Below are 45,123 nucleotides of genomic sequence, written 5' to 3' on the forward strand. Positions count from 1 at the left end.
GTCGCTTTGCCTCGTTTGGCGGCGACTTGACTACTATACCACATTCGGCGTTAGTAATGCAAGAACTTTTTTTGAGCGCTCCGTTCGATGTTAGCGGCTTGTCCTTAGTTAGCGACTTGCCTTTCGAAGGGGCGAAAATTAATTTACCATGAAACCTATTATGAAGTCAACCCTTTTGGACATTGGAAAAACATGACTAATGCTATCCCCTTGTTTATCAAGGGTTTGAAGCGAAAAGAAAGAAAAAAGGCAGCCTCCGCAGGCCGCCTGACTTTCCTTATCCCGTCAGGATGAGGTTAGTTTTTGAACAATGTATAACGCAGCAAGAGCCGAGAACATTCGGCGTCGGCAGGAATCGCCACTTCTTTGACCAATGTTTTTTTGACAAGCTTATTAAGGAGCTGCTGAAGATTGTTGCCCAGAATTTGAATTTCGGGCTGTTCCAGAAGCTCATCCGTACTCCACGGCTCAGGCCTTGAATCCAGAAGCTGAATAAGCGGCTTGCAGCAGCGTTCCATTTTGGACATCACGGAAAATTCGCATGCCAGAAGGACAAGCTGTATTCTTTGCTTCAGCGTTTCTTTGCTCGTGGTCAGTTCTTCATATAATTTGTACACGCCGGTGTTTATCGGGCGAACCTGATTCCAGACCGCGTCCTGGACAGTTTCCCCTTCTTCTATGATGACAATGCGCGCCCAGTGTTTCAAAGCTTCCAGCACGTTCTGGTAAGCATCGAGCAGATGTTCCTCAAGTATGTAGGACTTGCTCTTCAAATACTTGTTCAGAAAAAGCGAAAATTCCGACAGCAGCTGGCGGTCGCGCAGCTCTTCCGGCATGGAAAGCGCCCGCTCCCGAGAGTCTTCCAAATACAATTGACGATCCAATCGGATCTCCCCTTTCAAAAGACCGTTAACGATATTCAATCTAATCGCTGCAGCAGCCCCTGTTCAAGTACGGACGAATTCAACCATCTTCCTTGTATACAATGATTGTCTTCTATATAATGATGTATGGAGTTGTAAGTGTCCGGATGATTGGTAGTAAACCAGCAGAAGGATTACATATCCTTCTGTGATGAAAGCAATCTGCTGCGGATCGCGAGACGATATGGCCGCGCTTTAACGGGTTCCGGTAAATGCCGGCGGAATTATCTTTCCCGCTGCGTGTATATCCGGCTCCCGCAGCCGTCATACGTTCGTTAGAAAAGTAATTCTACTTTCCTCAGCCGTTTCCTGCTTACATGAGAACATATTGTGTTTAAATTCCGAAAATGCCTGTAGAAAGAGGGGAACACCGTTGCTTTTGAAATCAAGTAAAATCAATGAATTCCGCTTATGGGGTCTGCTGCTGACCATGGGCGGCATGCTTATTATGATCATCGGCCTGGCCGGTGTCGTGTTCGACTGGGGCGCCGCCGGGCGAATCATTGCCGTTATCTTTTTGATTCTAGGAATGATCAGTATGTTAGGAAGTATGGCCATTTATTTCTGGGCGGGCATGATGTCAACCTCCGCCGTGGCGCTCGATTGTCCCGAGTGCGGCAAAAGGACAAAGATGATCGGCAAAACGGACCGCTGCATGTTCTGCAAGACGATTTTGACGGTTGACCCTTCCATGGCACCCGCGGAAGCCGAGAGCGTAGATGAAGACAATATCCGCAAAGCGGAAACCGGTTCCGCGTCGTCCGCAATCGACTCATCTAAAAGTTAATGCGAAAAGCTGCCATCCATTACGGATGACAGCTTTTTTTGTAGGAATTTAATGATTCCGAACGACGCGGTCCAAGAAGCAGCCATCTTCCGCTTGCCCGGATCTGTTTGACCGCAAAAGCCTTCAAGGCTTATTTCGATTGCAGGGCATCGGCAATGACCTGCCATATGGCCGGTTCTTCAAAACCGCGCCGCCATGAGGCGACCCCCGCCAATTTGTATTTGCTTACGATCTCCAGACGGGCTTTGACGGAAGTTTCGTCTTCCAGCCAAATCCGGTTCAGTTTTCCGTCTTCTTTGTACTCGACGTAGTTTTGACCGGTGTCTTCACGGAACTGGGGAGTAAGCCCTTTTTCCTGTATGATCTTGCGGGGCTTCTCCATAAATACGGCCTTCGAGCTTACCTTGATACCTTCATCCTTCTGTTCTTCCGTCCATATCCGCGTATAAAAAGGAATCCCCAGCACAAGCTTGGAAGGCGGCACTTTATCTTCATCCAGTATCTGTTTGAGAGAACGCTCCACCCACGGGAGAGATGCGACTGACCCCGATTTCGGACTCGATGCCCAGTGTTCGTCATACGCCATAAGCATCATATAGTCCACTGCCGCCGCCAGAGCGGGCCGGTTATATACGCGGCTCCAGGCGTCACTGCCCGATTTTGCCGTAACGTCGATAGACAGAACCAGTCCCTGCTCATGGAGCAGCGGAGCCATTTCTCTTACGAACTGGACCAGATGGGGGCCGTCGGATTTGTTCATGTTCTCAAAATCAATATTGATGCCCTGCAAATTATACTGCTTTGTAAAAGAAAGAAGCTGGCTAATCATGTTCAGCCTGGTTTCGTAGCTTCCCAACGCCTTACCCGTCATGTTCGGTTCAAACGAGTTGTCAAAAAGCGCCCATATCTGATAATTGCGGCTGTGCGCCCATTTAATGTAGGCGGGGTCCGCCTGATTTTTGATGCTTCCCTTCTCGTCTGCGAGATGGAACCAGGTGGGACTCACGACGTTGAGACCGGGCATTTCGGGAATAGAGGCCGTTTTGGGCGTCGCCGTAACGACATGTTCCCATGTCATATTGAGCTTACCTTCCGGTTTCCAGCGCGGCTTCGCGGCGGGAGGCTGGAAGGAGGGAATCTCCTCCCCTTTTTCTTCCGTCACCAGCGACGTCTTCACATAACCGGCCCGTCCGCCGGGCAGCTGAACTTTGTACCAGCCGTTCTGTTCGCCCCAAATCATGAGATGCTCGCCATCCGCCAAGCTGCCCGTAATCGGGCTGCGAACCGAACTGCCGCTGCGCAGTTCGCCTCCTTCTTTACCGCGAAACGTCCCCCAGCGTACTTTCTCTCCGGGTTTAAAAAGCGATACAGCGCCTGTTTCCGCATCTTCCCTGACTTCTATCCCGTACAGGTCCTTTAGGATTGAAACGGGTACGTAAAACTCTTTTCCCTGCCTGATCATAGGCGATGCCAGCGGGATTTCTTTGAGATTCCGGGAAGCCGAAGCCTTGTCGGTCTGGAGCCGCACTACGGCCTGTTCCGTCGTTAAAATAACGGAATTGGTGGAGGCCTCGCCGATAACGGCCGGATCGATCCATTCGGATACGAGTCCGAGGGGAAGCTTCATGGCGCCTTTGGCCCCCAAGGCGGAGCCGCCTTCGTAAGCTTCGCCCTGATAGAAAACCGGCTTGTCCAGGTTAGCGTAGAATGGCGTTATATGGTTATTATTAGGCAGCCGGGTCATGACCAGATAAGCGATGGCCGCCAATACGATAAGCAAGAGAATAAACGAACGCAACCGGCTCTTTTTGCGCTTCGAGCCGCTCATGTAAGGCTGCTTCAAAAGCTTCTGCACATCCTTTCGAAAAAAAGAAAAACGTATCGGCACGCCCGATAACGAAGAGCGGCTAATACGTTCGCGTAATAACGTGTATGGAAGTTTTGAAAACGACGAATCAATGCGTCGCCTTTCCTGCACAATCCGGACAAAGTCCGACGACTTCAAGCCGGTGTCCGCCTACCCTAAAGCCGGTTTGCTGAGCAGCAACGTGCTCAACGTCAACGATCGGCGAGTAATCAAAATCGGAAATTTTGCCGCAGCTTTGGCAGCGGGCATGATAATGATCGGACAAATCGGCATCGAAACGGCTGGAATCGTCCCCATAGGTTAATTCTCGTACTAACCCCGCGTCTATGAACACTTTCAGGTTGTTGTAAACCGTGGCCACGCTCATATTCGGAAATTTGGATTCCAACGCCTTGTAAATCTCATCAGCCGTAGGGTGGTTGAAGGAGTCGAACAAGTACGTCAAAATCGCGTACCGCTGCGGAGTCATGCGAACACCTGTCGTTTTAAGTTTGGCAAGCGCTTCTTCCAAATGTTCGGACATGATTCTCACCACCTGTTAGTAAGGGGCAGTACTGTGTACTCTGTGGACACAGATACAACCTTTCTTCTATTGTACGTGTGAGAAATTGCACTTGTCAACGCCTGATGAAGGCGTAATGCGTTTAATTTACGGTTTCCAGGGAAATCTCGCCATCCGTTCGGATCGTAAGAACATGTTCACCGTTTCCCACAGTACCGCTTAACTTTTCCTCCACCAGTTCGATAGGGAGTCCCGTCCGGAGTGCTGTCGCGGAACCTTGGACCTTGAAGCCCGCATCCGCGGGCAGACGGACCGTAATCCGGCCATTGCCTGTGCTGGCCTGCCAGTCTCCAGACATTTCGGCGGATTCAAGGCGTACCGATCCATTTTCGGTCTCCGCTTGAACGCGTCCGGAAACATCTTTGATTTTGATGCTGCCGTTGTCCGTACGCGCTACTGCGTCTCCCTTCACCGAAGAAAGGGTGACTTTACCATTGGAGGCGGCCGCATGTACGCCCGCTCCGGTTTCCCGGACAACGACCTCGCCGTTGACGGTTTGCGCTTTGACGGCTCCCGAGATGGAGCCGGCGTTGATTTTGCCGTTTGCCGTAACCGCTTCTACATGGCCCTGGATATCGGTTAATTCCACCGATCCGTTGCTACTATGCGCAGATAACAGGTTCAAGGCCCGGAGACCCGAGGCGCGGACGGCACCATTTTCCGTTTCGGCCAGATAATCCAGAGACGCCGCACGCGGAAGCGTAACGGTAAAGTCTATCCTCGCTTTATTTTTGACAAACCAGGCCTTCGTATATTCTTCTCCAACCGCTTTAAGCGTTAATTCATTTCCTTGTACGCTTTGCTCGACATGTGAAGCATCCGCGATTTTGCGGGCTTCCTGTTCATCGGCGGCAGTCACCCAGACCGTGGCCTGTATCCGGACGGCATCCACGTCTCCGGCCGCCAGTTCAATGCGCCCGTTCGTGTTGACCGCGTGAACTTTGGTTATCGCCGGAGTCAGCGCGAACTCCTCCGTTTTTTTGTCGAAACTCTGCCCCTGTACCGATCCGATCTGAAGGTTGATTCCTGAGAGCAGTCCCTGGCTCAATCCCTGGGAACCGACGACGACGGCACAGATAACGACCGAGAAAAAAATGGCGACCGGGTCCAGTTTGACGGCAGCTCCCTTGGAATTTGACAGGAATTGCAGCAAAATGAGTTCCAGTCCTGCGGCCACAAACAAAAGGGGCCACCATTTTATCAGCTGCCCCATCATATGGGTGCCTGCGGCCCGGTCCAGAAGCATCGACACGCCAACCGTGACGAAGAGCACAGCCGCGGTGAATCTGCCCGCTTTTATCAACCCCATCACCCAATCTATTGTTTTCTTTTCGTTTCCCAGACAAAAAGAGCAATTCCGCCGATTATGAGAAAGATGGCTCCGAAATAGGAACCGAACAGCTTAAAGAACGATTCCAGCCAGATCGGTTTGCTGCTGGCGAGAAAAAGGAATCCGCCGGCCGCAATCAGCAGAATACCGAGGTTTCCCCCTTTGGCCAGTTTTTGCAGAGGGTCGGTCAATTCTTCGGATTCTCCGTAAAAACGGCGCCTGTTAACGATATCCGTAAGCTGCAAAGCTTCAAATACGTTATAGAAGTAAATAACCGGCAGAATGAGCGAGAACAAAGTGATCATGGCCACGTTCGAACCCTCATCCCGCGTTGCGAAAAGCACAATCGCGAAAATATCCATAATGACGAGCATCATGATAAACAATCCGCGCTGCATCATCCCCACATAAAACTGGCCGGTTCCCGGCATCATCAGAGAAAGAAGCATGGCCAGCCATTTCTTCTTGGGCGGCTGCTGAAAATACGGGGGATATGGCGGTACGCCGTAAGGGGGGCCGGGCGGATAATTCCGCTGCTGCTCCTCATAAAAGTGCGGGTCTTTCAAGTCATCCATCTCGGGTGAACCTCCTGGGGTGTAAGAAAATTGTTGAGACATTCCGTACCTCCTTGCTGCATGATCGTCATGCACGTTATCCTATTCTGTTGGACAAGTGTTGTACGAATTCGGACCAATCGGCCACATGCGAATTCAAAAGCTTCAACAGACCGGAGTTGATAAATATATAAGTAGCCGCTGTGGCGATGAAAAGATTGACGAGTTCCGAATGCCTGCGTTTCTTCGGCGCTACGGGCCGAAATCCAGGCACGATATTTCCCGCGGCAATCCCCTTCATCACACGGTCGGTGAAATTCGCGGAAGGGTGGAGCACCTTCATGCCGTTTAGTTCGGCTTGGAGTGCGGGCGGAAGTTCCGGGCTACTGTGAAGCTCGTGAAGCCGGGGCTGACTGGGACGTCTGGGAGTTCGTTCGGGCATCTGGATACACCTCCAACCATTTTTCTTTAAGCATGGCTTTGCCGCGGTATAAGCGCGTCTCGATCGTCTTCAGGGGAAGATCGGTCACATCCGATATTTCCTGGTACGACAACTGTTTGAAGTGATAGAGATACATCACCAGTTTGTATTTCTCCGGCATTTCGGCGATCAACCGGTGAACGGAGTCGCTCTCTTCATGACGGATCGCCTGCTGTTCGGGCTCTGTCCTGCGGTCGGCCAACCAGGTCTTGAGCTTGTCGAGCAAGGGAACTACAGGACGCCTGCGCTGGGCACGGCGGTAATCGGTAACGAGGTTAACGGTCATCCGGTATAACCAAGTCGTGAATTTGCTCTCCCCTCTGAAATGGGATAAAGAGCGGTATAGCTTCAGAAACACTTCCTGGGACAAGTCTTCGGCGGTTTCGCGATGGTTCACCGACCGGTAAATCAGCGTATACACGTAGCTTTTGTGGCGATCAACCAAAACGCGGTAAGCTTCCGCCTGCCCCCGGTTAATCTGATCCACCAGCTGTTCGTCTGTCAGGTGCTCCATTGCTTCACCGCCCTTTCTCTTGTGCCCTCTTTACTATAACTATAACGCGCTTAACATCCGGTTTACATATCTTTTGACGATGCCGATAAATACACCCCTTCAAACCCCGTAAAAAAAGAAAAGCAGGGCTTCGGCCCCGCTCCACATTTCTAACTTAATTATTCCATCGTTACTCCTACCACGCCGTCCAAATGCCGGATGTCATCCAACAGCAGAGGAATCATGTGATAATCCGGAATGACAACGTTCAGATAGATCATAATCGTCTGCCGGTCGTCCCTCTCTCCTCTTTCTTCTTCATCCACACCGAATTTGCGGATCTCCACTTTATTATTCTCGAGAATGCCGGAGATTTTGCCGAGATTGCCGGGCCGGTCCAGCGCATGAACCCGGATCAGGTGGCGCTTCTTGGCGCCGAAATATTTGTGCTCGATTTTATTTAAAATCCACAAAGAAAGAATGACCATAATCGTGGACAGGATAGCCGCGTAATAAAAACCGGCGCCCGCTGCGAGACCGATCGCGGCAACAACCCACAGGGAGGCGGCCGTCGTAAGCCCGGATACGGAAAAGCCGTTGCGTATAATCGTTCCGGCGCCAAGGAAACCGATTCCGCTGACAACCTGAGCCGCCAGCCGGGATGGGTCCATCCGGACATTCAGCTCCTTGGAAAACCCGCTGAATCCGTAGATGGAAAGCAGCATGATCAAAGCGGAACCGACACAGACCAGAATATGCGTCCGGAATCCGGCCGCCTGGTTGCTCAGTTCCCGCTCGAAGCCGATCAAGCCTCCAAGCACTAACGCCAAAATGAGTCTAATCGTCAAATCCAACTGGCCGATTACCCAAGGATCATTCAACTTCGTTCCCACACTCCTTCTCTCGTCGTGACCTGTCCTGTCTCTGTTTCATTGTATGCTCCGCCTCTTCTCAAATGTCACCAAAGCGACGGAAGGGGCAATCGTGCGTTTACCGGTACGGTGAAAGCCGAATTTCTCATAGAGAGAGACGGCGGGCAGGTTAGCTTCTCCCGTAGACACGACAAATCTGCCGGCCTGGGGGTTAGCCGCCAGCGCATGCCGAATCAGTGCGGAGGCAACTCCTTGACGGAAATGACGAGGATGAACCATCATCCGCGTTATCGTCAACTCTGTTCCGTTCTCTTCCCATGCGATAGCGCCCGCAAGTTCTTCCCGTTCCTCCGGGTCATTGAGATAATACCCCGTAAACGTCTCTTTGGAACACCTCAGAGTTAAAGGGCTGTCCTTCAGGGGCGGAATGTCTTTGTACCCGATCAGCTCCGCTTCCACGAGATAAGCCGATGATTGCAGAGCAAGCAGCTCCAGCACGGCTTGAACATCGTCCAAGGGGATTGGTCTCATCATCGTTTTCATCTCCTTATACCGGTTTACGCCCTTCTTGCTGTAAAAAAACGGCACATCCTGATGGACATGCCGTTCGTTGTGCTTAAAACTCTTTAGCTGTTCGGCTTATTGCGCCTGCAAAGTCTCCACGATCAGCTTGTTGACCAGGCCGGGATTGGCTTTGCCTTTCGTTTCCTTCATAACCTGGCCGACGAGGAAGCCGACCGCCTTCTCTTTGCCCGCTTTATAATCGGCTACGGACTGCGGATTGCCTGCCACAACCTGCTCGACAACGGATTTGATGGCGCCTTCGTCACTGATTTGTACGAGGCCCTTCTCTTCGACAATCTGCTGCGGTGCTTTACCGCTTTCGATCATTTCTTTAAAAACGGTTTTGGCGATTTTGTTCGAAATGGTGCCTTTCTCGATCAGACCGATCATTTCACCGAGTCCTTGACCGGTTATCCGGATATCGCCGAAGTCCAGTCCACCGGCATTGAGATAACCGAGAAGGTCACCCATGATCCAGTTGGAAACGGCTTTGGAATCGGACGTATACTGAAGGCTTTCCTCAAAGAAATCGGCCATCTTCATGGAAGCGGTAATAACCTCGGCATCGTAGCTCGGAAGTCCGTACTCGCTTACGTAGCGTGCTTTACGGGCATCCGGAAGCTCCGGAATCGACGATTTGACCCGCTCTTTCCAGGCGGCATCGATATGCAGGTTCACAAGATCCGGGTCCGGGAAATAGCGGTAGTCATGCGATTCTTCCTTGCCCCGCATGGAAATGGTTTTGCCTTGGCCTTCATCCCAGCGGCGCGTTTCCTGGACGACTTCGCCTCCGCCGTTCAGGACTGCGGCCTGCCGGATTTCTTCATATTCGAGACCGCGCTGTACGCCGCGGAACGAGTTCATGTTCTTAAGCTCCGCGCGCGTGCCGAATTTCTCCTGGCCTACCGGACGGATAGAGATGTTGGCGTCGCAGCGCAGGGAGCCTTCTTCCATCTTGACGTCCGAGACGTCACAGTAAAGCATGATGGCGCGAAGCTTCTCCAAGTACGCGCGCGCCTCTTCCGGAGAGCGGAGATCCGGCTCCGAAACGATCTCGACGAGCGGCGTTCCGACCCGGTTGAAGTCAACCAGAGAAGCGTATCCGCCGTCGACGTGAGTCAGCTTGCCCGCGTCCTCTTCAAGGTGCAGCCGGGTGATGCCGATGCGCTTCGTCTTCCCATCCACTTCAATGTCGATCCAGCCGTTCTCGCCGATCGGCTTGTCGAATTGGGAAATCTGATACGCCTTAGGCGAATCCGGATAGAAATAGTTCTTGCGGTCGAATTTCGTCACGTCCGCGATTTCGCAGTTCAAAGCCATGGCGGCTTTCATCGCATATTCGACCGCCTGCCGGTTAAGCACCGGCAGAACGCCCGGATGTCCGAGACAGACCGGACACGTATGCGTGTTAGGAGGCGCGCCGAATGAGGTTGAGCAGCCGCAGAAGATTTTGGAATTTGTATGCAGTTCAACGTGAACTTCAAGCCCGATCACGGTTTCGTATTTCGTTTCAGTCGCTGACAAAAAAGATCCCTCCTGTTACGCGTTATAGCTGCGGACGCTGCTTGTGATGATCGGTGTTCTGCTCGAAAGCGTGAGCTACGCGCAGCACGGTGGACTCGTCCAGCGCCTTCCCGATAATCTGCAGTCCTACAGGCAGGCCAGAGGCCAGACCACACGGTACGCTGATGGCCGGAATACCTGCCAGGTTGACCGGAATGGTCAAAATATCGTTCAAATACATCGTAAGCGGGTCGCCTACCTGCTCTCCCAGACGGAACGCCGTCGTCGGAGCCGTAGGGCCGATCACGACATCATAATTTTCGAAAACCTGATCGAAATCCTGCTTGATCAGCGTGCGGACTTTCTGCGCCTTCAAGTAATAGGCATCATAGTAACCGGAGCTGAGCGCATAAGTACCGAGCATGATCCGGCGCTTCACTTCCGGACCGAAGCCTTCGCTTCTGGACATATGATACATTTCCAGCAGGTTGTTCGCGTTGTCCGTGCGGACGCCGTAACGGACGCCGTCGTAACGCGCAAGGTTGGAGGATGCCTCCGAGGAAGCGAGCAGGTAGTACGCCGCGACGGCATACTCGGAATGCGGCAGGGAAACTTCCTCGACCACCGCTCCCAGACCTTCCAGCACACGGAGCGCTTCCTGGATCTTCTCCTTCACCTGAGGGTCGACGCCGGCACCCAGGTATTCCTTCGGCACCGCGATGCGGAGCCCTTTCACGTCGCCGGTCAAAGCGGAGACGTAGTCGGGAATCTCCACGTTCGCCGACGTGGAGTCCTGCGGATCGTGGCCCGCAATCGACTGGAGGACGTAAGCGGAATCTTCGACGTTCTTCGTCAGCGGACCGATCTGGTCCAGCGAAGAAGCGAACGCGACAAGTCCGAACCGGGACACGAGCCCGTAGGTCGGCTTCAGGCCGACCACGCCGCAGTAGGCGGCCGGCTGGCGGATCGAGCCGCCGGTATCCGAGCCCAGCGAGAAATACACTTCGCCGGCGGCGACGGAAGCCGCGGAACCGCCGCTGGAACCGCCGGGTACGCGATCGAGATCCCACGGGTTGCGTGTCGCATGGAACGCGGAGTTCTCGTTGGAGCCGCCCATGGCGAACTCGTCCATGTTCAGCTTGCCGACCGGAAGCGCCTGCGCTTCCTTCAGCTTGCGCATCACCGTCGCGTCGTACACGGGCGTGTAGTTCGACAGGAACTTGCTTGCGCAAGTGGTTGTGACGCCTTCGGTCACGATGTTATCCTTGATTCCCGCCGGAAGACCGAACAGGATTCCCCGTGATTCTCCTGCGGCAATCCGCTCCTCCAGCGCTTTGGCGGAGCGGCGGGCATTTTCCTCGTCGAGCTTCAGAAATGCTTTTACTTTGCCGTCCACTTCGGCGATCCGCCGGTAAGACTGATCGACCAGTTCCGTGACGGATACCTTTTTATCGAGCAGCTGGGTATGTAATTCTTGTAATCTCAACTCAAATAGCGACAACGTAAGGTGCCTCCCTTCAAATAACAGACAACCGTGCAAAATTCAAAACCTGGTGAATCGTTCGTATTTATTCCATAACGGCAGGCACTTTGAACTGCCCGTCTTCTTCTTCCGGAGCGTTCAGCATCACTTGGTCCAAAGGCAGGGAAGGACGCACTTCATCCTCTCGCGTCACGTTCTTGACGGACATCGCATGACTCGTCGGCTCCACATGTTCCGTATCCAGCTTGCCAAGCTGCTCGGCGTATTTCAAAATAGCGTTAAGCTGCTCCGTAAATTGATCCTTCTCTTCGGCAGAAAGATCAAGGCGGGCCAGCTTGGCCACGTGTTCGACATCCTTAATAGTAATGCTCACAGACGATTCGCACCTCTCTTTGTATGTACACGCCAAATTCATTCTACCTATTATAGCCTAGTTATTTTTTGATCTCAATTGATTCCCGGCCGAAAACGCAGAAATAAGCGGAATTTTGCGGTTTTTCGGTAATCGCGGGAATGCAAAAGTCAGATCGCAAAAAGAGCCTCTCCCGGGTCACCTAAGACGGAAAGGCTCTATTTGCAATCTTTTGTACGGGAACATGCCCCCGAAAAGCTCAAACGGTCATCTATATCCAAGCGCGGAGGTTCACCTGTTTGATGAAATCCTCGGCGCTTTGAACTTCTTTGCTCTTCTCTGCAACGATTTCAACCGGTTCGCCGTTCATCACTCGGTTAAACAGTTCTTCATTGCGCGTCGCCAGCGCGAAGTCGATCAAGGCTTCTTTCTCCAAACGGTCGACTTCCTGACGAAGCAGGACTTCTTCCAGTTCGATATCTGAGGCGGGCACGAAAAAATGTTTATTCAGCTTCGGCACTCGGATGACGTAGTCGAACAAGTTGTCGTTGTTGCGGTCATAAGCGATGATGTAGGCGTAATCGCCGATCGGCAGATTCTGCTCCAGCCGGTCTTCCACGATAATGACGCGCGCTCCCAAAGACAGCATCCGGATTCCCCCTTTCCCATGCAGAGCGGGCTGAGTTGCCCTGTTCCGATTCTTCTGAAAAGCGATGCGATCAAGCCGCGGCTCTACTATCGAATCTAGCATGGATTAGTAACATCGTACTAAAAAAAGAAGAAGCTGTCCATAAACGTCTCCCTGTTTTCCGGACGGTTTGTGAGAGTTTTTATTGACCTCCGGTTGAACCGCCACTGCTGGATCGGGCTGCTCTCAGAGGCCGAGAACGCCCTCACGGGATACGGTCAACTTCTCAAAACCGGTTTCCGTAATGACATATGTATTCTCGATCCCGACGACGCCCTGTCCGGGGAATGTGAATTTCGGTTCTACGGCGATCACCATTCCGGGCTCGAGCTTGTATTTAAACCCTTTGGCCAACACCGGAAACTCGTCGATTTCAAGGCCTATCCCATGCCCGAGAAACTTAACCTGATCCATGCCGTATCCCATAAAATGGCCGCCCAGCCCTTCGGCCGAAGCCGTGTCCAGCGATTGCAGGTAAAGATGCTCCGCAACGGTACCGGGCTTCATCATCGCCTCGGCTTCCTTCAAAATTTTCTCCGATATTTCGTAAGCGCGCTGAAGCTCATCCGGCAAAATGCCGATCACCGCGGTCCGCGTCTGATCGATCACGTAGCCTTCGATGTTGCAGCCGATATCGATAAGTATAGGCTCGTTCCGGCCGATGGGCCGGCTTCCCGCGCTTTGCGGACTTGCCGGGCTGAGCCCTCTTCCTCCTGCGGGGCCGTCAAAATATGTCGGCTCGGCCGCAGCCGCGCCTGCCGCTACGCAGCCCGTAATGAGCTCGGAGTTATACGCGCGCATGCGCATAAGCCCGAGGTGGCCTTGCAGACGGTTCTCCCGCTCGATGAGACTCATCAGCTCGAACTCGGGCATCCCTTCGCGGATACCGGCCAGCGCCTTCTCCAGCGTCCGGTCGATCACGGACGCGGCCTTGCGGATGAGCGCGATCTCATCGGCGGACTTGATCATCCGCAGCTCTTTGACGAGCAGCGAGCCGTCCTTCCACTTCACGCCCGGGAAGGCTCCTTCCAGACGCTGAAACTGCTGGACGGGGAGCACGTCGAACTCCGTGGCGATGACGGGCTCTTTCCCGGGGCCGAATACGCCGGGACAGCGTCCGGCAAGCCGGTCTTTGAGCGTACGGAGGGAGCCGAGTTCCTCCACTTCCGCGAGCGACTCCTGCCGGGCTCTCGTGATGCTTCGGCGCACAACAAACAGCGCATCGCCTTCGGCAGGCACGAACAAGTACCCGTTCTGCATGGAGCCGTTAAAATAGTACATGTCGATATGGTGATTGACCAGGAAACCGTCGATTCCGCCCGCCTGCATCGCTTTCTGCAGCCGCCGCTGTCTTTCCGCGTACGGATGATCCTTTGTATTCATTAATTATCCATCCCTTCCTACGGTTCTTATACCGCCATCATACCCCGCTCCGGCGTGAGCGCGCAAACAGATTCCGTGCGGCAAAACACGGACATGAAGCCGTCGGGCGGAGGCGGTGAAGGCAGGAAATGAACCGGAATGATCCGGCGGATGCGAGATTGATTCAAGCTCACTTAGGGTGCCGCGGGGACACTCCCAGGTTATTAGATCAATATGTTGCGGGGCTGATCCGGGGCCGCAGGGCACACTGCATGCAGCCTTTAAACCGGACCGATAAAGCGCATTTTGGTGCGAGGGATGGAGCGGATAACTGAAGTTTAAAACGGGGATCCGCCGAAGCACCGCTTCAAGCGGACTTTTTAAAACGGGGGCTTATGAACACACAAAACGAAAATAAAAAAACGCAAACCCGCGGCATCTGCCGAAAGCTTGCGTTCTTCGCAAACAAACGTATTCGTTTCGTATCTTCTTTTTCCAAAATATCACATTAGGATCATGCAGGCAAGCTTTTTATTTCAGCTTAATTGAATCATCCGCAAGCCGGCGCCCGTGGGATCACAGCCCGGTCAAAAAAGAACCCGGACGCTTTGGCATCCGGATTTTTCATGTTGTTCTTACTCGAATATTCCTTGCGGACTACCGCTCAACTAACATTTCTTGGCGTAACCGAAACCGCTGGAAATGATGACGAGAAGGATGAAAAGAACAAGAATATTGGCGGAATTGTCGGTCCAGCACTTTTTCGCGACCGGCTTGACGGGGTGACAGACAGGATAATGCGGTTTACAGCTTGCCACATACACCGGTTTTACGATAGGCATAGGCGGCGTATGAATGACCGGAGACGGCAGCGGTCCGGGATAAGGCAGCGGAGTCGGCTGCATGGGCATCGTTTGAATAGGCATAGGTGCCGGCATGGGCGCCGGCATCGGCGGGGGTGTTACGGCTTGGGGCATAGGTGCCGTCTGTTTGGGTGTGTAGACGGGACCGGTGTACGTTTTTTTAACATATTCCATTGGTTATTCCCTCCTGTATGTTACCGTTCCGTATTTGGATGACATTACGCGGAAAGTAGGCTTACAGCCTTACACCAACAGTCTATGGGTTTGTTCCCGCCCGGAACACGGTATATACCCAGCCCCGTAAAATTAGGCCCCGCATATGAAAAAAAACCTCCGGGTGCCGTGACCCGGCGAATGCCCGTCCGCTGACGCCCGTTGTCCCGGAGGATCCGCTGTCAGCAAAAGGATGTTCGCCCGGCTTGCATTCCGGAGGTTTTTTGAAGCCGTAAAAATTTACTGCCCTTAAATATAAGGATTGTTCTGTTTTTCGTAACCGATCGTCGTCTTCGGGCCGTGACCCGGGTAGACCGTAACGTCGTCGCCAAGCTCAAACAGCTTGCCGTGGATGGAGTCGAGCAGCGTATTCCAATCGCCGCCGGGAAGATCCGTGCGGCCGACGGACAAACGGAACAGCACGTCTCCGCCGATCAAGTGGTTGTCGAACAGGAAGCTGACGCTGCCCGGCGAGTGGCCCGGGGTGTGCAGCACTTTGATTTTGGTGCCGAAAAATTCGAGCACCTGTCCCTCGTCAAGCGCATATTCAGCCGGATCGGCCACGATAGGGTCCGTAACATCCGGCCAGCGCGCGGAGCCGTTCAGCTTAGGGCTGCCCAGCCAGTCGCTCTCCGCGTCGTGGAGATAGACCGGGCACTTCTTCAGTTCCCGGAGCTCCTGCACGCCTCCGATATGATCGAGATGCGCATGCGTAAGCAAAATGGCTTCGATCTCCATGTCCTTAACGCGCTTGAGCAGCGGTCCGGGCTTCATGCCGGGATCGATAACAACGCCCTTCCGCCCGCTTTCGTCGGTCAGCAGGTAAGCGTTCGTTCCCATGGGGCCGAGCGTAAAAGTTTCGATACGGATCATGTCTACCCCTCCTGTCAGAACGTGGAAAGCAGCTTGCGGAGCTCGCTTACGATGACGGACTGGTAGCCGATACCTTCGCCGTACTGGCGGAGCATCTCTGCGCGTACCGCCTGGATTTTATCGTTGTAGTCGGGCGCTTCGCGGTCCGGATTTCCTTCTTTAAAAGCTCTCATGACAGCCTGTACCCGTTCAGGACGAGGTCCCCATTTGCCAAGCACGTGCCCGCCCGTATCCGTGAAAATCACAACCGGAATGGAGCGTCCGCCGAAGGTAAGAAACTGGTCCATGACATCGGTATGCTCCTCCATAATCAGGACTTCCACCGGTATTCCGCTGTTTTCCAGCGCCTTGAATACGACCGGAATGTTGCGTACGACGTCGCCGCACCACTCTGCCGCAATGATCACGCAGCGCAGGTCGTCGCGATTGTTCATGGATTCGAAAAATTCACGGTCTTCCTCCGTCTCCCACTGGAACTTGCCGTACCAGTCAAGAAACGCTTCCTGATTGCGCTGCATGCTGTCGATAAACTGCTGCGGCGTCAAGCCTTTGCCGATAACGGCGGATAAGTTGGTACTCATAAAATCCATCCCTTCTTTGACGGCAAACGGCGTTATTTACGCTTTGCCCGCATTTTTTTGGCTACCAGATAAATGATCATAAGACCGATAGCTGCGATTAGAATCGGAACTGTGTATTTGCCTGCAATGTCGTCGATGTTCTCCCAATTGTCTTTCAGGGTCATCCCCAGGTAGACGAACAGCATGGACCACGGAATAACCGCCAGCGTCGTATAGAACGTGAACAGTCCTAGCGGCATCTTGGCAAGCCCCGCCGGTACCGAGATCGCATGCCGGACAACCGGTATGAAACGGGCCGTGAAAATAACGCCTGTTCCGTATTTGTTGAACCAGGTCTCCGCAACGTCGATGTGATGCTTATTGATGAATATGTATTTGCCGTACCTTTCCAAAATAGGACGTCCGCCGTAACGGCCGACCCAGTAGACGAAAATCTGGGCGACGACTCCGCCCACGGTGCCGAAAAAGACGGCTCCCGCAAAACCGATCTCGCCTTTGGCTACCAGATAGCCCGCATACGAGAGTACGATTTCACTCGGAATGACCTCGATCATCAGCCCGAGCATGACCCCCCAGTACCCGAGGCCTTCAAAAAATACCAAAAGCGAATGAATAAACTCTCCCATCTCCAACCCACTTTCCCCAGCATGATTGTCGATTCGCGGTTGTTCCGCGCTTTCTTCTCGTATAATCTCCCCTATTCTACCATAGAGAAAGGCCGTCAACCACTTACTATACTCCCGGGTTTTGTAAAGAGACGTAAAACCTCCCCCCTGCGGGCCGGTAAAGCCGCCGGCTCCCCCAGCTTCCCGTCGCGCGTCTTGTTTGCAGCGTGACAGGGTGCGCTGCAAACAAGACGCGCCGGGCGTAAAAGGCCGGGCGGACAAATTTTACTTGTCCGGTTATTTTCATCATGAGCTGACAAGCCCGTGCATATAGTGTACAAACTGGTCTGGGGGGAAAGCTCATGTTCAAATCTTTTGTGCTTAAAAAATATCACTTCGTTATGTTTCTCGGATTTCTTTGCGTAGCGTTCGCGGCGGTTCTGTTTTTCCGTAATCCGCAAATCTTGTCTACGGCGGCGCAGCCTGCCGCGACTGCGGAGCGGACAATCCAGCTCGTTACGGGGGAATTTTCCACCAAGCTCGATAACGGCAAAGAAATCGAGGCTTACCGGTGGGACCCCGGCACGATTGTCGTCCGCAAAGGCGAAAATATCCGGCTCAGCATTTACGGAGTCAACGGGGCCAGCCATCCTTTTATTATCGAAGGCTTGAATATCAAGGGTGAAGTTAAGAAAGGCAAGGAAACGGTCGTCAGCTTTAAAGCGGAAAAACCGGGAACTTACCGGCTCATCTGTACGACTCACACGGATATCGCCCACAGCGGGCCGATGATCGCTTATATTAACGTCATTGACTGACAGGGAGCCTCCGGCTTCCTTTTTTTATGGTCTGCCGGCTCGTTTACCAGCCTCGTCACTTCCGATTTCCTCTTCATCCCCCCCTTCCCTTACTCTTCGGGCCGTTCCGCCGCCTCTCTTCCCTTCTCACTTCCGGCGGGCCGGCCGCATACAATGAAACAGAGTCAGGAGGCGATCCGGTTGAAAAATAAAACCAACGAGAAGCACAAGCCGCAAATTCCGAGCGCCCGGGGAATACGCCGTTCGTGCAGCCGTGAGCTTTACCGAACCGTTAAAAAGCTGAAGATGTATGTCTCTCCGGAAAAAATCGAGGAAGCGGAGAAAATATACACCCGGAAAGTAGCCCAGCATATCGCGTTTATTGTTGAGCATTCGGATAACCGCAAAGTCCAGGCGGACTGGTGGGAAGAGCATGTCGCTCCAGAGATAGCCGTATTGTGGGACGTGCACGCCGATACGCTGTCCAAAGCGTTCCGCAGCGCTTACGGGGGTTAAGAATGCGCCGGTCCGCGTTTGCGGAGCCGGTTTTTTTATGATAGAGAGGATTCGGCAGCCGGATGAAACGGGATTGTAAGGGCAGGATAACCCTATCGGATATGCAAACGACAGGAGGATTCACTCAGCATGAGCATCAGTTCCGGGCCCGTCAAGGCCCTTCCTTTACGGCGCACGGCTGCGGCCTGCGCGATATTCGCTTTCTTCTCCCTGGCCCCCGTACCCGCGCCCGCATCCGGCAGGCTTCCTGCCCCAAACGGGTTATCGCCAGCGGCGGCCGGTCCGGAAGACGTGAACGAACAGCGGCTCCGTCCAACCGCTTCACCGGATTCGATACCTGCGGAGGAAAGTTCGCAGGCTGCCGCCTCCAAGCCCAGAGACCGGGATTATTACGAGCAGCGCGGAGAAATCGTATGGGAGGTTCCGTCCGCGGGCAAAGTGATCGCGCTGACGTTCGACGACGGGCCGGATCCGGGCCAGACGGCGCAAATTTTGGACGAGCTGAAAAAGTACGGGGCGAAAGCCACCTTTTTCGTCGTCGGCAAGAGAGCCGAGAGGTTTCCGGAACTGCTCAAACGAGAAGCGGCCGAGGGGCATGAGATCGGCAATCATACGTACAGCCATCCTTTCCTGACCAGCAGCCGGTCCACGGAAAGCATACGCAGCGAGATCGCGGCGGCGCAGAAGGTGATTAAATCCATAAGCGGAAGCGCACCCGTCTTGTTCCGCCCGCCCGGAGGCTATTACCACGAAAGGCTCGTTCATGTCTCCCTGGCGGAAGGGTGCCTGCCGATTCTATGGTCCTGGCACCAGGATACGGAAGACTGGAAAGCTCCCGGCGTGAGCCGGATCGTGAACAAGGTGCTGAACAACGCCCGTGAGGGTGACATAGTCCTGTTCCATGATCATGTCCAGGGTTCTTCGAACACGGTCGATGCGCTCCGTAAAATCCTGCCGGAGCTGTCAAAGCGCGGCTATCATTTTGTAACGGTTTCGGAACTGCTGAAACTGCGGGGTTCAACCAGCGGAGTAAGCAAGCCTTCCGATTCCAAAACGGACTAGTCGGCCGGCAATTTCATCTGTCCTCCCCTCTTCTTCCGATGTACAATGGAAAAAAAGGGATCCTGGTTGGAGGACGGTGGCTTTACATATGGACGTTTTAAGCTGGGAGATGCTGCTTTTTCTCGTCGTAACCGGGTTTCTGGCCGCTTTCGTGGATTCGGTTGTCGGCGGAGGCGGTCTGATTACGGTTCCGGCGCTGCTGTTTACGGGCCTGCCGCCCGCGCTCGTTCTCGGAACCAACAAGCTGTCGGGAACGATGTGTTCGCTGACCAGCATGACCTCGTTCCTGCTATCCGGAAAAATTCATTTCCGGCTGGCGGCGGCTCTTTTTCCCCTGGCCCTGGTCGGTTCGATGCTCGGCGCGCTGCTGGTGCACCGGATCCCGTCGGAGTTCCTTAAACCACTGGTCGTGGTACTGCTCATTGCCGTGACGGTCTATACCCTGCTCAAAAAGAACTGGGGAGCGGCTTCCACCTTCAGCGGACTTACTCCGCGCAGCAGGTTATGGCTGGCGGCCGGCGCCTTCGTAATCGGCTTTTACGACGGTTTCTTCGGACCCGGAACGGGTTCGTTCCTTATTTTTCTGTTTCTGCTGCTCGGCTTTGATTTCGTGGGAGCATCCGCCAATTCGAAGGTGCTTAATTTCGCCAGTAACATCGGCGCCCTGGTCACCTTCCTCATGCTGGACTCCGTAAACCTGACTTACGGAATCCCCATGGGAATCGCCATGATCGGAGGCGCGCTGGTCGGAACCCGTTTTGCGATCCGTAAGGGAGCCTCCTTCGTTAAGCCGCTTTTTCTGATCATGACCACGGTGCTGATCGGCAAACAGCTATGGACACTGATCATGTCCTGAACCGCGGCCTTCCGGACAGCCGCACAGCAAAAAGAGCCTTGCCGTTCAAGTGAACGGCAAGGCTCTTCCCTCTTATATCTGATGCGATTCGTAGATGCGGATACTTTCCCCTTTTTGTTTGGCGGCTTCCGCCATTCCCGCAGCGACCCGCTGAGCCGTAATCGGCCTATATTTACGAAGACCCCCCGCCATCAGGAAAGAGAAGGCTTTCGCGGCAACGGCTCCCGCTTTCTCGCCGAAACGGAATTCCTCCCTGTCTCCCAGCAGAAGGGACGGTCTGAATATTCGCAGTTTACGAAGTCCCAATCCGGATAAACCGTGCTCCAGATCTCCTTTGACCCGGCTGTAAAAAAATTTGGAATCCCGCTTCGCTCCCATGGCGGAAACGACTAGAAATTGACGGGCCCCGTACTTCTTCGCCAGCTTGCCCAGAAGCATCGGGTATTCATAATCGACTTGGCGGAACTGTTCCCGCGTCCCGGCTTTCTTAATCGTGGTGCCCAGCGCGCAAAAGACATCCGCCTGCTTCAATTCGCCGCGTAAAGCTTCCTCCAGCTCCTCCGGGTTCCAATCCGTCACGATCTGATGAAACTTGCTTTCACTGTCCCGCCCTTCGATAGGCGTACGGACTAAAACGATAATTTTCTCGTAACCGGGATCGGCGATAAGCACAGAGATCAGCTCTCTGCCTACAAGTCCCGAGGCTCCGGCTATTATGGCAGTTTTTTTCATTAAGCAGCACTCCTGGTTTAAAAACGTAAAAACGGGTTAAGTACATGAAGATTTTGCCATCCGGCGTTTTCTCATCCCGCGGGAAGTGCGGAATTCGAGCTAGACGGCTCCTCTACAAATATAAACAGCCCCGAAGCGGGGCCGTTATTCTATAAACGAATAGATGCGGGTTTAAGTTTCGGATGCTTTGCCTTAAATGAGCGTCTCGCCTTCAAAATACGAAAGACGCGCTTTCGGTTTCATCTCCTGGCCGCCGTGGCCACCGTGAGAACGTTTGAAAACCTCGCTTTGGGTGTACGCCTCGAACGCTTCTTTATTTTCCCACTTCGTGATCACTTTAATCGCCTGTTCGTCGGTCCAGACTTCCAGTCCGAGAAAGCCTTGGAGTTCTTTCATGTTGGGCGCCTGCTTGCGGAACATTTCGACCATTTGCGCAGGATTGGGAACTTCGATGGTATTTACGGCAATGTACATCTTGGACATCCTCATTTCTTAATTAGAGTACGAACCTTATGTATAGTGTAGACCATTGAGAGCGGAGAAACAAATAAACGGGGATATTAACCATTATTTACCTTGTAAAATAATTAATAAGATATATAATGAACAATATTTAATAAATAAAGTATTTATAAACAAAGGAGAGAAAATTTTGAAGCTTCCCAAGTTAATATCCCTGGTAACCGGCGCAGCCCTCTGCGTCTCTTTATGGACGGCTCCCGTCTCGGCCGAAGAAACCTTGAACTGGGTGGAAGGACCGAAAAAAGTGGAACTCGGTCAAATCGCCGAGCTGGACCTGGCCAAAGATTTTGTGTTTTTGAACGATACCGACACCAAAAAGTTTGAGCAGCAAAACGGTTCCCACGTAAACAACCGTGAAATCGGATCGATTTTTCCCAAGGACGAAAATCAGAACTGGGCGGTTATTTTCGAATACGACGACACCGGCCACGTCAAAGATGACGAGAAAGACAAAATCGATGCGGACGAGCTCCTTGAAAGCTACAAGACCGGAACGGAAGAAGCGAATAAAAGAGGCGACGTATCCAACCGCCTGTTCGTCGACGGCTGGGATGTGAAGCCTTTTTACGATAACGACATACATAGCCTTTCCTGGTCCCTGCTGGGACACGATTCCAACGACGAAAAATTCGTCAACTATAACGTTAACGTACTTACCCGGGAGGGCGTGATCTCCGTCGTTCTCGTGTCCGACCCGAAAAATCTCGCTGCGGACCGCAAGGTTCTGACCTCCTCCATCCTGCCGAAGCTGCAGGTTAAGGCCGGAGAACGGTACGAAGAATACAACTCCAAAACGGACAAGCTGGCCGAATACGGCCTGTCGGGCTTGATTCTCGGAGGCGCGGGCCTGGCGGTCGCCAAAAAGGTAGGTCTGATCGGCCTCCTGCTCGTCTTCCTGAAAAAGTTCGGCGTCATCCTTGTCGCCGGCCTCGCTGCCTTGTGGCGGTTCCTCCGCGGCAAGAAAAAGAAAGCGGCTGCCGAGCAGGCAGCCGAAGCGCGTGCCGCCGAAGCGCGAGCGGCCGAGCTGACGGCAGCCGGAAGCACCGCAGCCGCGGCCGATACGGCGCTTCCTGGGCAGAACGAGGCCCCCGCTCCCGGGCCTTCGGCGGAAACGCCGGCGCAGCAGGGCGACGGCGCAAACGGGCGCCCGGTGGTGCGGATGCTGTCCGGCGGCGAAGCTCCGGCGGACCCTGGTGCTCCCGCAGACGCCCGGGCTGACGGCGGCTCCGGGACTGACCCGGCGCCGGAACGGTCCCGCTCCGAGGCGGCTCCCGCAGACGGGGCCGGAACCGGCCGCACGTCTCTTACGGAGGAGGATTCCCTCCGTAAGCCCGACCGGCCCGAAGATCCGGACAAGAGCAAGTAGCCGGCGGCTGTAACCGCCGCACGGCGCAGAAGTATAAAAAGGCAGTTCCCGTCAACGTACGGGAACTGCCTTTTTTCAATGCGGAGATCGCCATACGCTGTCTTCGGCATGCTCTCACGCTATGCACTTCGGCACGCCTCTCACGATGCTCCCTCATCTCATTACACTCTATCGGTGCGCACTCTCGGCATACTCTTGCGGTACGCTCCCCCGGTACGCTTCTCGCGATGCTCTCTCAGTACGCTCTCGCGGATGCTCACTCGGTACGCCCACTCGATACGCTCTCTCGGAACGCTGTCCCCGGTATGCCTCCGGTTTGTCCCCGTAATGCCGGTCCGTCATCCCCGTTCTGGCTATATCCGCGATATTCCGCCTGGTATATCTTTTAGAGTGTAAAGGATTTTTCCAGCTTCAGACATCAGACTCAAACGGAGGTGACGGTACAAAACGTATAAAAGCCTGAAAGCACTTTATTTTATTCGGACGGAATTTGCCGCCATTACATCCACTTAATTTAGGAGGGAATTTATTTATGAAGCTAAAAAAAACGATCACTTCTCTGCTGTTGATTTCCGCTTTTACGACGTCTTCCGCTTTCGCCCAGACCTCCCCTTTAAACGCCAAAGACGACCTTTACCGGAAGGCCGTTCAAAAGGAAGTCGAAAATTTCGTCAAAAAAGCTTACACGCCGTATTACACGATCAATTCCATTGAATTATCCACGTCGGATTATGCGGTTAAAGATAACCGGTTGACGGCCCGTGTGAACATTTCCTTGAATAAAACGCTCAAAGCGAAATCGGTCGACGAGCTGCCTTACGTGAAAGGCTTGAAAAGCAAGCTTAATGTCATGAAATTGCGCAAAGACTCAAGCTCCGCGGATGCGGAACAGGTCGTCAACGACCGGCTGAAAGACCTTCAGGAGTATATCGGGACTTCCACGGAACAGAACGATTCGTTCCGCCTTACGGCTCCTATCGTGAACGGCAGTCCGGACCTCAATAACGCCAACCTGGAATTTTTGAACGGTCTGGTCGATTGGATTCCCGCGGATTATTTTATTCCTTCCAGTGAGTCCAGCATGATAGAAAACGGCGAAGAGTTTGTCACGGAAGCCGTTACGACCAACAAAAGCTTCCTCGTCAAGAACCCGGCCGAAGCTTCCCTGGCCCAGCCGCTTGCCGCCGTTACCTACGACCGGATTGCCGCCAGGGATTATGCGAACAAATGGACTTCGAACACTACGAACGCGTCCGGCTACGACACAAGCAAATGGAATCCGAACTATGCCAAACATACCGAAAACGGCGGGGTCGACTGCGCCAACTACGTATCTCAAGCGATTTATGCCGGCGGCATTCCGAAGGACAGCACCTGGAAACCGGAAAGCCTCGCGTGGGTGAACACCGGCCGTAATATCTCCAACGGTTTGAAGCAGTACATGGTGGATACGAAAGGCTATTTCTACAAAACTACCAAAACGACAACTCCCGCGGGCGGCTTCATCAGCGCCTTGAAATACTCGCACGTTATGTTCGTGGTTGCCAACGACACGGTCACGATGCAGTTCAGCGCTCACACCAACGACAGACTTAAAGCTTCCTTCGCCAACTTCTCCGCTTCGGACTATGAATTCTACTATATTAAATCGGCTTATTTAAAATAAAAGACGTACCCGGGGCGAATGGCCGCGGCTGACGGCTTACTCCGACCCCTATCCCGCGTCCAAGCGGGGCAGGGGTTTTATTTTAGACGCCGGGTAACGGCGTACTCCGCCGCCTCCCGCTCTTTAACATACATAAATCCGCCCAACTGCCTGGAGGAAATCAATATGCGGGCGGGCCCCAGCTTGTTCTTCATTCTGGCGATCACTTTGGAAATTCCGTCCGGCTGGATGTACCCGTCCCACAGCTTTTCCGCGATAGTATGCTTGGTCACGACAATCCCTTCGTTCTCCACAAAAAACGAAAGCAGCGCCGCTTCTTTCTCCGAAAGCTCAATCCTTGTATGGCCGTGCTTGATGCAGAACTGTTTCGGATGAAAATAGGTCCCTTCCCCAAGATAGACAAGCTCGGAGCCTGCCGCGGATTCATATATGCCGGGACAGGCCAGCACGGAGATCAGCTTATCCGGCGTTTCGGCAGCCTTGCTTTTGAGACGGGCGACGGGGTCCATCAATATTTCGTTTATGCCGATTTCTTTGGCATAGACCGCTTCCAGGGGAGTCATGGGCTCACGGATCATCAAATAAGTCGCCGTTCCCTGCTTGACGGACCGTTTAAGCCGGAACCAGTCGGACTCGTCCGGGCTGTCCACAGCCAGGATCGCCTGCCCGCTGCCCGGTTGCGGGAGGCTGCCGAGCTGGGATCTCGCGTAAACGGAACAAGCCGTTTCATTAAAAAAATAGGAAAGTACGTGGGCCATATCCGGGTCATCTGTGTAGATCGAGATTGTCATCAGCGGAGCCTCCCTTGCGTAATGTATAAAACAGCAAGCCGGTTTTTAACGGCGTTACAGATTAACGCAGTAAACCTAGCAGGATAGTCTTATCCTATAGATACCAGAATTAGGCATTGTTTTCAATTATTTTTAAAAAATAATTCCTTTTCAATGATTAAAAAAGAAAGATTATACCTGAATAAAAAAGGCAGCCCCCGCTTTAGGACGGGAACTGCCTTGTTTCATTTCCGTTGCGGAGACCGCCAAGCTTGTCTTTACTCCGCTTGGGCCGCAGCCGCTTCCGGCTCGGAGTCTACGACGATTTTCACCGCTCCGCCGATAGGAGGCAGGCTTTTCGTCATGACGCCGTTGTAGAAGCCGATGACTTTCGCGCCTTTAACGAGCGCCTTCTTGTCCGCTTTGGCGCCTTCTTTATCGATCACTTCCGTGGTATCGGAAAGACGCAGGACGATTTCGTTCTGGGACTGCTCGGTGAGCCCTTGACCTTTGATGGTCACGCTTTGGCTGCCGTCGTCGCCCGTGCGCACTTCTTCCACGGTGCCGGACGTTCCGAGCAGTTTCTCGGCATCCGCCGAATAGCCGGATACGGTAATCTTGTATGTAGGCGTTTGAGGCGGCAGACTCATTGTCATGACCATGGCGTGCTCCGCTTCGACGATTTGACCGAGCGCAAGCTGATCGAACGTAAGCTTGTCTCCCTTGTCGGTGACAAATACCGTGTCGTCGCCCACGTTGAGTACGATTCCGGCCGTGCCGAAGCCTTGGATTTGAACGGCTTTATAGCCTTCCGCATTGCGGACGGACGTTACAACGCCTTTAGTCATGACGTTCTCCTTCTTTTCGTCAAAAGAAATGGAAACGGAGTTGCCTTTTGCCGTTACCGTTCCATGAAGAATCTCGCTCGCAAACGAAGCCGGTACGTAAAGCTTGCTGTCTACAAGTTCTGGAGCTGTTCCGAGCGGCTTGTACATTTTATTCAGCACATAACGGTCTTCACCGGTTTTTACAACCGTCCAGATACGGTCCTTGGACAGTTCGACGGAGTAATCCTCCTGGTTCCATTTCAGTTCCATACCGATCGCTTCGGCCAGGGCGCGAAGCGGAATCATCGCCTCCTGGGCACCCGCTTTCACGTATCCTTTGGTTTCCAGAACCTGATTGTTAACGGTCACTTGTACGGACTCCGAGACTTCCGCGCTGATCGGGACGATGTTGTCCGCTTTCGTTACGACAGCCGGCGATGCGTATGCCGCCCCCGTTGTCATGGCCATGGATACGGCCAGAACGGCCAGTCCTTTTTTCATTCCATTGTTCATGCTGTTCTTTCCCTTCTGTATGTGATGAAAGTGACTTACTTATTTTCAGACGTAAATCATGCATAATTGTTGCATAAAGATACAAAGTTATAAGGAATGTCCTGGATATTTAAAGCCGCAAAAATAAAAAAAGTGCATATGCTCTAGGGGCATACACACTTTATAGGGCTTAATTTCCATGTGCCATGACGGTCAGATCGTCCAGTTCGATCTTGCGGATCTGGTTGCTCATAAATTCCTTCACGGGATCAAGCACCCGCATCGGATTCGGCACGTCCCTCATGTCCTCCCACTCGCATTCCACGCCTTTGCCTCCCGCAAAGCCCGCAAACATCTGACAGCCGCTGCAGAAATCGCTTTTCTGCCGGTCGTCCAGCTCCACGACTTTATTTCTCAGGCAGCAGTATACCTCATTATGTTCGTTCCGGTAATTTATATGATGAATCGGTGTCATCGTCAACACTCCTTTTGTTCGTATATGAAAACAGCGGAGCCGAAGCCACCGGGAAAATACGCAATTAGAAAAGACCCGCGCCGCAGCGGGGTCTCCTGACCCTTTCTATGAGAGCTACTGAATGGGATCGGGAATCAGTCCGGTTTGCTTCAACTCGCTGTTCGTTTTCATTTTTTTCATTTCGTTGCCCAGCCTGCGGAGATCGTAGGAATCCGTCGCCATATAACCGTTGCTGGCCGTCTCGACGGTATGAGGGCGTTTATTCGGCTGGTTCAAATAGTCGGCAAGCTCTTTCATGCGGCAGATAGCCGCTTCCACGACGCGGGAAGGCGGCTGCTCCTCCGTATCGAAACGGGTGTGGCCCAGGTATACTTCCGTATGCCCGTTCTCCAGAAGCCGGGTCGGTACGGCCAGCGTGTAGATCCGCTGCGTAATGGAATCCGCAAAGGTAGTGACATATAGTTGGTTCTCATGGGTCCGGGGACGCACGAAACCAAACTCGCTTAACGTCTTGTGAACAAATGAAAAGGGCCTCGTCATCGTTGCCAGCGTCTTACTGAACTCCTTCATTGGAAATTCCTCCTTTGAATTCGTTACAGTACGCATCTCCCGCCGTACTCCGAAATATCCGATTGGAACCATCGGTGTTCTTTGTTTAGATTCAAGGGGCCGTCGTGTCATTTGTCTGTCCGCGAAACTGCGTCCGGTACAGACGTGCGTAGAGACCGTCAACTTCCATCATTTCCTTGTGAGTGCCGGACTCCACAATTCTTCCTTTCTGCAGAACCAGAATACGGTCCGCATGAAGAATCGTAGAGAGGCGGTGCGCAATGACCAGCGTCGTCCGTTCTTTCATCAGCTGCTCCAGAGCAGCCTGAACGAAAGCTTCGGATTCCGAATCCAGGTGAGAAGTCGCTTCGTCCAGAATCAGGATGCGCGGATTTTTGAGCAGGGCTCTGGCGATTGCCAGGCGCTGCCGTTCACCGCCAGAAAGACGGTGTCCGCGTTCGCCGACCATGGTGTCGAATCCCTGCGGCAGAGACTGCACAAAGTCGTAAATATACGCTTGACGGCAGGCATCCGCAAGCTCTTCTTCCGTGGCGTCTTCTTTGGCGAAGAGTAGATTTTCCCGCACGGTGGCATGAAAGAGGAACGATTCCTGCGTAACGTAGGCAATCTGACGGCGGAGCGACGACAGACTAACCTTTTTCACATCGAATCCGTCTATCTCTATAGTGCCCTCCGTCGGATCATGGAGTCTTGCCATCAGACTGATAAGGGTCGATTTGCCCGCTCCGCTGGGACCGACCAGTGCAACAACTTCACCCGCTTCCGCTTGGAAGGAAATATCGGATAGAACCGTATTACCCGGCGAGTAGGCAAATGAAACATCGCGTACGGCTATGCTTCCGCGCACAGGAGGGAGCCCGGGCGCCCCCTCCTTCTCCTCCACTTCGGCTTTCATATCCTGATAATCGAAAATGCGCTGGAATACGCCGAGCGCGGTCGCGACTTCCACATGCAGGTTAAGCAGGGTCCCGACAGGACTGTACAGCCGTCCGAGATAGGCCGCGAAGGCCACGATCCCGCCTATACTCATACTCCCCTGAATGACGGAGTAGCCTCCGTACATATAAATGACGGCGGTGCCGAGCGGGCCCAGCACGCCGAGAAACATCATATACCAGCGGCCGATCAGGTTGAGACGGAGCTCCAGATCCATCACCTGCTGGTTCATACCGTTAAACCGCTCCTCCTGCTCTTTCTCCCGTGTGAAAATCCGGGTGAGCATAGCGCCGGAAACGCCGAAAATCTCTCCGAGCTGCGCGGACATATCGGCGCGGACTTTTTGCGTTTCTCCGCGCAGGCGCTTGCGGACGCCGGAAACTTTGCGTACGGGCAAAATGAAGGCGGGCAGGATGATCAGCGCCACGATGGCCAGACGCCAGTCGAGGGCGAAAAGGATGCCGACGGTTGTAACGACGACGACGATCTGGGTAATCGACGACACGACAAGACTGGTGACGACGGTCTGGACCGCCTGGATATCCTCCGTCAGCCTCTGGACCACTTCGCCGGCCCGGGCTGCGGTAAAGAAGGACATGGACTGCCGCTGGAGATTGCGGAAAAGGGTCATCCGCAGGTCTCTCATGACTCCTTGGGCGACTTTCGTGTTCAAGTGATTCTGCGCCACTCCGAGCATGCCGCTGAGCAGCGGCAGGGCGACAAGCAGAACGGCAAAGACGGCAAGCAGCCGGAAGCTCTGCTGCGGGATGGCGGTATCGATGATTTCTTTCATAACGAGCGGCGGAACGAGACCGAGTACGGCTCCTCCGAGAGCCAGCAGGACGATCACGGTCAGTTGTCCCCGGTATGGCCGGAACAGCCCCAATATGCGGCGCAGGGATACTTCTTTGAGGGTCGCTTTGGGCATTCTCCCCCCGTTCCGATCACCCAGCCCTCCGCCAAATCCGTTTCTCATGTGTATGGTTCATCTCCCTGTTTTATTCGTGTGTGCGGTGAAGAAAGTTTACAAAAGCATACAAGCCTGCGGCTGGTTGTCCGCGGGTTCATCGGGCGGACTCAGGGACGCAGGCTTCGCAACTTAGCGACGCAATTGTATAATGATAGCATATTGAGCGGGCCTCCACCCGCCCGAGACAAAACCGCTGCGGATTTCCACTGGGGGGTGCCGCCTGGAGGCAGCCGCTCTTGGACGCAGCAGACGCTGCAGCGTTTGGAGCTTGTACAGCCGGTGCGCGGCGGCGGGGTCTATCATCCGCCGGAAGCGCCCGGAGCGCGCCTGCGGCAGGCTTAGGCCCGGATCGGCGGCGGGAACGCCGCTTGGACGGCGCCGGCGATTTCCCGGGCCATGCCCATGACCCGGTTCAGCGAGGTCGTCTGAAGCACGGCGTACTGCCGGGGGCCGTCGGCGTTCACGATGGCGGCGACGGTGTAGTCGCCGACGAGCGGAAGGTTCTTGCCGAGCGACTTGCCCGGAAAAATCGGCCGGTTCGACACCTGGTACAGCCCGACGGAAGACGGCTGTCCCAGACACGCGTCGATGCCGATGACCGCGGCTCCCGCCGGGATCTCCGCCAGGCGCTGCACGAGATTGCTCGCATCGCAGGGATGCTCCAGGGTGCCGATGACGCTGTAGCCGGCTTCGTCCAGCATGGAACCGACGAGCGGGCCGAGGGCGTCTCCCGTCGAGCGGTCGGTGCCAATGCATACGAACACGCACGGAAGCCCCGCGCCCGCTTCTTCCCGGATTTCCGAGAAGAAGGCGGGAAGCTGTCTTCCGGATACTTTTTTCCAGTAGCCGTCTTTGGAGGCTTTGGAGGCTTTGGAGGCCGATGGTTTGGCGAGGCTTGCGGCTTCCGCGTCGTTCCGGAAATTATCCATGCGAGGGCCTCCTTTCTCAGGTTACGTTGTTTGGGCAAATTGTCAGGAACAGCTGTATGTGTCACGGTCGTGACGTATCGTCGGGAGTACTGTAAGAACACATCGGCAAGGGCACTGTAAAAGCACTCCGTTATGTGGTGCCATGGCCTGCCGTTATCATGTACTCTGCAATTACACGGTAGCGTATGCGCCGATATCTTTTGATACAGCGAACTACCTGTTACGGGTTACGACTACCTGCCAGAAAAAAACAGTCAGAAAGGCAAATTGTTTTCCTGCTGCGCTTCCTGCATGTCACGGGCTGGTTTCTGAACTTTTATTCCTCACCGCGCGAAGCTCCCGGCAAGCGCTGCGCGGCGTCTCATGACGGTGGTCAACCAAAAAAGGAAGAGCCTTTTTTATACAAGGCCGGATGTGCGGACAGCCTATCACCTGAATTTCCGCCGCAAGCTCCGGCCGCTCTTTTATCCCTAGTTCCCTATTATTGTTCCACAAGGAGGCTGCTCATGTCCATAGCCGGAATATTCGCTCTGGTTATTCTGCTCTACTGGCTGGCCATGCTGGCGGATCACCTGCGGAGCGCAAAGCTGTTCCGCGAACTGCCCCCTTCCGGTCCGCTCCCGGAACCCCCTCCTCTCGTCTCGGTTATTATCGCGGCCAAAGAGGAAGAAACGACGATCCGCGATACCGTGCGGCATCTGCTTGCGCAAACGTATCCCCGGCTGGAGCTGGTCGTCGTGAACGACCGCTCGGAGGACGGGACCGGACGCACGCTGGACGAGCTCAAACGCTGGTCCGAAGAGCGCGGGGATGTCCGCATTCCCATGCGGGTGATCCACGTGACCCGTCTGCCGGGCGGATGGCTCGGCAAAAACCACGCCCTGTACCAGGGCTACCGTCAGGCCCGCGGTCAGTGGCTGCTCTTTACGGACGCCGACATCCGCTTTCACCCGGATACGGTCCGGGAAGCGGTAGGCTTTGCGCTGAGCGAGCATGCGGACCATCTGACGCTTACGCCCCGCATGACGGCGCCCACCTTCTGGCTGCGCAGCTTCATCCGCCACTTCCTGTTCTCGCTGAGCCTGTTCATCCGCCCGTGGCGCGCGAATCTGGACGGAAATCATAGGGGCGGCATGGGCATCGGAGCGTTCAATCTCATTCACCGGCGGGCCTATGAAGCGATCGGGACACACGAAGCGATCGCCCTCCGGCCGGACGACGATCTCCAGCTCGGCGCGCGGGTGAAGCTGGCCGGCCTCCGCCAGCGGCTGGCATCGGGGCGCAGCAGGCTGCAGGTCGAATGGTATCCGAGCATGAGAGCGGCAATCCGGGGACTGGAGAAAAACTTGTTCTCCGGTTTCGGCTACAAGGTTTCTTTGGCCGCCGCCGCAGGAGCCGGCCAGCTCCTGCTGTTTACGTTTCCCTGGCTCGGCATGCTGCTCTACGGCGACTGGCGCAGTCTCGTACATCTGGCCAGCGTACTGATCATGGCGGCTCTTTACCGGAGGCAGATCCGGATGATGGCAGGTTCACCGGGCCTCGATATCCTCGCGATTCCGGCGAGTGCGACTCTGCTCGTCTACGTGCTTGTCCGGTCCGTAGGACTGGCGCTCAAGCAGGGCGGTGTCTACTGGCGCGGAACGTTTTATTCCTTGACCGACCTTAAAAAAATGAAATAAAGATCATTTGTGAAAGAAACCATTACAGAATGTTTACAACTGAAGCATTCTGTTTATTGTATAATGAAGAGGAATAAATAAGAGGAGGAGAGTCTTCCATGTCCACTGTGCCGACAAGAATGTACAAGTACGCCTTTGGCGCGCTGCTCCTTACGGTCAGTCTGCTTACGGCTTACACAAACATCCAGCCGTAATAGGAAAAGCGGGATAAAGACGACGATTCGGTCTTCCTGCAACAGCTGTCCGGCTTAACCCGAGTTCGTACCCCCATGATCGAATATGCAAAAAAGGCTGCCTCACTTAAAGTGGGACAGCCTTTTTTGCCTGCACGTATGGCGGGCGGGTTAACAGAAACCCGCCTTCTTCGCGCGGGGCTCAAAATATTTCATGTCCGGCCAGGCAAGGCCCGGTCCGGAAGCGGCATGGCACGACTGAACCTTAGGCTCAGCATGCGCAAGGCACGATAGACTGTTAAGCTTCGGAACCCCACTCGATCCCCTGAGGACCGGCAGCCGGGCCGGCAAACAGACCGGCTTCTCCCGTGAAGGAAAACCGGCCTGCCCGTAAAACCGTTTCGAAACCGCAGAAAAGCGGAGCGGCTCCGCTGCCGGGTGGCAGACGGTTATTTTAAATAATCGGTCCCCGTCTTTTCCGCATCTTTCCCGTCTAACAGAGCCTGTCTGCTAACAACGCGCCAGTATATCGCGAATCTCCCGGATTTTATCGGCGGCGATATCGTCTTCCACGCCTTTAGGTCCGCGGACGGCACCGCCGAAGTGGACTTCCGTCACGCCTGTATCTTTTACGAAAGATTCGAGGGATTCCGCATTAAGTCCGCTGCCTGCCAAGATCGTGATGTGAGAATCGCGGCTCAGCTCCACCAGTTCTTTCATCCGGTCCACGGCATCCAGCGCGCTCGGTTTACCGCCCGATGTCAGGATGCGGGTAATCTGCTTGTAACCGGAGAGCAGCCGGAAGGCCGCAATCTGATCCGGCACGGCGTCGAACGCCCGGTGGAAGACCACTTCCATCCCGCCGGCTTCCTCCAGCAGCGCTTCGAGCACCTGAACGTCGACCTCGTTCTGCGGCGTAAGCGTGCCGATCACGATACCGGCGGCCCCGGCTTCACGGATAAGACGGATATCCCTGCGCATCGCGCGCACATCGTCCTCATCGTAAACAAACGATTTGCTGTGAGGCCGCACCATGACGGCGGAAGGAATTTTGACGTTCCGCACCGTGCCCTCGATAAGGCCCGCGCTCGGGGTCAGCCCGCCCTCCTTCATGCCGGTCACCAGTTCCAGCCTGTCCGCTCCGGCTTTCTCGGCCGCAATTGCGTCGCCGACTGTCGTTGCGATCACTTCCAATAGCATACAATCTCCTCCTGATCCGTTCTTATTTTCAGGCGCAATAACGCCGGTCGACTCTTATTTTAGCACGGGAACGGGCGGGATTCTTCTTTTTATCCAAAAAATTCAATCTTCTGCCCACTCACTCCGTAGGATGGAATAAAGAGCCATATCGCGCTTCCCGCTTTCTTTTATCTCCCATTCCCTCATCACACCTTCGAGAGTAAACCCGAGCCGCTCCGGAATAGCCCGGCTTGCCGCGTTCTCGACATCCGCCATAATGACGATGCGGTTGAGGTTCATTCCGGACCACCCGTAACCGATGAACGCCCGGCACGCGCGGGTCATAATTCCCTGTCCCTGATGGGCCTGCCCGAGCCAATACCCGATTTCGGCCCTTCCGTGAGCGGGAACGATCGCATGATAATCGATCACTCCGGCCAGTTCTCCCCGGACCATGATGGCGGCGGCCAGCGTTTTGCCTTCCGCGAACGCCTGCAGCGTAGACCGGATAAAGGCGGCGGAATCTCCGGCTACTTTCGTATCGTTCGCCCAGAACAGCCACTGTCCCAGCTGCTCCCGGTTCTCGTCCGTCAGGCGGAACAAGGCTTCCGCATGTTTAAGCTCCAATAATTCCAGGCTGATTTCTTCGTCGGCCAGGCATATTCTCATCTCGGCGCCCCCTACAAATTTTTATCTACTTTAGGGGCTGACCATCTTCTTGTCAAGCAAAAAAGGAAGGATGCCCACTTGGCGCTTCCCTCCTTTATGAAAACGATGCCGCTAAAATTTGTATACGGCCGGGCAATCTTCGCTCGTCGGCGAGAAAAAACAGTGATTCTTAAAACGGCCCGAATTCTGCTGGTCATACCAGGTTGCCGGGCAGCCGCCCTGGGGACGGAAAAACCACAAGGAATTGCTCGCTGGATGAGTGCGTTCCCCGTTGACGGCCCGCTGTGCCAGCCGGATATCCCTGTCCCTGGCCCTTTGGTAAAAATAGCTTTTGACGGTGGCTTCAAACCCTCCGGGTTTTTGATAGACCATCTGCTGCAGATTGCGGATGTTTTTGAAGTCCAGGCAGTTGGCGAGAACGCGGTTAACCCCCACATTGCCGACCATAAGCATGCCCAGTTCACCCTCTCCTTCGGCTTCCGCGCGCATTAAACGGGCGAGCAGTCTGGTCTGTTCGGAAGTGGTCTTAATAACTGCCATAAGCCGCTCTTCACCCTCTCCTTAGCTTTCCTGCTCTATTGTATGGGAAAAGTGCTTTCCGGATCCTTTCCGCTCCCGGGAGAGGCAGTGCCCAAAAACAGCCGGATGCCCACGCCCGGAAGGGCGTCCGCACATATGCTGGAGGGAAGAGTACGGAAAACGGAGGGATGCTCGCTATGTATAAAGAGGATTTTTATTGTTTGTGCAAATCGTATATGAACCGCCACGTCCGGGTGCAGACCAAATCGGGCCGCACTTATGACGGAGTGATCATCGGAGTGGACCCGAACTATGTCCGGCTTAAAGTGTCCGGCGTCCAAGGCCAAGGCCAAAGCCCTGGGCAAGGTTACGCGCCTTACCCGGAATACGGGCAGGGGTATATCTCCGGCCATGTCAACGGATACGGAAAGACCCGGCCGAGCGGCCAGACGCCGGAGCAAACCGAAGAAAGAAGCTACTTCTACCCCCCGAGGCCTCCTTTTCCTGGATACCCGGGATTACCCGGGCACCCTCCGGGGTATCCCGGCTCCGGAGCCAACGACGCGATCCTGACGCTGGCTCTGTTCGATCTGCTGACCCTTGTTCTTCTGATGTAGAACAAGCGGGACGGCCGCGGCTGCGGAGAGAGGAGTCCACTCCGCGGCCTGCCGCGCGCGGGAAGCCGCGCGCGGGAAGCCGCCTGCAGAAAAGCACCGCCTCCGGAAACGGTCCGCTTATGCGGCCGCTCCCGTGGCGGTGCTTTGTTATCTCCGGCGACTTTCCGCGGGGATTCGAGGCCGTAAGGACGAACTCCCCTTACGGCCTCAAGCTTTAAGCGGGCTTCGGGGCCCCCGCTCCGTGCGCGATTCACAAGCCCGCTTCTCTCAGCTTTCCGCGCGGCTCGCGCCGAAAGCGGCCTCGAACCAGGCCCAGTCCGCGCCCACGTGCTCCGGCTTATGCGTGTCGGAGCCGTAAACGAGCGGAATGCCCCGGCTTGCGCAGGCGGCAAGGAACCACTGCGGCACATAGGTCTGCCCGCAGGTCGGCACCCGCAGACCGGCGACGTTCACGTCGATGCCGACGCCGGCCTCCTGGAGCTTAGGCAGCAGCGCGTTCAGCCTGCGCTCGATCAGTTCCGGGCTGATCGGCGGGAGCGCCTGGCGGAACTTCTCGATAAGCTGCACATGGCCGAGACGCTTGCGCATGGGCAGCTTGGCCGCCCACTCGATCGCCTTCTCGACGTGGTTGTAATACTCCTCCGCTGCGGCGTCCATACTCCCGTAGTGCGCGAGCAAGCCTTCGCGGAAATCGTCCGCGGAATAGTCGATGCAGCGCATGCCGCCCAAGCCGGGAAGGAAATGGACGGATACGACAACGTCTTCAAGCCGGCTTCCGTACTGCTCCAGCAGCGCGTCGGAGAAGTCTTCCCTGCCGTACAGGTAATCCATTTCGAGGCCCACGGTTACTTCGATTCTGCCGGCATATCTCGCCTTCATCTCTTCGGCGTATGCCAAATAGTCCGGCAGTTCTTCCATCGGCATAGCCATCTCCGCCATAAGCTTCGGGTCGTCCAACCATTTGTCCGGCAGCGGCGGGTGCTCGCTGATCGTATAACGTTCAAAGCCGAGCTCCACCGCCCGGTCCAAATACGCCGGTTCCTCGGCGGAATTTCCGTGATAGCAAAACTTCGTATGCGTATGACCGTCCCATTTGAATGTCATGACGTGCTCATCCTCCTCAGCCTGTACGGTTTGTCTGACTTGAGTATAGCGCGGCCCGCCAAACACGGCAACGCCGCCTTTTCTTCCCGCCTGCAAAAAAAAACCCGGATGATCTCCATCCGGACCTGCCCGCCCATGCTGTCCGCACCGTGCGAAGTTCCGGCACGCGGCGCCCGGCGTCACACCGGGTTGATAAAGACACCCGGCTTCGGCCTATTCCACCTGAAGCTTCACCTGCGGCATCGTGTGCATCGTTCTTGCCGTGACGTGGGAAATAATCAAATATGTTCCCGGCTCGTCAAATTTCTTTTTTAGCGTATACAAGCCGTCTTTGCCGTGAATTCCTTTGATTTTCTCATGCTTGTCGTCCGCGGCTCCTTCTTTCCATACTTCGAAAAGAACCTCGTCCGCATCGTCCACGGGTTTGCCATCCTGTGTGACGGTCACTTCAACCGACGCTTCCGTCCCCTTTTTGACCGGTTCAGCCGGCAGTTTTACTTTAGCCTCGATCGGATTCAGCGTGTCGATTGTCCCTTGGCCCACGCCTTGACCGCCGTGCCCTTCATGTCCGCCGCCTCCCGAACCGCAGCCGGCAAGCGCCGCCGTCAGCGCCAGCAGAACAATGGCCGTGCCGATCCCTCTGCGCCCCATGAATTTAAAGCCGGAAGAACCGGCGGTATACTCCCGTTTATGCATCTTCATATATGTTCAATCCCCCTAAATCACATAGCCTTATGCCTTGCGGCTGCTTTCATCTTTTCCCGCTAACCCAACCTATTATACCGGGAAGCCCGCAAAAGAGGGATAGCTCACTTGGGCCCTATTTGTAACGATTCCGTGAACAATCCTCTGCGGCCGTTTTCATCCGCACGGCAAAAAGACTTACAGCCCGGGGCTGCAAGTCTTTTTATATGTCGAGATCCTATTCATCGTCTTAACTGCGGCCGCCTTTTCTTCCCGCTTCCTCGCGGCTCATCTTGCCGTCATTACTGCCGCTGTCGTTTCCGCGGGATTCGCCGCCTTTACGGCCGATTTCCTGGTAGAAATCTTTGTCGTGCGTGCGTGCGGTTTCTTCTCCGCCTTTGCGTCCTGCTTCTTCTCGAGACATTTTGTCAGCCATGATGATCCACTCCTCAAACGGTAAATTTGCAGGCTTTCTGGAAAGTCTTGTTTAACCGTCGCCTACGCCTATTACTTACCCGGTTGAGAGATTCCTAAACGGAAACCTGGTAATTTACTGGTTAAATTCATTGAACCGATGCGGTGATAAGAGAGACGGGTCCACGTCCACCCCTTTTGAGAAGGTGTCAAAACCCGCCCGGTTGCGGAGCATATTTGCCAAGCCGTGCCACATATGTCTAACCGTAACGTTACCTACATCACGCGGTTTGGAGGAAACTGTCTTGATTAAACGCTTTAACCGTCTGGCCATCGAACTGCCGAAGCCGGATAAGCCCGATGCCAATGCCGCTGCCGCCGTCCAGGAACTTCTCGGGGGACGTTTCGGCGAAATGTCCACGCTGAACAATTATATGTACCAGTCTTTTAATTTCCGCAACAAAAAGAAACTGAAGCCCTTTTACGATCTTGTGGCGAGCATTACCGCGGAAGAATTCGGCCATGTCGAGCTTGTCGCCAATACGATCAATCTGATGCTGACGGGATCGACCTTTCCGGGCGACCCCGATATTACCCCCATGCGGGACGCCGTCGACAAACGGAATACCCAGCATTTTATTTTCGCCGCCCAGAATTCCATGCCCGTCGATTCCATGGGCAAGCCCTGGAACGGGGATTATGTGTTTACCAGCGGCAATCTTATTCTCGACCTGCTGCATAATTTCTTCCTGGAGTGCGGAGCACGGACGCACAAAATGCGCGTGTACGAAATGACGAGCCATCCCGTCGCCCGGGAAATGATCGGCTATCTGCTCGTCCGGGGAGGCGTGCACATTGTCGCTTATGCCAAGGCTCTCGAGGTGGCCACGGGCGTGGACGTCACCAAAATGCTCCCTGTGCCCAATCTCAGCAACAGCGCTTTTGAAACGACACGCAAGTTCGAAGCGCAGGGCATTCACCGGAAGCTGTACACTTTCAGCGATACGGACTACCAGGACATCCGCTACATATGGAAAGGCGAGCATCCCGAAGACGGGCAGCCTCTTGAAGTCATCGAGGGGATACCCGAGCATACGGGGCCCGTTCCCGATTTCGAGGAAGTTCCCGAAGAATTTGCGCCCGGCATCTCCATGGAAGATTTCATGAAAATCGCCCAGCGCCTTCAGCGCTCCGCAGGATTATAACGACAGCCCGAAGACCCTTCCGGAGGCTGCACCGGGAGGGTCTTCGGGGTCTTTTACCGCTGTACCGGAAGGAAAGGAGCCGTCAGGAAGGATCCAGCACGGTGGAGTGCTTCTCCTCGTAACGATCTTCGGCAACTTTGTTTCCTTCTTCCAAAATAACTACTTTGGGGACATAGTCCGCCGCCGTTTCCTCACTCATTAAAGCGTAGGAAATAATGATGACGACATCTCCCGGCTGTACAAGCCTTGCCGCCGCCCCGTTCAGACAGACGCATCCCGATCCCCTGGGACCCGTTATCGTGTAAGTCTCCATCCGCGATCCGTTGTTGAGATTCACGATTTGCACCTTTTCGTTAGGCAGAAGGTCGGCAAGCTCCATCAGGTCTTCGTCGATCGTGATGCTTCCTACATAATTCAGATTGGCCTCCGTAACAGTGGCCCGGTGGAGTTTGGACTTCATCATCGTTCTGAACATGCCGCGCGTCCCCTTTCCTCGTTCTTTACTGGCCTTCGCCGTAAGCCTTGATGCGGCGGTACATCGTCTTGTCTTTGAGTTTCACGAAATGAGACATGGCCGGGTACAAATTGCCTTCGAAAATCCACACATTCCCGCGCCTGTCCAGCCCGATATCAATGCCGTAGATGACCTGCTTCGGAAAATGTTCCGTCAGTGTCTTCGCGCACGCAAGGGCGACCCCATCGATCCGTTCCTGAAGAACTCTCCGGGACAGCCTGTGAAGCGAGGATCGGCCGAGCGCCTCGTCCAGAAGCAGGAGCTTGCCCTTCCTGGATGTGTTGGAGACGAAATAGCCGCTGCCCACGACTTTCGCCACCCGCCCGGTGACGATCCAGCGGCTTGAATTTTTTTTCCGCTGAACGATAATGCGCAGATCGAAAGCCCTCTCCCCGACTGTCGCGCGTTCGATACTCTGCTGGACGATATAGCTTTGGGAGCCGATTTTCTTACTCAGAAAAGCGTAAGTCTTCCTCCTGCCCGCCAGCTTGATCTTGCGGTTTTCATGCTGCACTTCGTACAGGCCGTCCGGCAGGCACGACACATGAAAAATGCCCTGCCCCTGCATCCCGCCAACGGGTTTCACAACGACCTTTCCGTACCGCTCCGCCATTTCACGGAAAGAGCTTACCGACAGCGGGCTTGTTGCCGGCAGATGGGGGGCAAGCCCGGCGGCTTTTCTCATAAACTTATATTTGGACCACTTGTTAAACCTCGCGGGAACCGCCATGCTATCGGCCACCTTTCGGATCCGGATAGATTTTCTTTCATAGACCGCTCCTTTATATATATGAGAGCGGACACCGGATGGAAAAGGCATCTGTTCCAGCGGCAGTATGCAGCCGACCCTATTTTTACAAAGATCGGGAAATAGCCTTTGTTCGCCTGTTTTCATAGAAGTGCGGCTGCGGCTTTTCTCCCATCCGCTTATTCCGTCCTTTCCGTTCACGGGACTCCGGGACTCCGGGACTCCAGTCCTCCGGGTGATAGACCAAAATAGTTGCTTATCCGTTTCAAACCCTGAAGAGCCTCCGTAAACTGAAAGGAATGCTTTCCAGTTGTGGCTACGAAGCTTATGTCTCCTTATGAAGAGTAAGAACGGATGAAGATAAGTTTTGCCTATATTGCGAAAAAGGATGGATAACGGTGAGTCATTATCAAGTCATATGGAACGGGCCCGTACTGGGCGACAACGGAATCGGAACCGCCGGCCGTGAATATGTGCTTGCGCTGCACCGGTTGGGCGTCAACGTCAAAGTAACCCCCGCGCGCAGGCGTTCGGGCCTCTCCACTCCATCCAAAAGGCTCATGCTGGCCTTGTCGCGCAGGCCTCTGGTCCTCAAAAAGCCGAAGGTGCTGATTTACCATCGCCTGCCGCATACCCTGAACATCGCCCAAGCGAGAAAAAAGTACGATTATCTCATCTTGAACGCGGTCTGGGAAACGACGAAAATTCCCCGGAACTGGCTCCCGAACATCAACCGGTTCGATGCCGTTTGCGTGCCTTCCGTGCAGAACCGGACCGCCATGAGAAGAAGCGGGGTCCGCGTCCCCGTATACATCGTTCCGCATGGTGTGAATTCACGCGTGTTTCACCCCCGAAATAAGAAGCTCGCCGTGAAAAAAAAGGGCGGCTTCCTGTTCGTCTCCGTCTTCACTTTCCAGCACCGCAAAAACCCCGAAACCCTGCTTAGGGCTTTCTGGGAGGAATTTTCCGCCCGGGACCGCGCGGCGCTGCTGATCAAAACAAGCGGATTCAGCGCCAAAGAATCGGGCGCATGGATTCGCGGCCGCATTGCCTCTTACAAAAGAAGGCTGGGAATCCGGCACAAGACGGCCCCCCTTCATCTTCTGACCGGACCTGCCAGTCCCCGTACGGTGCGGGGAATTTATACCGCGGGCGATGCGTTCGTGCTTCCCACGCGCGGCGAAGGCGTCGGCCTGCCGTTCCTGGAATCGCTGGCCAGCGGAACTCCGGTCATCGCGACAGGCTGGGGCGGTCACATGGACTTTGTGACAAAGGCCAATTCTTTTCTCGTCCCGTATAAGCTGAAACCGCCCGCATCCGGTATGAAGAAAGCGATCTCCCGCTCTTTCCGCTATTTGTTTGCGCAGAAGGGACAACTGTGGGCGGAGCCGGATCTCGGTTCGCTGAAAAAACAGATGAGACGCGCTTACGAGCATCCGGGGCTGTGCAGGCAGAAGGGACTCCGGGGGCGCAGGGATATGAGCCGGTGGACGTGGACGCGCGCCGGACACACGATGAAAAGGGCCATCGAGAAGACGATCGCTTCCAAGCGGCGTTAAGGCCGGGACGGCGTATGGATCCTTGGGAAACACATCATTATTGAGGGAGAACAGTTACGTAAACGATGGACGACAAGCGGAGCCATTTAGGAAAAGCAATCATTAACATAGGTGCCACTGACAGAGAACGAATGTAGACAAAATAAGGAGCAGCTTGCCAGTGGCAGCTGCTTTTTATTGTTAAGCTGACGGCATCAATGCGGATACAATTTGTTCCTCAGCTTAACCGGTTTTGTGATACTATTTGATCAGGTTGAGAACGGGCAGACTGGCTGTTCTCTTCAGCTTTCTCACCCATTAAATCGGGCGGCTGCCTCCATCAAAGCCTCCATCAAAAATATAAATTCTATAAGGAGCAAACATGAGATTAAATAAAACTCCAAAGTTAGAATTAACCGTTCAAGAACGGCAGGGACTCCGAAAAAACAAAATACTCTTAAGTGATATTCACAAAATATCCGTGAGTGATCTTTGTTTAATCATGGAGGTATCGGAATTAAGAGCTAAAGAATTAAAGGCAGCGTCCGAATTTCAAAGTGTTCCTTCAATTGGACCGGCATTTGCAAAAGATTTAATTAAACTGGGTTACTATGAATTGCAGGAGCTGAAAGAAAAAGATGGTGCACGTTTATTCGAAAAATTGGAAGAGTTATATAGGGAGAGGATAGATCCCTGTGTAGAGGATCAATTTAGATTTATTGTATTTTATGCTAATAATCCTGGCAGCGACAAGCAATGGTGGGATTTTACCGAGGAAAGGAAAAATTACAGAAGTGCTTTTGGATATACCGCCAGGCCGGATTAAATAACGGGGAAACACTAGTTTCATTAACCGCGTCAGGCGAGCCCCGGCAAAATACCTCGTGCAGCGGCAAAAACACGTTCCGGTTCGAGTTGAACCGGAACGTCTTTTTGTTACGGGCGGATTTACTCGTCCCGCAAAAAAGCACCCTGCCGGGAATTTCCCGCAGGGTGCTCCAGTCCGGAGCGGCAAGCGATTACTGCCCCGAAACGATATAAGCCTGATACTGATCGGCGGTCATAAGCCCTTCCAGGGCTTCTTTGCCGGAAATGTCGATTTCGGCGACCCAGCCTGCGCCGTACGGGTCCGTATTCACCAGCTCCGGTGATTCTTCCAGAGTGCCGTTGATTTGGGCAACCGTTCCGATAACGGGGCTAATCAGGTCGGAGACCGTTTTGACCGATTCCACACTGCCCAGCATATCGTCGGCTTTGACCGAAGCGCCCGTTTTCGGCAGTTCGACGAATACAATGTCGCCAAGCTGCTCTTGTGCAAAAGGGGTCATGCCTACACGGATTTTCGTATCGGAAAGCACTTCGACCCATTCGTGTTCTTTGGAGTATAACAATCCGGATTTTACTTCGCTCACGTTATTACCGCCTCACTTTTGACTGCCGTTAATAAATTTAGCTTACCCGAATGAAAACGGCGAAGTCAAGCCGGGAGCGGGCAAAGTTCATACCTTGTATTGACAGCTTATTTAAAGGGTGATACCATCCTGATAAATTCCTACTTTTCTGATTGGAATAAATAAGTTTAAGAAAGGGGTTCATTCTATGAACGCATCTATACGGCTTAACGCCGCCCGGTTCGGCTCTGCCCTTGCCGCCGGCGCTCTGCTTCTGACCTTGTGGTCCGGTCCGGCTTACGGGCAGGGAACCCATGCTGCGTCGGCAGCCGCTCCGCTGACGGCAGAACAAACCACTCTTTTGTCCGGGGAATACCGGCAGTTTTTGAAAGACCGGTTCGGCTATACGCTGCCCTCCGCACCGACAAAGGGCGATTTCGTTAAAGCTCTGGCCGCAGTTCTTAAACTGGAGCCGTCAGGCAAACCGAATCCTTTTCAGGATCTTGAGGAAAGCAGTCCTTATTACAAGTCCGCTCTGGCGTTGTACGAAAAAGGAATCCTCACCCAAGACCGGCTCGATGGCGATCAGCCCCTCACCCAGAGCACTGCCGTGTACATTGCCGTGAAAGCAGCCGGTTTAAAAGAGCTCGCCTATACTTATCCCGCCGAAAAAGCGGCGCGTTCGCTCGCCAAGCTTCATGCGGACGATGAAATCCCGCAGCTGACGCCGCAGGCCGCCCAGGAGCTTGCCGCAGCCGCGGATACGGAGCTTCTGCCCGCCGCACTGCACGGCGCTTTTCAGCGTAACGAGCCTGCTTCCGCCTCTTACGCCGAAATTTTGCTCGGACGCGTGCTTGAATTGCAGGGCCTGTACAAGCATGAGCTGGGCCGGGTGTCCGATCCCGACATACTCCGCAAGGTACGCGACGCCTGGAATGTCCAGAACCTGATCCAGGAGCCCGAGCTGCAAAGTATCGTGGACAAAGCGCTGCAAGCCGATCTGATTACGGGCTACAACGTAAAAGACGACCGGTATACGCCTCACTTTGACAGCGCGCGTTCCCTTACATACGGACACAGCGAAATAGATCACGCCCTTCAGTTGATCGGACTGCTCCGGAGCGAAAATATCGATGCCCGCGTCCAGCTGGAGCCGAAAACCTCCGCTTTTATTTACTTGAAAGAATGGGGCGAGCCGGTTCAAACCGACGATTACAAAGTGGTGCAGATCGAGAACGGAAACTACATTGCTTATGCCAAGGAATACGACCTTTCATTCGAATTCGCGACAGTCGGGCAAAAAGACCGGTTTCAGGAGATCGTCCTGAAGTACGCCAAGAAGAACAGCGAAGACCAGAGTGGCCTTCTGGCCCATTCCTGGTGGCAGCCGCTTTATTATTCCCGGACCGAGCTGCCGGATTATAAAGTCATCGCCAACAACAAAATCGCTAAAGGCCACTATTATGCGCAAACTTTTTCCCTTACCGACAAGTCTGCGGCAATAGCGGAGGGCATCCGTAAAATCAGCCCCGCCACCAAGATCGAGTCCTACCGGTTCTGGGTAGACGAGCCTTTTTACAACTATTTGATTGGAGAATACAAGTAAGAAATCGTCCGGATAAAAATCTCCGCAGGAGAAGAGGCTGAAAGCCCATTCTCTTTCGGAGGTTTTTTGTGGTGAAAAAAAGCCCTCTGCCGCAAGACAGAGAGCCCGGAAAACATTGCGAACGCGGGTTAATCCAGTTTTTCTATCGTGATCTGAGCGTTAGTGCCCGTGCCGCTGAGCGTCAACGTCAACCCTGACACGGATACCGTAAGACTTCCCGCCGTTACCGCCTGGAAGAGCAGATTGCCGCTGAGTACGCCTCCTGCCAAAGCCAGTGAAAATACCGAGGTGCTAGGCTGCGGCACCGCCGTACCGCTGAAGTTTGCGGCCACCGAAGACAGCAAGCTCAGGGTACCCGTGTAGATGTCAAAGCTTACCCGGTAATACCCCGGTTCGTTGATCAGAAAAGTTGTCGTCGGCGCAGCCGGACTGAACGTAATGGCCGTACCGTACTGGACGCCTGCCGTGTTGAACGGAACCAATCCGCCTGCGGCGACCGTTGTTCCTCCCGTATTTCTCCGGCTTGCGAACGAAGCGAGGCCGGTTCCTGCCACACCGTCAGCTCCTGCGACTCCTGGGGCTCCATCGGCACCGGTTGCACCCGTTGCTCCTGTCGGCCCAGTCGCACCTGTGGCTCCGTC

At 54.4% G+C, this 45,123-nt stretch carries 48 protein-coding genes and 1 pseudogene; 13 read left to right on the forward strand and 36 right to left on the reverse strand.

From position 1 onward, the window contains the following. Positions 1-296: 296 nt before the first annotated feature. A complete protein-coding gene (locus C4S74_RS25195; RefSeq protein WP_103998037.1) occupies positions 297-884 on the reverse strand; it encodes a hypothetical protein in 588 nt (195 codons plus the stop codon). Positions 885-1,296: 412 nt separating this feature from the next. Here C4S74_RS25195 and C4S74_RS25200 point away from each other — a divergent pair, with 412 nt between their 5' ends. Continuing rightward, on the forward strand, positions 1,297-1,710 hold the full coding sequence (locus C4S74_RS25200; protein ID WP_103998038.1) for a YgzB family protein: 414 nt from the start codon (positions 1,297-1,299) through the stop codon (positions 1,708-1,710). Between the two features lie 130 nt (positions 1,711-1,840). Here C4S74_RS25200 and C4S74_RS25205 read toward each other — a convergent pair whose 3' ends face one another. The 17 genes from C4S74_RS25205 to C4S74_RS25285 all read right to left on the reverse strand — a co-directional run bounded on the left by C4S74_RS25205 (position 1,841) and on the right by C4S74_RS25285 (position 16,977). Then, positions 1,841-3,553, reverse strand: coding sequence for a glycosyl hydrolase family 18 protein (locus C4S74_RS25205; protein ID WP_258042609.1), 1,713 nt, complete (start codon positions 3,551-3,553; stop codon positions 1,841-1,843). Between the two features lie 112 nt (positions 3,554-3,665). Then, positions 3,666-4,100 carry a Fur family transcriptional regulator gene (locus C4S74_RS25210; protein ID WP_009671384.1) on the reverse strand — a complete coding sequence of 145 codons (435 nt, stop codon included), beginning with the start codon at positions 4,098-4,100 and terminating at the stop codon, positions 3,666-3,668. A 121-nt stretch (positions 4,101-4,221) separates the two neighbouring features. Further along, entirely contained in the window at positions 4,222-5,448 is a 1,227-nt protein-coding gene (locus C4S74_RS25215; protein WP_258042611.1) for a DUF4097 family beta strand repeat-containing protein, read from the reverse strand. An 8-nt stretch (positions 5,449-5,456) separates the two neighbouring features. Then, positions 5,457-6,044, reverse strand: a complete 588-nt coding sequence (locus C4S74_RS25220) for a hypothetical protein (RefSeq protein WP_258042610.1) — start codon at positions 6,042-6,044, stop codon at positions 5,457-5,459. Positions 6,045-6,120: 76 nt separating this feature from the next. Then, complete coding sequence (locus C4S74_RS25225) at positions 6,121-6,465, reverse strand: hypothetical protein (RefSeq protein WP_103998041.1); 345 nt, start codon at positions 6,463-6,465, stop codon at positions 6,121-6,123. Beyond that, complete coding sequence (locus C4S74_RS25230; RefSeq protein WP_103998042.1) at positions 6,407-7,018, reverse strand: RNA polymerase sigma factor; 612 nt, start codon at positions 7,016-7,018, stop codon at positions 6,407-6,409. Before C4S74_RS25230 ends, C4S74_RS25225 begins: the two co-directional genes overlap by 59 nt. Before the next feature lie 158 nt (positions 7,019-7,176). After that, positions 7,177-7,878 carry an MgtC/SapB family protein gene (locus tag C4S74_RS25235; RefSeq protein ID WP_103998043.1) on the reverse strand — a complete coding sequence of 234 codons (702 nt, stop codon included), beginning with the start codon at positions 7,876-7,878 and terminating at the stop codon, positions 7,177-7,179. Between the two features lie 48 nt (positions 7,879-7,926). Then, positions 7,927-8,403 (reverse strand): N-acetyltransferase, encoded by a 477-nt coding sequence (locus C4S74_RS25240; RefSeq protein WP_103998082.1) that lies wholly within the window; start codon positions 8,401-8,403, stop codon positions 7,927-7,929. Between the two features lie 105 nt (positions 8,404-8,508). Continuing rightward, entirely contained in the window at positions 8,509-9,957 is a 1,449-nt protein-coding gene (gene gatB, locus C4S74_RS25245; protein WP_103998044.1) for an Asp-tRNA(Asn)/Glu-tRNA(Gln) amidotransferase subunit GatB, read from the reverse strand. Between the two features lie 22 nt (positions 9,958-9,979). Further along, positions 9,980-11,437 carry an Asp-tRNA(Asn)/Glu-tRNA(Gln) amidotransferase subunit GatA gene (gene gatA / locus C4S74_RS25250; RefSeq protein WP_103998045.1) on the reverse strand — a complete coding sequence of 486 codons (1,458 nt, stop codon included), beginning with the start codon at positions 11,435-11,437 and terminating at the stop codon, positions 9,980-9,982. Between the two features lie 67 nt (positions 11,438-11,504). Continuing rightward, positions 11,505-11,792 (reverse strand): Asp-tRNA(Asn)/Glu-tRNA(Gln) amidotransferase subunit GatC, encoded by a 288-nt coding sequence (gene gatC, locus C4S74_RS25255; protein WP_103998046.1) that lies wholly within the window; start codon positions 11,790-11,792, stop codon positions 11,505-11,507. Between the two features lie 250 nt (positions 11,793-12,042). After that, complete coding sequence (locus C4S74_RS25260; protein ID WP_009671386.1) at positions 12,043-12,420, reverse strand: hypothetical protein; 378 nt, start codon at positions 12,418-12,420, stop codon at positions 12,043-12,045. A gap of 225 nt (positions 12,421-12,645) precedes the next feature. Then, a complete protein-coding gene (locus tag C4S74_RS25265) occupies positions 12,646-13,842 on the reverse strand; it encodes a Xaa-Pro peptidase family protein (protein WP_103998047.1) in 1,197 nt (398 codons plus the stop codon). Positions 13,843-14,489: 647 nt separating this feature from the next. Then, positions 14,490-14,858 (reverse strand): hypothetical protein, encoded by a 369-nt coding sequence (locus tag C4S74_RS25270; RefSeq protein WP_103998048.1) that lies wholly within the window; start codon positions 14,856-14,858, stop codon positions 14,490-14,492. A gap of 288 nt (positions 14,859-15,146) precedes the next feature. After that, positions 15,147-15,770, reverse strand: a complete 624-nt coding sequence (locus C4S74_RS25275; protein WP_103998049.1) for an MBL fold metallo-hydrolase — start codon at positions 15,768-15,770, stop codon at positions 15,147-15,149. A 14-nt stretch (positions 15,771-15,784) separates the two neighbouring features. After that, a complete protein-coding gene (locus C4S74_RS25280) occupies positions 15,785-16,351 on the reverse strand; it encodes a thioredoxin family protein (RefSeq protein WP_103998050.1) in 567 nt (188 codons plus the stop codon). Between the two features lie 32 nt (positions 16,352-16,383). Next, complete coding sequence (locus C4S74_RS25285) at positions 16,384-16,977, reverse strand: DedA family protein (protein WP_103998051.1); 594 nt, start codon at positions 16,975-16,977, stop codon at positions 16,384-16,386. 341 nt (positions 16,978-17,318) lie between these two features. On the opposite strand from C4S74_RS25285, the gene C4S74_RS25290 reads away from it, so the two are divergent. The 4 genes from C4S74_RS25290 to C4S74_RS25305 all read left to right on the forward strand — a co-directional run bounded on the left by C4S74_RS25290 (position 17,319) and on the right by C4S74_RS25305 (position 20,187). Then, entirely contained in the window at positions 17,319-17,774 is a 456-nt protein-coding gene (locus C4S74_RS25290; RefSeq protein ID WP_103998052.1) for a cupredoxin domain-containing protein, read from the forward strand. Positions 17,775-17,954: 180 nt separating this feature from the next. Further along, positions 17,955-18,269 carry a dehydrogenase gene (locus C4S74_RS25295; protein WP_103998053.1) on the forward strand — a complete coding sequence of 105 codons (315 nt, stop codon included), beginning with the start codon at positions 17,955-17,957 and terminating at the stop codon, positions 18,267-18,269. Between the two features lie 129 nt (positions 18,270-18,398). After that, positions 18,399-19,331: a polysaccharide deacetylase family protein gene (locus C4S74_RS25300; protein ID WP_103998054.1), complete on the forward strand. Its 933-nt coding sequence runs from the start codon at positions 18,399-18,401 to the stop codon at positions 19,329-19,331. Between the two features lie 88 nt (positions 19,332-19,419). Then, the gene (locus C4S74_RS25305) at positions 19,420-20,187 is read left to right on the forward strand and encodes a TSUP family transporter (RefSeq protein WP_103998055.1); all 768 of its coding nucleotides are present in this window, start codon (positions 19,420-19,422) and stop codon (positions 20,185-20,187) included. A 72-nt stretch (positions 20,188-20,259) separates the two neighbouring features. Here C4S74_RS25305 and C4S74_RS25310 read toward each other — a convergent pair whose 3' ends face one another. After that, positions 20,260-20,919 carry an NAD(P)H-binding protein gene (locus C4S74_RS25310; protein WP_103998056.1) on the reverse strand — a complete coding sequence of 220 codons (660 nt, stop codon included), beginning with the start codon at positions 20,917-20,919 and terminating at the stop codon, positions 20,260-20,262. 192 nt (positions 20,920-21,111) lie between these two features. Further along, the gene (locus tag C4S74_RS25315; protein WP_103998057.1) at positions 21,112-21,393 is read right to left on the reverse strand and encodes an antibiotic biosynthesis monooxygenase; all 282 of its coding nucleotides are present in this window, start codon (positions 21,391-21,393) and stop codon (positions 21,112-21,114) included. A gap of 178 nt (positions 21,394-21,571) precedes the next feature. Here C4S74_RS25315 and C4S74_RS25320 point away from each other — a divergent pair, with 178 nt between their 5' ends. Both C4S74_RS25320 and C4S74_RS25325 read left to right on the forward strand, forming a co-directional pair. Next, positions 21,572-22,807 carry a DUF2167 domain-containing protein gene (locus C4S74_RS25320; protein ID WP_181024540.1) on the forward strand — a complete coding sequence of 412 codons (1,236 nt, stop codon included), beginning with the start codon at positions 21,572-21,574 and terminating at the stop codon, positions 22,805-22,807. Between the two features lie 532 nt (positions 22,808-23,339). Then, on the forward strand, positions 23,340-24,473 hold the full coding sequence (locus C4S74_RS25325; protein WP_103998059.1) for an amidase domain-containing protein: 1,134 nt from the start codon (positions 23,340-23,342) through the stop codon (positions 24,471-24,473). Between the two features lie 77 nt (positions 24,474-24,550). Here the strand turns inward: C4S74_RS25325 and C4S74_RS25330 are convergent, their stop codons facing one another. The 6 genes from C4S74_RS25330 to yyaC form a co-directional block, all read right to left on the reverse strand. Then, positions 24,551-25,264, reverse strand: coding sequence for a winged helix-turn-helix domain-containing protein (locus C4S74_RS25330; protein WP_103998060.1), 714 nt, complete (start codon positions 25,262-25,264; stop codon positions 24,551-24,553). A gap of 257 nt (positions 25,265-25,521) precedes the next feature. Then, positions 25,522-26,583: a copper amine oxidase N-terminal domain-containing protein gene (locus C4S74_RS25335; RefSeq protein WP_103998061.1), complete on the reverse strand. Its 1,062-nt coding sequence runs from the start codon at positions 26,581-26,583 to the stop codon at positions 25,522-25,524. Positions 26,584-26,752: 169 nt separating this feature from the next. Next, entirely contained in the window at positions 26,753-27,037 is a 285-nt protein-coding gene (locus tag C4S74_RS25340; protein WP_103998062.1) for a hypothetical protein, read from the reverse strand. Between the two features lie 114 nt (positions 27,038-27,151). Continuing rightward, complete coding sequence (locus tag C4S74_RS25345; protein WP_103998063.1) at positions 27,152-27,607, reverse strand: hypothetical protein; 456 nt, start codon at positions 27,605-27,607, stop codon at positions 27,152-27,154. Positions 27,608-27,698: 91 nt separating this feature from the next. Continuing rightward, on the reverse strand, positions 27,699-29,519 hold the full coding sequence (locus C4S74_RS25350) for an ABC transporter ATP-binding protein (RefSeq protein ID WP_103998064.1): 1,821 nt from the start codon (positions 29,517-29,519) through the stop codon (positions 27,699-27,701). A 332-nt stretch (positions 29,520-29,851) separates the two neighbouring features. After that, on the reverse strand, positions 29,852-30,442 hold the full coding sequence (gene yyaC, locus C4S74_RS25355) for a spore protease YyaC (protein WP_103998065.1): 591 nt from the start codon (positions 30,440-30,442) through the stop codon (positions 29,852-29,854). 506 nt (positions 30,443-30,948) lie between these two features. Here yyaC and C4S74_RS25360 point away from each other — a divergent pair. Further along, the gene (locus C4S74_RS25360) at positions 30,949-32,121 is read left to right on the forward strand and encodes a glycosyltransferase family 2 protein (protein ID WP_103998066.1); all 1,173 of its coding nucleotides are present in this window, start codon (positions 30,949-30,951) and stop codon (positions 32,119-32,121) included. Positions 32,122-32,804: 683 nt separating this feature from the next. Here C4S74_RS25360 and C4S74_RS25365 read toward each other — a convergent pair. The 3 genes from C4S74_RS25365 to C4S74_RS25375 all read right to left on the reverse strand — a co-directional run bounded on the left by C4S74_RS25365 (position 32,805) and on the right by C4S74_RS25375 (position 34,682). Further along, positions 32,805-33,494 carry a copper homeostasis protein CutC gene (locus tag C4S74_RS25365; RefSeq protein WP_103998067.1) on the reverse strand — a complete coding sequence of 230 codons (690 nt, stop codon included), beginning with the start codon at positions 33,492-33,494 and terminating at the stop codon, positions 32,805-32,807. Between the two features lie 102 nt (positions 33,495-33,596). Then, the gene (locus C4S74_RS25370; RefSeq protein WP_103998068.1) at positions 33,597-34,142 is read right to left on the reverse strand and encodes a GNAT family N-acetyltransferase; all 546 of its coding nucleotides are present in this window, start codon (positions 34,140-34,142) and stop codon (positions 33,597-33,599) included. Positions 34,143-34,253: 111 nt separating this feature from the next. Then, on the reverse strand, positions 34,254-34,682 hold the full coding sequence (locus C4S74_RS25375; protein WP_103998069.1) for a cell wall hydrolase: 429 nt from the start codon (positions 34,680-34,682) through the stop codon (positions 34,254-34,256). A gap of 176 nt (positions 34,683-34,858) precedes the next feature. On the opposite strand from C4S74_RS25375, the gene C4S74_RS25380 reads away from it, so the two are divergent. Then, complete coding sequence (locus C4S74_RS25380) at positions 34,859-35,278, forward strand: hypothetical protein (protein ID WP_103998070.1); 420 nt, start codon at positions 34,859-34,861, stop codon at positions 35,276-35,278. Between the two features lie 267 nt (positions 35,279-35,545). On the opposite strand, the gene hisJ is transcribed toward C4S74_RS25380, so the two are convergent. The 3 genes from hisJ to C4S74_RS25395 all read right to left on the reverse strand — a co-directional run bounded on the left by hisJ (position 35,546) and on the right by C4S74_RS25395 (position 37,502). After that, a complete protein-coding gene (hisJ, locus tag C4S74_RS25385; RefSeq protein ID WP_103998071.1) occupies positions 35,546-36,382 on the reverse strand; it encodes a histidinol-phosphatase HisJ in 837 nt (278 codons plus the stop codon). A gap of 213 nt (positions 36,383-36,595) precedes the next feature. Continuing rightward, a complete protein-coding gene (locus C4S74_RS25390; protein WP_103998072.1) occupies positions 36,596-37,084 on the reverse strand; it encodes a FixH family protein in 489 nt (162 codons plus the stop codon). Positions 37,085-37,316: 232 nt separating this feature from the next. Beyond that, positions 37,317-37,502, reverse strand: a complete 186-nt coding sequence (locus tag C4S74_RS25395; protein WP_103998073.1) for a KGG domain-containing protein — start codon at positions 37,500-37,502, stop codon at positions 37,317-37,319. Positions 37,503-37,785: 283 nt separating this feature from the next. Between C4S74_RS25395 and C4S74_RS25400 the strand changes: the two genes are divergently transcribed. After that, entirely contained in the window at positions 37,786-38,685 is a 900-nt protein-coding gene (locus C4S74_RS25400) for a manganese catalase family protein (RefSeq protein WP_103998074.1), read from the forward strand. An 82-nt stretch (positions 38,686-38,767) separates the two neighbouring features. Here the strand turns inward: C4S74_RS25400 and panD are convergent, their stop codons facing one another. Then, complete coding sequence (panD, locus tag C4S74_RS25405) at positions 38,768-39,160, reverse strand: aspartate 1-decarboxylase (RefSeq protein WP_103998075.1); 393 nt, start codon at positions 39,158-39,160, stop codon at positions 38,768-38,770. A 25-nt stretch (positions 39,161-39,185) separates the two neighbouring features. Next, complete coding sequence (locus C4S74_RS25410) at positions 39,186-39,929, reverse strand: YheC/YheD family protein (protein ID WP_103998083.1); 744 nt, start codon at positions 39,927-39,929, stop codon at positions 39,186-39,188. Between the two features lie 416 nt (positions 39,930-40,345). Between C4S74_RS25410 and C4S74_RS25415 the strand changes: the two genes are divergently transcribed. After that, complete coding sequence (locus tag C4S74_RS25415; protein ID WP_103998076.1) at positions 40,346-41,506, forward strand: glycosyltransferase; 1,161 nt, start codon at positions 40,346-40,348, stop codon at positions 41,504-41,506. A gap of 361 nt (positions 41,507-41,867) precedes the next feature. Next, positions 41,868-42,311, forward strand: a complete 444-nt coding sequence (locus tag C4S74_RS25420) for a helix-hairpin-helix domain-containing protein (protein ID WP_103998077.1) — start codon at positions 41,868-41,870, stop codon at positions 42,309-42,311. 193 nt (positions 42,312-42,504) lie between these two features. Here the strand turns inward: C4S74_RS25420 and gcvH are convergent, their stop codons facing one another. Continuing rightward, positions 42,505-42,897 carry a glycine cleavage system protein GcvH gene (gene gcvH, locus C4S74_RS25425; RefSeq protein WP_103998078.1) on the reverse strand — a complete coding sequence of 131 codons (393 nt, stop codon included), beginning with the start codon at positions 42,895-42,897 and terminating at the stop codon, positions 42,505-42,507. 187 nt (positions 42,898-43,084) lie between these two features. Here gcvH and C4S74_RS25430 point away from each other — a divergent pair, with 187 nt between their 5' ends. Further along, entirely contained in the window at positions 43,085-44,482 is a 1,398-nt protein-coding gene (locus C4S74_RS25430; RefSeq protein WP_103998079.1) for a hypothetical protein, read from the forward strand. A 128-nt stretch (positions 44,483-44,610) separates the two neighbouring features. On the opposite strand, the pseudogene C4S74_RS25435 reads toward C4S74_RS25430, so the two are convergent. Further along, positions 44,611-45,123: pseudogene (locus C4S74_RS25435) on the reverse strand (collagen-like protein); the annotation flags it as partial.

Source organism: Paenibacillus sp. UNC499MF (assembly GCF_900107975.1).
In the GTDB taxonomy this organism is placed as follows: Bacteria; Bacillota; Bacilli; order Paenibacillales; family NBRC-103111; genus Paenibacillus_F.

Excerpts from the sequence above, each read along its gene's own strand:
- C4S74_RS25390 (WP_103998072.1), bottom strand. The coding sequence starts at position 37,084 with ATGAAGATGCATAAACGGGAGTATACCGCCGGTTCTTCCGGCTTTAAA.
- C4S74_RS25420 (WP_103998077.1), top strand. The coding sequence starts at position 41,868 with ATGAGATTAAATAAAACTCCAAAGTTAGAATTAACCGTTCAAGAACGG.
- C4S74_RS25360 (WP_103998066.1), top strand. The coding sequence starts at position 30,949 with ATGTCCATAGCCGGAATATTCGCTCTGGTTATTCTGCTCTACTGGCTG.
- C4S74_RS25270 (WP_103998048.1), bottom strand. The coding sequence starts at position 14,858 with ATGGAATATGTTAAAAAAACGTACACCGGTCCCGTCTACACACCCAAA.
- panD (WP_103998075.1), bottom strand. The coding sequence starts at position 39,160 with ATGTTCAGAACGATGATGAAGTCCAAACTCCACCGGGCCACTGTTACG.
- C4S74_RS25310 (WP_103998056.1), bottom strand. The coding sequence starts at position 20,919 with ATGAAAAAAACTGCCATAATAGCCGGAGCCTCGGGACTTGTAGGCAGA.
- yyaC (WP_103998065.1), bottom strand. The coding sequence starts at position 30,442 with ATGGATAATTTCCGGAACGACGCGGAAGCCGCAAGCCTCGCCAAACCA.
- C4S74_RS25345 (WP_103998063.1), bottom strand. The coding sequence starts at position 27,607 with ATGAAGGAGTTCAGTAAGACGCTGGCAACGATGACGAGGCCCTTTTCA.
- C4S74_RS25330 (WP_103998060.1), bottom strand. The coding sequence starts at position 25,264 with ATGACAATCTCGATCTACACAGATGACCCGGATATGGCCCACGTACTT.
- C4S74_RS25260 (WP_009671386.1), bottom strand. The coding sequence starts at position 12,420 with ATGCTGTCTTTGGGAGCGCGCGTCATTATCGTGGAAGACCGGCTGGAG.
- C4S74_RS25370 (WP_103998068.1), bottom strand. The coding sequence starts at position 34,142 with ATGAGAATATGCCTGGCCGACGAAGAAATCAGCCTGGAATTATTGGAG.
- C4S74_RS25395 (WP_103998073.1), bottom strand. The coding sequence starts at position 37,502 with ATGGCTGACAAAATGTCTCGAGAAGAAGCAGGACGCAAAGGCGGAGAA.
- C4S74_RS25365 (WP_103998067.1), bottom strand. The coding sequence starts at position 33,494 with ATGCTATTGGAAGTGATCGCAACGACAGTCGGCGACGCAATTGCGGCC.
- C4S74_RS25240 (WP_103998082.1), bottom strand. The coding sequence starts at position 8,403 with ATGATGAGACCAATCCCCTTGGACGATGTTCAAGCCGTGCTGGAGCTG.
- C4S74_RS25375 (WP_103998069.1), bottom strand. The coding sequence starts at position 34,682 with ATGGCAGTTATTAAGACCACTTCCGAACAGACCAGACTGCTCGCCCGT.
- C4S74_RS25290 (WP_103998052.1), top strand. The coding sequence starts at position 17,319 with ATGTTCAAATCTTTTGTGCTTAAAAAATATCACTTCGTTATGTTTCTC.
- C4S74_RS25225 (WP_103998041.1), bottom strand. The coding sequence starts at position 6,465 with ATGCCCGAACGAACTCCCAGACGTCCCAGTCAGCCCCGGCTTCACGAG.
- C4S74_RS25430 (WP_103998079.1), top strand. The coding sequence starts at position 43,085 with ATGAACGCATCTATACGGCTTAACGCCGCCCGGTTCGGCTCTGCCCTT.
- C4S74_RS25215 (WP_258042611.1), bottom strand. The coding sequence starts at position 5,448 with ATGGGGTTGATAAAAGCGGGCAGATTCACCGCGGCTGTGCTCTTCGTC.
- C4S74_RS25340 (WP_103998062.1), bottom strand. The coding sequence starts at position 27,037 with ATGACACCGATTCATCATATAAATTACCGGAACGAACATAATGAGGTA.
- C4S74_RS25230 (WP_103998042.1), bottom strand. The coding sequence starts at position 7,018 with ATGGAGCACCTGACAGACGAACAGCTGGTGGATCAGATTAACCGGGGG.
- C4S74_RS25380 (WP_103998070.1), top strand. The coding sequence starts at position 34,859 with ATGTATAAAGAGGATTTTTATTGTTTGTGCAAATCGTATATGAACCGC.
- C4S74_RS25210 (WP_009671384.1), bottom strand. The coding sequence starts at position 4,100 with ATGTCCGAACATTTGGAAGAAGCGCTTGCCAAACTTAAAACGACAGGT.
- C4S74_RS25220 (WP_258042610.1), bottom strand. The coding sequence starts at position 6,044 with ATGGATGACTTGAAAGACCCGCACTTTTATGAGGAGCAGCAGCGGAAT.
- C4S74_RS25350 (WP_103998064.1), bottom strand. The coding sequence starts at position 29,519 with ATGAGAAACGGATTTGGCGGAGGGCTGGGTGATCGGAACGGGGGGAGA.
- C4S74_RS25410 (WP_103998083.1), bottom strand. The coding sequence starts at position 39,929 with ATGGCGGTTCCCGCGAGGTTTAACAAGTGGTCCAAATATAAGTTTATG.
- C4S74_RS25335 (WP_103998061.1), bottom strand. The coding sequence starts at position 26,583 with ATGAACAATGGAATGAAAAAAGGACTGGCCGTTCTGGCCGTATCCATG.
- C4S74_RS25305 (WP_103998055.1), top strand. The coding sequence starts at position 19,420 with ATGGACGTTTTAAGCTGGGAGATGCTGCTTTTTCTCGTCGTAACCGGG.
- C4S74_RS25300 (WP_103998054.1), top strand. The coding sequence starts at position 18,399 with ATGAGCATCAGTTCCGGGCCCGTCAAGGCCCTTCCTTTACGGCGCACG.
- C4S74_RS25280 (WP_103998050.1), bottom strand. The coding sequence starts at position 16,351 with ATGAGTACCAACTTATCCGCCGTTATCGGCAAAGGCTTGACGCCGCAG.
- C4S74_RS25315 (WP_103998057.1), bottom strand. The coding sequence starts at position 21,393 with ATGTACATTGCCGTAAATACCATCGAAGTTCCCAATCCTGCGCAAATG.
- hisJ (WP_103998071.1), bottom strand. The coding sequence starts at position 36,382 with ATGACATTCAAATGGGACGGTCATACGCATACGAAGTTTTGCTATCAC.
- C4S74_RS25265 (WP_103998047.1), bottom strand. The coding sequence starts at position 13,842 with ATGAATACAAAGGATCATCCGTACGCGGAAAGACAGCGGCGGCTGCAG.
- C4S74_RS25275 (WP_103998049.1), bottom strand. The coding sequence starts at position 15,770 with ATGATCCGTATCGAAACTTTTACGCTCGGCCCCATGGGAACGAACGCT.
- C4S74_RS25285 (WP_103998051.1), bottom strand. The coding sequence starts at position 16,977 with ATGGGAGAGTTTATTCATTCGCTTTTGGTATTTTTTGAAGGCCTCGGG.
- C4S74_RS25325 (WP_103998059.1), top strand. The coding sequence starts at position 23,340 with ATGAAGCTAAAAAAAACGATCACTTCTCTGCTGTTGATTTCCGCTTTT.